Genomic DNA, 57,671 nt, shown 5'->3' on the forward strand with positions numbered 1-57,671 from the left:
CAACATGATGGTATTTGCACCGGATTTTAATGCTTTTGTTTGACCATCTGGATCAAGGGATGCCAATGCTGTAGTAGCTGGAATATAAACTCTCTTACATACGATTCTAGTTACTGCCACAGCCTTTAATGTCATATCTACACTGCCTGCAGGATATTTCTCAAAAGGGGTGCCCTTTGCTGGCAGGAAGGGTCCGATACCAATCATATTGATCCCCATATCCTTGAAGAAAAGAATATCCTTGGCGATATCTTCCGGTCTTTGACCCGGCAATCCAATGATACAACCAGATCCATTAATATACCCCAGCTCCCTTAGCCACTTGGAGCATTCTATACGATGATCATAATCATCATCTGGATGAATGAATTCAAAAATCTCACGATTGGTGGTCTCTATCTTTAATAAAAAGTTGTCAGCACCCACTTCTTTATATAAAGCGTATTCTTCCTTAGGCCTTTCCCCGATACTCAAGGTGATTCGCATGCCTGTCTCATCCTTGATCCGTCGAATCAATTGAACGATCTTGTCAGGGGTCCACCATAAATCTTCCCCAGACTGCAGGATTACGGTCTGGAGCCCTATTTGATGGAGCTCATGGACGATATCCATGATTTCGTCTTCTTCCATTCGATAGCGCTCTAGCGCTGGCAGCGTTGCCCGAATGCCACAGTACTTGCAATCTTTTCTACAAATATTTGAAAACTCTATGGCTCCACGAATATCTACCACATCACCGATGATTTCCTTCCGCATCCGGTCTGCAGCTGCAAATAGGGCCTCTAGTTCAGACTTTCGCTCAGTTTTTAAAAGTACTAGGATATCCTCAAAGTTTAAATCTTGTCCGTCTTCGACCTTCTTCATGACACCTATAAAGTCTTCAGACATCACGGAATCCATCAACTTTTCCACCAGTCCCGATAGCTTTTTGGGTTTGTCTGGATAGATTCCTTGAATCGTAATGTTATGGTCTAGCAGATGCTTCTCTGCACTCTGTATATCTTCTACATTTACACGAATGGCTATGGCACATACAGAACCATATTCTGATGGAGCAGGTACAAGGGCCGTTTCAATACCCTCATCCTTTAATAGTTTGTCACCCCGCAGCATGTGATTGGTTGAGCCTGCCATGATTAAAAAGTGCTTTATATCTTTGTGCTCCATTTTATCCTCCATTGTTTATGATCCAATTCCAATTCCAATATTGACATTGGTTATATTTTCACTTTGAATAGCATCACTTTCCTAGTTAGCAGTTAGCTGTTAGCCGTACTAGGGAACAGCTTTGTAGAAAGTATAAATTCTGAATAATTCGTTGACTAAAAAATTCTACTCTGCCCATAGGAAATATGCTGCTAACTGCTAACCGCTAACCCTTAAAAATACAGATCCCGCTCACCTTTTTCAATTCGCTTTAAGCGCTCCTGGGTTTCCTTTTTCACTTTGTCGTTATCAATTTTTTCTAGTTCTTGATCGATCATTTGCTCACCCTTTGCCTTGGTTTCTTCTGATCCAAAATGAACTAAGTTTTCTTTAAAAGTTAGAATGGCGTTGGGTTGGCAGAATTCATGGATATGGGCATCTTTTGCCAGCTCCATAAAGGCTGCTCCTGTTCTGTTCGCTCGATAGCAAGCAGTACAGAAGCTAGGCAAATGTCCCTGTTCACAAATTACTTGAAGCATCTCATCGAGAGAACGTTCATCACTGGTTTCAAACTGGGTTGCTTCCCGATCATCCTCTTCGTAACCGCCAGGGTTCGTCTTTGACCCGGCTGATATTTGAGAAACTCCTAGATTCAACAGCTCATCCCTTAGCTCAGCCTTTTCCCTAGTTGATAGGATGATACCCGTATAGGGAACGGTCAGACGATATACCGCCACAATTTTTCTGAAATCTTGATCAGATACAGGATAAGGCGTTTCACTCAATGCCGAATCCAATGCTGGTCTTAGTCTCGGTATGGAAATGGTATGGGGACCTACACTATAACGCTCATCCATGTATTGAGCATGCATCAATGTAGCCAATACATCAAATCGATAATCATATAAGCCCAGTAATACACCAATACCAAAATCATCAATGCCTGCTTCCAGGGCCCGTTCAATAGCCGTTAAACGATAATCGTAATCCGCTTTTGAACCAGATGGGTGCATCTTCTTATAGGTTTCTCGATGATAAGTCTCTTGGAATATCTGGAAGGTTCCAATACCCGCTTCTTTTAGTTTTTTAAAATCTTCCACAGGCATAGGTGCAGCATTTACATTAATTCTTCGAATATCTGCGCCCTGATATACAGCTTTCACCGCATCTACAATATGTTGGACATGGGTCTTTCTGTGATCTTCTCCACAGACCATCAAAATTCTCTTGTGTCCTTGTTTTTCAATGGCTTGAGCCTCATGGACAATTTCTTCGACACCCAAGGTCCTTCGATGAAGCTGCTTGTTAGCTACGCGGAAACCGCAGTATAGACAGTTGTTTGTACACTCATTACTCGTATATAAAGGTGCAAAAATCACGATGCGATTTCCATAGATTTTTTCTTTAATGTATCGAGCTGCATCAAACATGTGAGATAGCACTTCATCATCTTCTATCTGCAGCAGAATGGCAGCTTCTTCTAAGCTTAAACCATAGCAGTCTCTAGATTTTTCAATAATCTCCATCACTTCCGCCTTTGAAGCTTTCTTTCCTTCTTCTAGCAATACTTCTATTTGGTCTTCTTGAATGATCTGATACGTATCCATCCTATTTCCTCCTATTTTTGGGTTAGTGCACTTTTTACGGTTACCCCTCTTAATCTTCCTAATTTACCAGTTAATCCACCGATATCATCAGTTGTACCATCTACAATGATGGAGATCACACTTAACTGCTTCTCCTTGTAAGGAATACCCATTCTACCTACGATAATCTCACCGTAGGTACTGAACAGCTTATTGACTTGATCTACACTTTCTTTATCTTCAACAATCACAGCAACGACACCGATTCGCTTCTCCATCCCCTAAAAACTCCCTTCCTTCCATACAAGCCATACAAAAACAAAAAACCTCCTAAGGTTAGGAAGTTATGATTTCATCATAATAATCACCTCTTCACCTTTTGCTCAGATTATTCCTTGCAATCAGTTGATACATTATCGTCCTTCAAGTGAATACAATCCACTTGTCAGAGCCTAATTCTATTGTACATCTAGATTGTTAATTTTTCAACAATTATTATTTTTTATAGATAATTATTTTTATAAATACCCCTATTCCTGCTATTTTACCCATTCTTATCGCATACATTCCTTAGTGCATCTCTTCCTATTTTTTCGACAAATTTTGATCTCTTCACCAAATTAATTGACTGAATTTTCACAAAGTGTGTGGAATTATCTGATGCTCTCTATATGCACTTAGCAAATAATGAAAGAAAGCGTAGGTGATTATCACCTACGCCTTTTTTATACTATTTATGATCTTTACATGAAGCTGCTTCATCATGACCGCAGCTACATCCAGCTTCCTTATTCAAAGGGAATTTTTCTCTTGCTGTATAGTGGGTGTGTAGTAAGTCATGGGCCTTATGGCTGTTTGGCTTACCTAAGAAATCTTCATACAGCTTGATGATTTGAGGATTCTTATGAGATTTTCTAAGCTCAAGTACTGTATCTTCTTCATAAAGAGCTTTTGCTCTTTCTACTCTTACATCTACTTCCATTAATGTCTGAGCAGGAACCTGTGGCTGACCTCCGCCAGTAACGCAACCGCCGCTGCAACCCATTACTTCGATGAAGTGGTATTCTTTCTCCCCAGATTTCACCATCTCTAACACTTTTCTTGCCATTGCTGTACCATGGGCAACAGCAATTTTTACATTAATGCCGCCAAGTGTTAACTCAGCTTCTTTAATGCCTTCAATACCTCTTACAGCATTGTACTCAATATTATCAAATTCTTTACCTTCTAGTACCTCTGCCACTGTTCTTAATGCTGCTTCCATAACCCCGCCAGTAGCACCGAAGATAACGCCAGCACCCGTATATTCTCCAAGTAGATCCTGATCAAACTTATCGTCTTCAAGCTTTAAGAAGTCAATTCTTGCCTGCTTGATCATCTTTCCTAGCTCTCTTGTTGTCAATACTGCATCTACATCTGCATAGCCAGTTCCATTCATTTCAGGTCTAGCTGACTCTGTCTTCTTAGAAGTACATGGCATGATAGAAACCACGAAGATATTTTTAGGATCGATATTGTTTCTTTCTGCATAGTATGACTTAATGATGGCACCCATCATTTGATGTGGTGACTTACAGGTTGATAAATTATCTAGGAATTCAGGATAGTTGAATTCACAGAATCTAATCCAACCTGGTGAACAGGAAGTAATCATAGGCAATTTGCCGCCATCTTGAATTCTGTGTAGTAACTCATGACCTTCTTCCATAATCGTTAAGTCGGCTGCAAAGTTTGTATCATATACTTTATTGAATCCAAGTCTCTTTAGGGCAGCAACCATCTTACCAGTTACTCTTGTACCGATTGGTAAACCAAACTCTTCCCCAAGACCCGCTCTTACTGCAGGAGCTGTTTGCACAACTACATGGATATTTGGATTTTCAATGGCATCCCAAACTCTTTCGATATCTTCTTTTTCTCTTAGTGCTGCAACTGGACAAGCTACGATACACTGTCCACAGTAGATACATGGCGCATCAGCCATGCTTACTTCGAAAGCAGGTCCTACTGTTGTCTTGAATCCTCTGTTATTGAATTCAAGAATTCCGATGTCTTGTACATTCTTACAGACATTTACACATCTGCCGCAAAGGATACACTTGCTGGAATCTCTAACGATAGAATGGGATTTATTATCAAAGAACGCTTCTGTTTTTGCACCTTCAAATGGAACTTCAGTAACATTTAGTTCTTCAGATAATGACTGTAATTCACAGTTCTTGTTTCTGAAGCAAGTTAAACATTCTCTATTGTGATTGGATAAGATCAATTCAACAGTTGATTTTCTTGCATCTCTAACTTTTTTTGTATTTGTCTTGATGATCATGCCATCAGCTACTGGGTGTACACATGAAGCCTGTAATCCTCTAGCCCCCTGGATTTCTACTAGACAAACTCTACACGCACCAATTTCATTTACATCTTTCATATAGCACAGTGTAGGAATATTGATACCCACAGACTTTGCCGCTTGAAGTATTGTATAATCTTTAGGCACTTCAACTTTTATATTATCAATGGTTAAAGTCACTTTTTCCACTGCTACACGCTCCTTTTCTACTAAAATAGAAGTCCGAATCATTACTTCTTAATGATCGCTTTGAATGGACATTTATCAACGCAAGCCCCACACTTCACACACTTATCTGTGTCGATTACGTGTAGTTCTTTCTTCTCTCCTGAGATTGCATTTACTGGACACGCCTTTGTACATAATGTACAGCCTTTACATCCATCTGTAATGTGGAAGTTTAGTAAGCCTTGGCATACACCAGCTGGACATTGCTTATGATATACATGGGCTTCAAATTCTTCTCTGAAGTATCTTAGTGCGGATAGTACTGGGTTTGGTGCTGTCTGTCCAAGACCACATAGAGAAGATGCCTTGATGTTTTCAGCCAATTTCTCTAGTTTCTCGATATCTCCTACTTCACCATGACCTTCTGTGATTTTATCTAATAGTTCTAGCATTCTCTTTGTACCGATTCTACATGGAGGACACTTACCACAGGACTCATCTACTGTAAAGTCAAGGAAGAATCTTGCGATATCCACCATACAGTTGTCTTCATCCATTACGATCATACCACCAGATCCCATCATGGAACCTAGGGAAATTAAGTTATCATAGTCGATTGGCGTATCTAAGCAAGAAGCTGGAATACATCCGCCAGATGGTCCACCAGTTTGAACAGCTTTAAACTCTTTTCCATTTGGAATACCGCCACCGATTTCAAAAATTACTTCTCTTAAAGTTGTACCCATTGGGATCTCAAGAAGACCTGTATTGTTGATCTTTCCACCTAGGGCAAACACTTTTGTTCCCTTTGATTTTTCAGTACCGATATTTGCGAACCACTCTGCACCGTTTAAGATGATTTGAGGAACGTTTGCGTAAGTTTCAACGTTATTTAATAGTGTTGGCTTTTCCCATAGTCCTTTGATAGCTGGGAATGGAGGTCTCGGTCTTGGCATACCTCGCTTGCCTTCAATAGAGTTTAGAAGGGCTGTTTCTTCCCCACAAACGAAAGCACCTGCACCTAGCTTAATTTCTAAGTCGAATTCGAAGTCTGTGCCAAAAATTCCTTTTCCTAATAGTCCGTATTCTCTTGCTTGATTAATGGCAATTTGTAATCTATCTACAGCGATTGGATACTCTGCTCTTACATATACATATCCTTGGTTAGATCCTACAGCATAAGCAGCGATTGCCATGGCTTCAATCAAAGCATGAGGATCTCCCTCAAGTACAGATCTATCCATGAAAGCACCTGGATCTCCCTCATCGGCATTACATGCTACATATTTTTGATCTCCCTGGGCCTTGTAAGTGAATTCCCACTTTAATCCTGATGGGAAACCACCGCCCCCACGGCCACGAAGTCCAGATTTCTTAATTGTTTCGATAACTTCTTCTCTTGACATCTCAGTTAAAACTTTTGCTAACGCCTTATAGCCATCAAATGCAATATATTCTGTGATATCCTCTGGATCGATAACACCACAATTTCTAAGAGCAACCCTTTGCTGCTTCTTGTAGAAATCTACTTCATTGATTGAACGAATTTGATCTTCTACCACAGCTTCTTTAAATAATAAGTCTGTAACGATTCTTCCCTTTAATAAATGTTCTTCTGTGATTCTTGCGATGTCTTCTACCTTTACGTGGCTGTAGAAAGAACCTTCTGGATATACGATAACGATAGGCCCTGCCTCACAAAGCCCAAAACATCCAGTTCTAACTAACTTTACTTCCTTTGCCAAATTGTGTTTCTCTAATTCTTCATTGAACGCCTGCTCAATGCTTTTTGAACCTGAAGAAGTACATCCCGTACCACCACAGATTAGGACGTGTGATCTATATAATTCCATTTACTTACCTCCTCACGAAATGAATTTATCGATTACTTCGCTGCTCCAATTGTATATTCATCAATCACTTTTCCGTTTACGATGTGCTCAGCAACAATTCTCTTTGCCTTTTCAGGTGTCATTTCCACGTAAGTTACCTTTTCTTCGCCCGGTCTGTAAACTTCGATGATTGGCTCAAGTCTACAAACCCCAATACATCCTGTTTGGCTTACGATAACTTCTTGAAGATTTCTTGTCTTTACTTCCTCAACCAATTGCATTAAAACAGGTCTTGCCCCTGCAGAAATCCCACAAGTTGCCATACCAACAACAATTCTTGTACCTTCTCTATCATGTCTTATATCAACTTTCTTTAATGCTTCTTCACGAATTTTCGCTAATTCCGCGATAGATTTCATTATCCAATCCCTCCTAATAATCATAGTGGATTCAATTACTCAAATATGCTGTTATAGAAAAACAATCGTTTCCATAGTAGATAAAACTTCTGAGCCTTCCGGCTTAGTACTTCGCGATGATGCCAGGAACATCACTCTCTACCAATCTTCCATAAACATCTTCATTCACAGTTAATACAGGTGCAAGGCCACATGCGCCAATACATCTTGTTGCAACCAAAGAGAATTTCCCATCAGCTGATGTGCCGTCAACTTCCACTTTTGCCAATTCTTTAATCTTATCAATGAGTTTTTGTGCACCTTTTACATAACAAGCAGTTCCCAAACATACACCTATTACATAATCTCCCTTTGGCTCAAGGGTAAATTGTGAGTAGAATGTCACTACTCCATAAATTTCTGCCAACGGCATGTTTAATTCTTCTGAAACCTTCTTTTGGACTTCCAACGGAACACACCCAAAGATTTTTTGTGCTTCATGAAGAATAGGCATTAAAGCTCCTCTTTGTCCTTTGTGCTTTGCAATTACAACATCTAGCTTTGCAAAGTTTTCCTGAGTAAAAATATTCTTAGCCATAGTACCTCCCCTTTTCCTTAATACTTTTATTGAATAAAAATCATATTTGATTTGCTCAACCTTATCTAAGAAATACCAAGTTAATGCCTTCAAGTTCCAGTTTTTGCAATTATCCTATTGCATTTAATAGGTCCCTTAGGGGTACCCCAACTCATTATAACATTTAATTTGTTCTGTGTGTAGTTTTTTTGTTATAAAATTATCAATTCTTTGTCGAAATGTGTATTTTCTTATGATGTAATTTCTTCAATAAAATACATTTTCTGCTATGCAACTATTCCTATTGGAATTCCTTAATTTCTTGATGTTTTCAACACCTTAATCATCATACACTATCTTCTTTCTGGAGTAAATTCATTTTTGAATAATTTTTATTACAAAATATTAATGGGCTATTCTAAGCATTTCATGGGCATTTGTTAAATATATCTCTAACAACATCCATTTACCCCTTCATTCCCCATACTTACTTCATAATCTTTCTATTCTATCTTCTCTTGAAATACCCTTTGGAAAAGAATAAAATAATAGTATTGGTTACAATTTCAAAAAACTAAAGAAAGAAGGGTATGAATTGCTCAGAAAAAATCATCGTTTTGCCTATGACATCAAGAACCTGAAAGGGGATATCCTAGGTGGTTTCACCACAGCAATCGTGGCACTGCCGCTTGCACTTGCCTTTGGTGTTGCTTCTGGCGCAGGGGCTAAAGCAGGATTGTATTCAGCCATCATCACGGGTATTTTGTCTACGTTATTTGGGGGAACCCCTGCCCAGGTCAATGGACCTACGGGAGCAATGACAGTGGTATTGATTGAACTCTATGAAAAATTTGGCATAGAGGCTTTGTTTGCCTCCATGCTTGTGGCTGGTCTTATCCAAATTCTTATCGGCGTGTTTCGATTGGGCAAATATATCCACTTGATACCACAGCCTGTAATTATAGGCTTTACCAATGGTATTGGTTTCCTGATTTTTATCAAGATGATCACATATTTTAAAACCAATCCACTTTTGGCTTCTATTACCATACTGATTATGCTGTTATTTCCTTTATTAACAAAGAAGGTACCTGCTTCTCTGGTCGCCCTCATCGTGGGAAGCGTCATAGGGATATATTTCTTACCTACTGATGCTTTGGTAGGTACTATTCCCAGCGGACTTCCAAATTTTGCTTTACCAACCTTTAAATTAGATGCACTGTATCAAATTTTACGCTCTGGCTTTGTATTGGCCATGCTGGGCTGCATAGAATCTCTTTTGGCTTCTCTCATCGTGGATGAAATGACCAGAACAAAGCATCATTCTAATAGGGAATTGATTGGACAAGGTATTGGAAATACAGTTGCCAGTCTATTTGGCGCACTCATCGGTACAGGAGCTATCGTTCGTTCCGTTGTAAACGTTAACGCAGGCGGACGAACTAGGTTATCTGGCATCCTCCATGGGCTTATACTACTGGTAATCACCTTAAAGTTTGGGTCCCTGGCTTCAACGATTCCCCTTGCCGTTCTAGGAGGTATCCTGATGGGTACAGCCATAAAAATGGTGGAGTACAACGCCACTCGCACCATTGCCTATGCGTCCAAGCGGGCTGGAACTGTGGTGATCGTAACCACCCTTTTAACCATCTTTACGGACTTAACCATTGCGGTAGCCTTCGGTACTTTATTATCTATGTTTTTCTTTGTGCTCCGTATGGGTGAAGTTTATCTAAAAAAATACGACATAGATTGTACAGGGCTAACAAAAGAAGTCGTATCCTATACCATCGAAGGTCCTTTGTTCTTTGGTGTGGCCCATGCCATCATCAGTAAGTTAGAAATTGAAGCTGCTGATGCAGACATCGTTGTGTTAAATCTTATGAATATGCCTGCCATTGATTCCTCTGGGGCAATCTCTTTGAAAAACATTAAAGAAGTATTGAAGTCTAATGATGTAGAGCTTGTTTTTGCAGGTCTCAGAGAAAACAGCTTAGATTTACTATTGAAAATGGATGTCCTTACTGAAGAAGAAGTCTCTCTCTCATCTCGTCGTATCGGTGAGGTTTTAGATCAGGTGAAAGCTTTGGCTATTTAGAATCAAATAAAAGAAGAACACTCTTCAAACTTGAAGAGTGTTCTTCTTTTATTCTAAAATAATGATTTCATCTCCTGCTTTGATCATTCCATCTTTTAATACCTTCGTGAAGATCCCTTCTGTAGGCATCACACAATTTCCTACTTGATGGAAAATGGCACACTTTGTATGACATTCCTTTCCGATTTGGGTGACCTCTTGAATCGTTTCACCTATTTGAACCTTTGTTCCGATAGGCAGTGTCCAAAGCTCAATTCCTTCTGTTGTAATATTTTCTGCAAATTTACCTGTACATAGTCCCTCAATCCCGATGGCCTTCATTTTCTCGATGCTTTCATTTCCCAAAAGACTTACTTGCCTATGCCAGTTCCCAGCATGGGCATCACCTTCCAGTCCATGGTCTACACGAAACAAACCTTGCTCAACGGTTCTTTTGGGCACTCCTTTTTTCTCGCTGATGTTGATAGCAATCACTTTACCCTTCAATACACTCTCCCCCTCGTATATAGGTGCCAGACTTACCACCCGTTTTTTTTATCAATCGAATATTTGAAATGACCATATCCTTATCAATGGCTTTACACATATCGTAAATTGTTAGGGCTGCGGTAGCTACACCCTGAAGGGCCTCCATCTCTACCCCTGTTTTTCCAATGGTTTTTACAGTTGCTTCTATATGGATCGCGCTTTTTTCGTCATCGATGCTAAAGTTCATCTCTACACCCGAAATAAGTATATTATGGCACATGGGAATTAATTCACTGGTACGCTTTACACCCATAATACCAGCCACTTGGGCTACAGCCAGGACATCTCCTTTTTTCATCTTTCCATCTTTAATCATGGATAGGGTTTCTGGCGCCATATGGATCGAAGCACCAGCTACAGCCACTCGCTGAGTGTCCTCTTTTTCCCCTACATCTACCATTTTCGCTCTTCCATTATCATCTATGTGGGTTAGCTTCATGTTATCCTCCTATGCGATACATATCTCTGACGATAGGTTCGTGATCTAAATCGTTTAAGGTATGTTGAGACGGCTTCGATAAAATTGCTTCTTCCAAAAGCTTTCTTAGATCTCCTATATTATGTCTTAAGGCTGTCTTAATATCAATTTCTTGATTAGAATGGAGACATGGCTTTAATCGTCCATCGGCTGTTAGACGAATACGGTTGCAGTATTTACAAAAATGACTGCTGATTGGATTAATAAATCCAATCTTACCCACTCCGTCTGGCAATTTGTAGTATTTTGCAGGACTATGTTTATCTCCATCATAAATAGGCATCAGTTCTGAAATCCGATCCTTGATTGTACCGTTGGAGATAAACTTATTTTTGGCCCAAGTACTGGCCTGACCAATGGGCATCAGTTCAATAAAGCGTACTTCAATGTTCTCCTTTAAGGTTAAACCAACAAAATCTTCTACTTCATCATCATTAAAATTCCCTATAATCACTGTATTGATCTTTATCGGATTGAGACCAACCTTTTTTGCCGCTTCGATTCCCTCCAACACTGTTTTTAAGTTTCCCCCACGGGTAATCTCTTTATATTTTTCATCCTTCAATGTATCTAAGCTTATATTGACTCTGTCTAGTCCTGCATTTTTCAGTTCTTGGGCATATTCCTTTAGCAAAAGACCATTGGTGGTCATTGCTAAATCTCTAATACCCTCTAATTGTGCAATGGATTCTATGAACTTTATAATTCCATTTCGCACCAAGGGTTCTCCCCCAGTAATCCTAACCTTATCAACGCCAAGGTCCACGGCTATTTTTGTCACTTCATAGATTTCCTCTAAAGATAAGATTTCTTTATGGTGCTTTTTCTCAATTCCATTTTGGGGCATACAATACATACATCTCAAATTGCATAAATCAGTTATGGAAATTCTGAGATAGTTAATATTTCTCCCTGAAGCATCCTTCATGGTACTCCCCCTTTGACGTTAGTGGTTAGTTATAACCAGCAACCTAATTTATTAAAATGACTTCTCCCGTGTGATCGAGTTTATATCCTCCTAGTTCTTCAAGGGACTCTTTAAGGGTCTGGGATTTAAGAACATGGATGAATAGTCCTATCATATCATTGTTCAAATATTTTTGTGGCACCGCAAAATCATAGTCCTCATCCCCTATGGGTATGAAATCCAAGTCCAGGGCTTTAGCTGCCGATAAAACTCCTACCCCTACATCAGCAGCACCCGATGCAACTGCCGCCGCCACCGCCATATGGGTTGTCATTTCTCGTTCATAACCACTAATAGCTTCTATATCAATTTTGCTTTCCTTTAATTTATAGTCTACGAGGATTCTTGTGCCCGCACCTCTTTGTCGATTTACAAACTGAATATCTTCTCGGATCAAATCATGAAAGTTCTTTATGTTTTTAGGATTCCCTTTCTGCAGTATGAACCCTTGGATTCTTTTTACCCCTTTGATGAGGGCCATATCTAGATTGCCTAGATACTTCTTCACAAATGAAATGTTGTATTCCCCATGCTCTTCATCCAACAAATGGATTGGCGCCATATGGGCCTCTCCCCTCCGCAAGGCCATCAACCCGCCTAGGCTGCCTACATGGGCTGAAGAAAGATGATAGGCGGCATTCTGACGATGCATATCGTTTCCAATGATATCCATGATCAAATCATGGCTTCCAATAGAAACAATGGTGTGATGGATATCATGGATATCCTTCAATAATTCCACTTGGACTCGTTCCCCTGCTTCTACCCCCTCACTGTTTTGAGGAATAATCAAGATACCATCAGCCCTTACTAAGGACATGGTGGCCCCAGCCCCTCTGTTTAGCGGTGTGGCAATCAATTGTTGATCCACCATTCCCAACTTCATGCGTACATATTCTTTATGCTTCAATGCGGATACGATCCGTTTCGAAACAACGGCCTCTACCCGAGGGCGATTGGGCACCCTCTGTCCTAAATACTTTGCAATCAAAGGCTTTGCAAAGGTATCGAAAACAAAATACGCCGATACTGGATATCCTGGTATTCCCATGACAGGTTTTCCTTGAACAATTCCTAGGATAGTCGGTTTACCAGGTCTTGTGGCGATTCCATGAACCAGAACCTCTCCAAGTTCACGGATCAACTTTACCGTATAGTCCTCTGTTCCTGCTGATGAGCCTGCATTAATGATGACCATATCATTTTCTTCTACTGCCTCCAGCACCTGATGTCGGAGCAATTCATAATCATCCTCAACTGGTTTATATCGTTTAGGATCTCCTCCATATTCTTTGACGAGACCCTCAAATACTCTGGAATTGGATTCGATGATTTTTCCTTCTGTCATAGATTCCTGAGGTTCGATAATCTCTGTTCCCGTGGGCATGATACCGACCCTAGGCTTTGCATATACTTCAATCTCTAAGATACCTCCGCTAAGTAATGCGCCTATATCTACTGGCCGTATGGTGTGGTGAGAAGGAACAATCATTTCATGGGCAACAATATCTTCCCCTATAGGCCGTATATCTTGCCAAGGAGAAGCTGCTTTTATAATTTCAACAGTCTCCTCATCAACTTCCACCACATCCTCTATCATAATCACCGCATCAAAGGGTTCTTTTATTGGGTCACCCGTATCAATAAATATAAAGTCCTTATTTCGCTTGAGGCGTATTGGACTGGCTTCAGACGCTCCGAAGGTGGATTTTGCCTTTACTGCAATACCATCCATGGCTGATGCATTGTGATTTGGAGATGACAATCTAGCAAAAACTGGACTGGCCGTAACCCTTCCCTGGGCCTCAATAACTGATACCTTTTCCACATTTAGTCCATGAAGATTCTCATCTATCCTCCGAAAGTATAGATCCAATGCCTCTTCCACATCTACGTTGGAAAGATATAAGTTTCTCTCTTTCTTTTTCATATGTGCTTCCCCCCTTGTTAGGGTTAGTGGATAGTGGTTGGGGGATAGTGGTAAAGTTCTTTTATTCTTCAGACCTGCAAAAGAGAACTAACCACTAACTACTAACTACTAACTACTAACCATTGAGATATGTTCAATAAGTGCTCACTAAAACAATCTCCACTATACAAATGTCTAGAATAGTACCACTTTCACCTTTTCACCCTTCTCCACACCCTCTTTGTTTGTATCAATGCGTATGTAGCCGTGGGCCTTTGTCAACAGTGTAATGGAGCCGGATTTTCCGTGTATTGGTTTTGCAAGATATTCACCATTATCCGATTCTAATACAACCATTTGATAGGTCTCTTTTCCAGGTGAGGAATGGATGTTAGCAGCTGCAGTGGCATAAATCCCATCATTTACTCCTGATCCCCGGCACAGCAGTCGATTTAAGAGATAGCCTAGAAATACCTTACATACAATCATGGCTGAGACAGGATGACCGGGCAAGCCAAAAACTGCCTTTCCCTTCGCCTTTCCAATAATCGTTGGTTTCCCCGGCTTTATGGCAATACCATGAACAAAAACACCTGGTGTTCCAAGATCATTAATTACCTTTGCCGTGACATCCTTTGTACCTACGGAACTCCCACCTGAAATAATGAGGATATCACAGTGTCCTAAAACTTCAGCTGCCTTTTCCTTTAACAGGCTATACTCGTCTTGAATGACTTGTCTGTGTACGATATCCCCGCCGAATTCTTCGATCATGGCTGATAAGGCATATGTATTGATATCACGGATTTGTCCCAATTCTACCTTCGCAAACGGATCAACGATTTCATCCCCAGTGGAGAGAACAGCCACCTTTGGCCGTTGGAATACATTTATATGCTCTATACCCAGGGCAGCTAAAGCGCCAATGTCTTGGGCCTTTATCTTCCGACCTTTTTTAAACAGTAGTTCACCCACTTGCATATCTTCGCCAATCTGCATAACGCTTTCCCCAGGTGCAACAGATTGATAAATTGCCAAGGTCAACTCGTCCAAACACTCAGCATGCTCAATCATTACCATGGCATCAGCACCATGGGGCACCATTCCTCCCGTTGGAACATATACACATTCTCCGCTGCGAACAGTTAATTCTGTGCTCTTTCCCATCTCAACTTTGCCGATGTTATTTAGAAAGGTGGGCAGCCCTTCGCTTGCACCAAAGGTATCCTTAGCCAAAACAGCATATCCATCCACGGTGGATCTTCGAAACTCAGGAAGCGCCATGGGTGCTTCAATATCTTCATATATAATTCTGCCTAAGGCCTCCGTAATATGTATTCGTTGTCCTTCCAATTTCAAATCCGTAAAATATTCTTCCAGCTTTTGTACCACTTGTTCTACTGTGTCCACCTTTAGCAACTCCATCTCTCGTCCCCCTCTATTCAAAGAACCAAAGCAAAAAAACAATAAAAACAATAAAAACAATCCTAGAAAGGATTGTTCGCTCATAAGATCTTATTTTTCCTTTCCAAGCACGGGAGGTATAAGAATTTCTTCTTATACCCGAAGGTCATACTCTCTTAGCATAGTACTTTAGACAATATGACTCGGAAAAAATTTTCAATTGACTACCATTTTTTGAAATTTACTGAATCTTTAAAAATTATAACATAGGAAATTTGAAAAAACTATAGATTTTTTATGATATATTCATAACATACTCTTCGTTTTGTAAGTATTTCTTCAAATCATCCGCTGAATTCAAGTTTGTAAACATTTCCCAATCCGATGTAAATCCTCTTGCAATTTCTTCTTCCACATACAAAACATCGCAGCTCTTTAAAATTAACGACAACCGCTTCTGACCATTTTCGATACCATGTTTTAATGGATAGACGAAGTTCTTGTGGTAAAAGGCATTAAAGGGTTCAATCCATTGTCCGTATTTTGTGACCAGTCCATCATATTCCTTCAACGATTTTTGAAGCAAGTTCCTCATATAATCAATATAGTTATAGTTTATGACAGGCATGTCACATGCTAGAACATAATTATAAATAGATGTAGAATGTTTTAATCCAGTATAAAGCCCGCCTAGTACGCCAATTCCTTCAAATTCATCCTGAATGACTTCACAGGAGCAATTTAAAAACAGTGTTTTGTCATCCGTAACCAAAATAACCCTTGAAAATGTTTTATACAGTTTTTCAACTTGATAATCAACCATGGTCTTCTTTTCGATCTCGATAAATCTCTTATCAAACCCCATTCTGCGGCTTTTGCCTCCTGCCAATAATATAGCCGTATTCATTTCCACGGGTATCCCTCCTCCCACGATTTCACGGACAATCCAAATCATATCTCATGTTCAGTTAACCCTCAAAAGTAAAATCGTTAAATAAAAAATAATCATTTTTTATTCGTATTATATATTCTTTATTATAACTTCATTATATTTTAAATTTTATAATCCTTGTTTTCAAAATAATTACAGAATTTCATAAAATTCTCGAATACGATTTCTAGGACTCCTGCTTGATATAAAAATAATAATTGTTTTAATCTTCTAAACATTCTTATAATATCTTAATAAAATAGTCTGTCTACCTAACAAGCACTTATCATTCCATTCAAAGGAGGTGAAAATGACCCTATTACCAAAACAAATTGGACATTCAAGACATGACCTTATTTTATCATGATCTTATAAAAATAAAAAAGGGGGAAATTATCATGACAGTAAGTGCATATTTTATTCCTACGGTAAATCTAATCGGCGCGGGATGTGTAAATGAGGTTGGAACCCGTATGAAGGTTTTAGGTGGCAGTAAGGTTCTGGTTGTCACCGATGCTGGTCTTGTAAAAATGGGAGTAGCTGATAAAATCAAATCCATCCTTGAGGGTGCCGGACTTGAAGCTGTTGTTTTTGGCGGTGCTGAACCTAATCCAACAGATCATAATGTCGATGCAGGCTTTAAAGTATGGCAAGAAGAAAAATGTGATGCCATCGTTTCCCTAGGCGGCGGTTCTTCCCACGACTGTGCAAAAGGAGTTGGGCTGCTCGCTGCAAATGGTGGAAAAATCCATGATTACGAAGGTGTAGATCAATCTTCAAATCCCATGGTGCCATTTATCGCTGTAAATACAACGGCAGGAACAGCATCTGAAATGACTCGTTTCTGTATCATTACAGATACAAGCAGAAAAGTAAAGATGGCCATTGTAGATTGGCGTGTAACACCTGCCCTCTCTATTAATGATCCAGAATTGATGGCTGGTATGCCGCCAGCACTAACTGCAGCTACAGGGATGGATGCACTAACCCATGCCATTGAAGCTTATGTTTCAATCGCCGCCACACCATTGACAGATTCAGCAGCTTTGATGGCTATTCAGCTTATCGCTAAGTATCTTCCTGCAGCTGTTGCAAACGGAACCAATATGGTAGCAAGAGAAAAAATGGCTTATGCCCAATTCCTAGGTGGAATGGCATTCAACAATGCTTCCCTAGGCTACGTCCATGCCATGGCCCACCAGCTTGGTGGTTTCTATAACCTACCTCACGGTGTATGTAATGCCATCCTATTGCCTCATGTAGAGCAGTTTAACTTAATTGCTTGTGCCGATCGTTTCAAAGATATCGCCATCGCCATGGGTGAAAACGTTGAAGGTCTTTCTGTAAATGAAGCTGCACAAAAGGCGATTGAAGCTATTAAGAAGTTGTCTGTATCCGTAGGCATTCCTTCAGGGCTCGCTGAACTTGGCGTGAAAGAAGAAGATTTTGAAGTAATGGCTGTAAATGCAAAGAAGGATGCTTGTCAATTGACAAATCCACGTTTGGCTACACTACAGGAAGTCATTCAAATATTCAAGAATGCAATGTAGTCATTAATAAAAGACAGAAGGCGATATGGACATCGCCTTCTGTCTTTTTATAAATACTATGCCGCCATTTTTTTCACTGATGCTTGCTTATTGTTTTTCATGTAAACAAACCAGTAAACACCGCCGACAAACATGCTCCCGCCTATGATATTGCCTAGTGTTACAGGAATTAAGTTATTCACAATGAATGTGCTCCAATTTAAGTTGGCAAGCTGTTCTGCTGCAAGATGGGAAGCCTCTGCCCATGCTGGATTCGCCTTTGCCATAATTCCTGCAGGTATATAGTACATGTTGGCAATACTATGCTCAAACCCAGAAGTGATGAATAACCATATGGGAAAGAAAATCCCAAATATTTTCCCCACCATATCCTTTGCTCCATAAGCAAGCCACACAGCCAAGCATACAAGCCAGTTGCACATAATGCCCAGGTAAAATGCCTGCATAAAAGTAAGCCCTACCTTATAGGATGCTATTTTAATCGTTACACCCCCCAGTACATTGGCGCCGCTGTTTAATAATCCTGACTGTACCATCATATGCGCAATTAGTAAAGAACCAATTAAGTTACCCAAATAAACAAAAAACCAGTTTTTCAACATTTCTCTTACTTTCACCTTGCCATCAAGGATACCCATAACAATCAAGGTATTTCCAGTGAAAAGCTCACCACCAGCCAAAACTACGAGCATTAGGCCTGTTCCGAAAATTGCCCCAGCCAATACTTTACCAAGGCCGTAGGTTTCTGGTTTGGCAAACAAATTGAAAGCAGCCATATTGGAACCTTCCGCTGCAAATGCAATAAAAGCACCTGCTAAGATTCCTAAAAGCAGTTGGTGCAGCCAAGCTAATCTTACTTTTTTCATACCTGTTTGAATTGTGGTTTCTGCAATCTCTCCAGGTGTTAGATAGTTTTTCCCTTCCATTTTCTCTACCCTTTCTATTCGTGGACTATAGGTATTTTAGATATGCTAATCATACTATACGAATCCAACGTCACCAAATCGTCGAAATCATTCGTGTGAACCCATTCAATTTTAGCATACTTCTTGTATATTGTGTTACTTTGGCGAAAATTACAATACTGCCTATTCTTTGGCATTCCTTAGAATTTTGATTTATTTCATATGTAATCTGCGATATAATAGAATAAAGTATTTTTTGAATTTTCTACTAAATATAATTTGTATTCTATGTAGTTCGCCGGAGAGTTTACTTATTCGTCTGGGGGGATTTGATTGAAACCTATACAAGCGATCATGGAGAAAAAATATATTCCGCGTTCCCATGCCAGGTGTCGAGAGATGGGTATCGACACAGCAAGGGTTTTTAGCAGCCTCATTTTATCTGATGATGCCCTGCGCAGAAAGTTGGAGGAAAAAAGGGACTTAATGGTGGCTGCAGAACCATTCATGAATCAACTCTATAATTTTGTGAAAGGTTCTAACTTTTTTTCTATCTTAACCGATGAAGAGGGCTGTATTCTCAGTGTTATTGGGGATGAAGATATTTTATCCCAAGCCTTTAATCTTAAGATGGTGCCTGGCTCCTATATGGATGAATCCCACATAGGTACCAATGCCATGGGTACTGCCCTGGCAGAAGAAATGCCTGTGCAAGTTTCCGGAGATGAGCACTTTATAAAAGCCTATCACCGCTGGACCTGCTCCGCTTCACCTATTCGAAATCCAGAAGGAAAGATTATAGGCATCTTGGACTTAACAGGATATAGTGAGTTGGTTCATTCCCATACCCTGGGTATGGTTGTGGCAGCAGCCAACGCCATTGAGAAGATGCTTGAAGTTAAAAGCTATACAGATAAACTGGTACTGGCCAAACAACACATCGAAACCATTATCGATTCTATACCCACAGGAATTCTGACCTGCGATCTGTATGGTACAATCCAATCAGCAAACAAACACATTACTGAAATGTTTGGTTTCAAAGAGAACGAGATTTTGCAAATGAAAACCTGGGAAATTTTCGAAGGCTGGAATCATGTTAAAACCACCCTGGCTGCCAAAGGAAGCTTCATGGACGAGGATGTCTATGTCAGCGCCAGAAAAAACAAATTGCAATTTAGCCTTAGCGCTTACCCTTTTACCGATAAAGAAGAAAATCTCAAAGAGATTATTTGTGTTTTCAAAGAAGTCAAAAAAGGTCGTAAGCTGGCCAATAGAATCATGGAACGCCATGCCATCTATACCTTTGATAAAATCATTGGGAAGAATGATCGTTTTCTTCAAAATATCGATTACGCCAAGAAAATAGCCGATAGCAAATCTACAATTTTGATTTTAGGTGAAAGCGGTACTGGCAAGGAAGTCTTTGCTCAATCCATCCATAACCATAGTATTCGTAAAGAAGAAGCTTTTGTGGCCGTAAATTGTGGTGCAATTCCTCGCAATCTTATCGAGTCTGAGTTGTTTGGTTATGAGGAAGGGGCATTTACAGGGGCAAGACGGGGAGGTAATCCCGGAAAATTTGAAATGGCCGATGGTGGTACCATATTCTTAGATGAAATTGGTGAAATGCCCGTAGAAATGCAGCCTAATCTATTACGGGTGATCGAAGAAGGAATTGTATCTAGGATTGGAAGCACCAGACAGATTCCCGTAAATGTACGGATTATCGCCGCCACGAATAAGGATTTGCGTAAAGAAGTAGAATTGGGCAATTTTCGAAAGGATCTCTATTATCGATTGAATGTTTTACCCCTTTATCTTTGTCCCCTTCGAGAGCGTAAAGAAGATATTCCACTACTTATCGATTATTTTATGGACACCATTGCAAAGAGGTTGAATAAGCGCAAGGTAAACATATCCTTTGAGTACATGGAGCATTTAATTCAATATGACTGGCCTGGCAATATCCGTGAATTGGAAAATATCGTAGAACTGATCGTCAACACCGAATCTCTGCCCTTGGACTTGAATAAAAAGAATCTTGGTATTCAGCCCAATTCCGAGCCATTAAAGGATCCTTGTCTGAAGCTTGAACATCTTGAGCATCAACATATTGTTTATGTTTTGAAGAAGTTCAAAGGAAATATTTCCTTGGCTGCCGAAGCCCTGGATATCGGACGAAACACCCTTTACCGAAAAATTGAAAAGTACAACATTGATTGTTCCAATTTTGAACATTGTTCCATTTCAGAACAAGCATATTTTCCTCATGCTGTTCTGTTTTAGAACACGGCTTCTCCAACAACCCCTATTATCAGGGGTTTCTTTTTTGGCATCGACCTTGCATTACATATAGATGAACAAAGAAAACAAATTCGAAGGGGGATTCAAATGTACGGATATGCTGGAAAAGTTTTAAGAGTAAATCTTAAAGAAAGAAGCTGGAAGGTTGAAGCCTTAGACGTTGAGAAAGCAAAAAAATATATCGGTGGTAGAGGTTTAGGAACTAAAATACTTACCGAAGAAGTCAGCCCTGAAGTCGAACCCCTTAGTCCAGAAAATAAGCTGATCTTCATCACAGGTCCTTTATCTGGTACACCTACGCCTACCGGCGGCCGATATATGGTCGTTACAAAATCTCCTTTAACAGGAACAGTTGCATGTTCAAACTCAGGGGGATACTGGGGTGCTGAGCTAAAATTCAGCGGCTTCGATATGGTTATCGTTGAAGATAAAGCTGATGTACCTGTTTATTTAAATATCGTTGACGATCAAATCGAAATTCGAGATGCTGCTCATCTTTGGGGCAAAGTTGTATCTGAAACCACTCAAATTCTTGAAAAAGAATGTGCTGAGAAGGCAAAGGTACTCACAATTGGACCTGCCGGTGAAAAATTATCTAGACTTGCTTCTATCATGAATGATTATTCCCGTGCTGCAGGACGTTCCGGCGTTGGTGCTGTAATGGGTTCTAAAAACTTAAAAGCCATCGTTGTAAAAGGAAGTCAAAAAGTTCAACTCTTTAACCACGACCAATTAAAGGAAGTTGTGTCTAACTGTACAAAAAAAATCCGTGAGAACGGCGTTACAGGTCAGGGTCTTCCTGCCTATGGTACTGCGGTATTGGTAAACATCATCAACGAGAACGGTGTTTTCCCTACAAACAATTTCCAGACTGCAGTTTTTGATAAAGCTGAAGAAATCAGCGGCGAAACCCTTGCCGAAAAATATTTAGTGAAAAAAGATCCTTGTTATCGCTGTCCAATCGCCTGCGGTCGATACTGTAAGGTAGATGACATCGAAGGCGGAGGACCTGAATATGAAACAATTTGGGCATTTGGTTCAGACTGTGGCGTATCCGATCTAGGTGCGGTTATCAAGGCTAACTATTGGTGTAATGAAATGGGCTTGGATACAATTTCTGCCGGTGCTACCATCGCAGCTGCCATGGAGCTCTATGAAAAAGGCTATATCAAGGAAGATGAATTAAATGGTGTTGGCCTTGAGTTTGGTAATGCCGAAGCAGTAATCGAGTGGACGAAGCGTATGGGCTTAAGAGATGGCCTAGGTGACAAGCTTGCTGAAGGTTCCTATAGATTGGCTGAAATGTATGGTGTACCAGAGTACTCCATGACTGTTAAGAAACAAGAACTTCCTGCCTACGATCCAAGAGGTATTCAAGGCCATGGATTACAATATGCTACTTCAAACCGCGGTGGCTGCCACGTAAGAGGTTATATGATCTCTCCTGAGATCCTTGGATTGCCTGAAAAACTTGACCGTTTTACATTAGAGGGCAAAGCATTATGGGCGAAAATATTCCAAGACTTAACAGCTGCTATTGATGCTTCCGGCTTGTGTTTATTCACTTCTTTTGCTATGGGCGCTCAAGATTATGCTGACATGTTAAACGCAGCCGTTGGTACTGACTTTACTGCCCAAGATGTACTCGATGCTGGTGAAAGAATCTGGAATATCGAAAAATTGTTCAACCTCCAGGCTGGTATTGATCCTTCTCAAGATACATTGCCAAGCAGATTATTAAATGAAGGAATTCCTGAAGGACCTTCTCAGGGCCTCGTTCATAGACTTTCTGAACTGTTGCCTGAATACTATAGCCTACGGGGCTGGGATACTCAAGGTATACCAACAGTTGATAGATTAAACAAGCTGCAGATTTCTGAGAGCGCTTTAACTACTGAAGAAGTGGCAGCAGGAGATAAATAATGTTTATATAAGGGCTTCCATTGGAAGTCCTTATTCTTAATCTATAAAGAAATTGGGTGATATGATGACCATTCATAAGTTATATCTAGAGCTTACCGATCGATGTAATTTAGACTGTAGTATATGCTATCGTAAATCCTGGAGTAGTCCACCCACTGATCTTGATATGAATAGTTTGAACCATCTAGCCATGGAAATGAATAACCAGAGTACCATAAAAGAAGTTGTAATTGGCGGCATTGGTGAACCCACCTTCGCCCCTCTTTTTCTGGAGACTGTCCAAATGCTTAAGAACTACCACCTTACCCTCACCACCAATGGCACCCTTCTTCACGGAGAAACATTGGATATGATCATAAACCATGTAGATGTTATTACAGTTTCAATCGATGGACTAGACGAACATTTTGAAAGCATTCGTGGTGTTCCTCTTGAAAAAGTACTTCACAACTTAAGAAATCTTCAATTATATAAAAAACAGTTGGGTAAAAACACACCCATTCTTCAGCTTCAATTTGTGGCTTCATTCGATAATATAGATGACATTTTTCGAGTGATTGATCTAGCGTCAACCCTTAATGCCCAGAGTGTTATCATTTCAAATTTACTTCCCCAGTGTAAAGAAAATGCTGAGAAAATTCTTTATACAAGGTATGAAAATCCTGAAATGAAAGCACTTTATAATAAAATTAGAAATTATTCTTTTAAGAAGGGTATTCAGATGCTTTTACCGAATTATGAATTAAAAACCGAAAGAAGATGTAATTTTATCGAGCAGGATGCTGTTTTTGTCTGCGCCTCAGGAGATGTGGTTCCTTGTTATAGGCTATCTCACCCATATCGAGAATATGTCTTTGGTAGAGAAAAACAGGTAGGTCGTCATTCCTTTGGCAATGTGAAAGATCATTCTCTTTATGAAATCTGGCATCAAAAGTCTTATGTAGATTTTCGTCAAACAATCTATCATAATCTCTATCCATCTTGTATTGATTGTGACTTGGTAGAGGGATGTGATATGGTAAGGAACACAGAAGCTGATTGTTATGGAGTGAACCCTTCCTGTGGCGATTGTCTGTGGACTAGAAAATTCGTTATGTGCCCTTAGGAGGTGAAACCATGAGCATCAAAGTGCGACTCTTTGCTACCCTTCGTAATGGCCGTGGTAAAGAACTTATTGTTGATCTTGAAACAAACCGTACACCTAATGAAGTGATTAATGGACTAGATATCCCTACGGAAGACGTGGCCATCTTATTGGTCAATGGTCGGGATGGTACTTTAGATCAACTTTTACAAGATGGCGATACGGTCTCTATATTTCCCCCTGTGGGAGGCGGTTAATCATGAGAAGATATGAAAGGAATATGACTACTTTATCCTTGTCTGAGAATGAAAGCCTTAAGAATTTCAAAGTTTGTGTCGTGGGTTGTGGAGGATTAGGTGGTTATCTCATAGAGATGCTGGGTAGGTTAGGTATTGGTTCCATTACTGCCGTTGACGGAGATTATTTTGATGAAACGAACTTGAATCGCCAGCTCCTGTCAGATGTGGCATCCCTTGGTGTTTCAAAGGCTATGAAAGCCCAGGAACGTATGGGCCATGTTAATCCTTTCATTAAGATTCATCCCGTTACCCAAAGACTTACCCATGAGAATGCCGTGGAAATCCTCCAAGGCCATCATCTTGTCATGGATGCCTTGGATAATATTCCATCTCGCGTGACTGTCCAAAATGTTGCAGAGGATTTGGGTGTCCCTATGGTTCATGGAGCCATTGCCGGTTGGTATGGCCAGGTAACAACCATTCTGCCGGGAGACCGTACCTTAGACCTCATCTACCCTGCAGAAAGTGTCAAGGGCATCGAGCAAACCCTAGGGAATCCATCTTTCACCCCTGCCTTGGTAGCTTCCATTCAAGTCAGTGAAGCATTAAAGATTCTCATTGGCCGCGGCGAATTATTGAGGAAAAAAATTCTATATATAAACTTATTAGACAATGAATTCGAAACTATTGACTTGTAGTTTTTCTGACCACTAACTACTAACCGCTATCCACTAACCCCATCACAAAGGAGGACTTTACATGTTTACATTAGGTATTATCATAGCCAGTGATAAAGGATCTAAAGGCGAACGTATTGATGAAAGCGGAAAGGTGATTCAGCAAATGATGGAATCACATGGTTATATGACAAAAAAATATGTGGTGCTGCCTGATGAGGTCGATGCTTTGTCTCAAGAGATGATTCTTATGAGCGATGAATTGAAGGTTGATTTAATCTTAACCTCTGGTGGAACAGGATTTTCTAAGCGGGATATCACACCAGAAGCTACCCTTCAAGTTATTCATCGACTTACCCCAGGAATCTCTGAAGCCATCCGTTATAATAGTTTGCAAATCACCCCAAGGGCCATGCTCTCTAGGGCGATTTCTGGCATAAGGGATAATACATTGATCATAAACCTTCCCGGAAGCCCCAAGGCTGTTCGAGAGAGCTTAGACTACATCTTGCCAAGCCTTGCCCATGGCCTTGAAATTCTAAAAGGCTCCGCATCAGAATGTGCCACAAAATAAGAATCAAGGCGGAGAATTTTCCCCGCCTTGATTCTTTCTTATTTATCTGTACCTTCATTCATCTGCTTGAGGAGTCGATTGTTTAATGTTTCTGCTGCATTAAACCCCATTCTTTTTTGGCGATGATTTCTAGCGGCTACTTCAACAATCATTGCCAAGTTTCTACCAGGTTTGATGGGAATGGTATTTTTAGGTAAATCTACACCCAATATATTGATATACTCTTCATCCATTCCTAAACGGTCATATTGTTTTTGATCCTTCCAGTTTTCTAATTCTATCACCAAATCTATGGCTTTTGTATTTCTCACGGCGCCAACGCCAAACAACTGAACCACATCCAAAATACCTACCCCGCGAATCTCCATGAAATGTCGGATCACCTCTGGAGCACTTCCCACCAAAGTACTGTTATCAACTCTTTTGATTTCCACTGCATCATCGGCTACCAGCCGGTGGCCCCTCTTGATTAGTTCCAAGGCTGTTTCACTCTTCCCTATTCCGCTTTCTCCAACCATCAGTATCCCGATACCATAAACCTCAACCAATACACCATGTCTTGTAATCACTGGTGCCAGCTTATCCTCTAAATAGCTTATCAGTACACTTACAAACTTTGTCGTAGACATATTTGTCCTCAACAGAGGTATATCAAACTTCACGGCCGCCTCCAATAGTTCCTCATACACCTCTAGATCCCTTGCAATAACCACACAGGGAATGGGATAGGAAAAAAGCTCTTTCGCTCTCTGCTTCCTGAGTTGAGGTGTGAGGGTTTCAAAGTAATTCCACTCTACCTTTCCAATGATTTGTACCCGCTCATAGGCAAATGATTTGTAAAAGCCTGTGAGCTGCAGTCCTGGCCGATTCACATCATTCACAGTGATTTTGATGTCTCCTTGATTTGACTTATGAATGACCTCTAAATTTAAATCCTTACATAATTCTCCAATGCTAACGCTTCTCACAGCTTATCCCTGCCTTTCATCTTGTCTTCCTCTATCAAAATATTCCCTGATCTGCTCTGCCGCCCTTCTATTCATTCCCTCTACCTCACACAAAGCTTCAATATCTGCCTTCTTTATTTTATCAATAGATTGGAAATGTTTGAGAAGTGCAATTCTTCTCTTCTCGCCAATTCCAGGTATTTCATCCAGTACAGACTGTACTGCTGTTTTCCCCCTTAGACTTTTATGGTAAGTAATGGCGAAACGATGGGCTTCTTCCTGAACCTTCGCAACCAACAAAAATGCATTGGATGTTTTATTTAAACCCAATTCCACTCCTTTATAAATCAAGTCCTTTGTTCGATGTCTATCATCTTTTATCATCCCAGCAGTTGGAATATCTACATGCAGCGCAGACAATACGGCTGCCGCAGCATTTACCTGCCCCAAACCACCATCGATCAATATAAGATCAGGTAACCTGGAAAATTTACCTTCATCATCCACAATCCCTTTCTTTTCCATGGTTTCCTTTTCTTCTAATCCCCGCTTAAATCTTCTATAAATAACCTCTTGCATACTGCCATAATCATTGGGTCCCTCTATGGTTTTTATTTTAAATCTTCGATAGTCACTATATTTCGGCTTTCCACCCTCAAATACCACCATTGAAGCTACAGAATGAACCCCTTGGGTATTCGATATATCAAAGGCCTCTATCCGATAAGGCTTTCTACTTAATCCCATATACTCAGCCAGCTCTTCTAAAGCTCCCAAGCTTTTCTGTCTCTCTCTGATCAGTTTTTCACTAAATTGCTCGAATATTTCTACTGCATTTTTATGGACCATGTCCAGAAGCTCTTTCTTCTCTCCTTTTTTAGGGTTCTTCACGCTCACTTTACCATCCTTCTTCATGGACAGCCATTCACCAATGAGTTCCCCGTCTTCCAGTTCTTCCTCCAGAAGTATTTCTTTAGGTATAAATGCGGTACCTCCGTAAAACTGCTTTAAAAAGGAACTCAAAATCTCCCTTCTTTCATCTTCTTCTGAGGCTGTTACCATATAATGCTCTCTTCCCATGAGCTTTCCTCCCCGTAGGAAAAAGACCATGATGCAGACCTCATCAATCCCCCGTGCCATAGCAATCACATCTTGATCAATATCTGTAGCAAAGATCACTTTTTGCTTCTCCAGTATGCTTTGAATCGCTATGATTTGATCTCTATATTCTGCCGCCCTCTCAAAGTCCATATTTTCAGCTGACGCCTGCATTTTCCTTGTAATCTCCTTCACCAATTCATCCTGCTTTCCACTGAGAAAAAGTATGATTTCTTGGATCATCTTATTATAGGCCTCCATATTCACCTGGCCCGTACAAGGTCCAAGGCATTTTCCAATATGATAGTTCAGACAGGGCCGTTCTTGAGGCTTATCTAGATTTTTACTGCAGGTTCGCAGTGGATAAAATTTCTTCAATATCTCAATGGTTTGGTTTACTGCGCCCACATGGATATAAGGTCCAAAATACCGGGCTCCATCTTTAATCACTTTTCTAGTCTTCATTACCCTCGGGTATTTTTCGCCTAGGGTAACCTTTATATATGGATAATGCTTATCATCTCTCAGGAGCACGTTATACTTTGGCCTGTGCTTTTTGATGAGATTGCTCTCCAGCATCAATGCTTCGACTTCTGAATCTGTAATAATATACTCAAAATCATATATATTCTCTACCATCGCTCGAACCTTCGGCGGATGATTCTTTGCAGATTGAAAGTATTGTCTTACTCTATTTTTCAAGGAGATGGCCTTACCTACATAAATGATTTCTCCATGAATGTCTTTCATCAGATAAACACCTGGTTTGTCTGGCAGCTTTTTCAGTTGTTCACTTAGATCAACCATATTATATTCCTCACGTTTCTAAGAATTCAATTACTTACCTTTATTGTACCAAAATTGATACTTAAATCAAATTTGTATATAATAGATGAGAAAATCATTTTATACAAGGAGATGAACAATGATGAGCAATTCTCAACGCAGCATTAGCTTTACGGTGGGTTTACTAGGTGCTATCCTGTTTATGATGATTCTAGATCCCTTTCTTCCAAAATTACTATTTTCAACACCTCTGCTCTTATATCCTTTTATTTATGTCCTTTTATTTGTTTTTCTGCAAAATGGATATAAGTATTTGTTGATTAAAAAGATGACACCCCAGTCTAGTCACCTACTAGATGGACAACCTATTCAACGGTCGATATTTAATCATTTATATTATTATGGTATTTTGCTTCTTTTATCAATCAGGAATATACAGGTCTTAGATTTTTCTACTTCCTTCATCATACAGTTCTTGATTGCAGCCTTATCTGTAGAATTGATACTTTGGTATGGGAGCAGATCTCTCCAAGCTGAATTTACCCAAGCCGCTGTTATCATAAAGGGATTTGATTCTCGTATGGATATCCCTTTAAATACAACGATTTATAATCATCCAGGCATATATTTCTATTCGGATATTCAGGATTATGCATTAGAGGGCAATCAGCTAACACTAACCTTACATCATCACCGAGGACGTCTCCATTTCCATTCTTCTATGGAGATGCAGCGACAGCTCATGGGTCTCTTCCAAGCAAAAGGAGTACCTGCAAAAATGAAATAACGACTTTTATGTATATTTTTAAAAAAATTGGTTAATCCTCTCAATATCAACAATATAGAGGGGGAAATCTATGAAACGCGCATTCATCAAAACGTCTATGATATTTTTTATTACATGTATCATTTCAACATCTATGGTAGTGGCACTGCCGCCACTGGAAGCCATTCAGGTTTTTCTCAAAGATGTTAACCTTCGATTTGATAATGAACCACCCATTGCGGTCAGTGCGATTGTCCATAAAGATCGGATCTATCTACCCATTCGGTTTATAGCTGAACAGCTCGATGCCAATATTCACTGGAATGAATCAGAAAATACAGTTTCAATACAACCCGTTCATGCTTTCAAAGATTTTCCTGAAGCAGACCCACTGGGTCAAGAAAAGTTCATATATGGAGAAATATTGGCCATCGATCCATTAAAAAATCGTATAACCATCGAAGAACATTACGATAATCGGTATACCTATGTAGAACCAAATCTACAAGTAGCTGAAGATGCTATCATCATCCTTCAAAGAAACGATAAACAAATGAATCTTTCATTCAAAGATCTAAAAGTTGGAGATTACATAGGCGTGGTATTAGCCAAAAACCAGCAGGTTCGTGGCATCATTATTAACGATTAGCTAATGATCTATTTTGGAAAATAAATTGCATCGTTTTCTATATACATAAAAGAGCCAGTATAAATATTACTAGCTCTTTTGCCTTTTAAAGTGAATCTGGGATCGAAAAACAAATGCCCTGATTTTTTGCACATCTCGGTCATCCAGTGCGACAAACTGCCCACCCATGGCATAGCCTTCTTCACAGGTCAGATTCCTTAGTATTCTTACGGTAACAAGAATCAATTCTTCCCCAAGGGGTAACTCTAGTACAATCACTGTATCTATAGGTAAGGATAAACTAGAATGCAGCAGTAAGCCTCCTATGCTTAAATCCTTTACGATTGCTGGAATAAATTTATCATTATCGATTTCCTGGTCTCCATAGCCTCTTATATAGCAATTTACTGGAATATCAACGCCTACTCTAACTTCCGCTCTACGCCTCAGTTGTTTTATATCAGAGGCTTTTGGTCTCTTCAGCGTCAAGGCCCTTCCCTTTATAGCATAGATGAGAGAGTTGAACTCGCAGGCATTTCCCTGTTGATCCCAAATCGTACAGTCAACCTTAAGCTCACTCTTATTATGTATAAAATGATAGTCCAGGTGAACATAAATGATATTCTCCGAAATGTCTTCAACATTTCCAGCCAATTCTACTTCACCAGGCTCATTGGTAAGCTTCATCCGAATTCTGTTATTTACTGTCAGTGGACTTGTCATGCTCGGCCTCCTACCTAAATGCCTATACCTATATATTGGCTATAAGATAGTAAAATCCTTCTTCTCAATATAGTACTATAGTAATATTTTTAATATTATTATTGCATCTGTTAAAATAATATTTAACTAACAAAAGCATTTCATGCTCTAAAATCTAAGGAAATGCTTTTGTTATTCACAGGGAACTAATAGTTCCCTATGACGCTTCGCTGTAACCCTCCAATTATTGGACATAAAGGGGTGAACCCCTTTAAAAATCCCCAATGTTAAGGAAATTGAGAACCATAATTTCCTTAACATTAGAGAGCCTAGCATACGCTAGGCTCTTGCATCTCGATCCAATATTTTCTTTAAGAACATTCCCGTATAGGATTGAGGAATCTTTACGATATCCTCTGGTGTTCCTTGCCCAACGATAAGACCGCCCTTGTCCCCGCCTTCTGGTCCAAGGTCGACGATATAATCACTGGTCTTGATCACATCCAGATTATGTTCAATGACCAGCACTGTATTTCCACCTTCTACAAGCCTGTTTAATACGCCGATAAGCTTATGGATGTCTGCAATATGAAGCCCCGTGGTAGGTTCATCCAATATATATAGCGTTCTACCTGTGCTTCGCTTGCTGAGCTCTGTCGCCAGCTTAATCCGCTGGGCCTCTCCCCCAGACAACTGGGTAGATGGCTGTCCCAGTTTGATATACCCTAAACCTACTTCATGCAAGGTTTCTAGCTTTCTTTTGATTCCTGGTACATTTTGGAAGAAAACCACAGCCTCTTCTACTGTCATATCTAACACTTCAGAGATAGATTTTCCCTTGTACTTTACCTCTAAGGTTTCACGATTATACCGTTTGCCCTTACATACATCACAAGGTACATATACATCGGGTAGGAAGTGCATTTCAATCTTTATAATTCCATCACCCTTGCAAGCCTCACATCTACCGCCCTTCACATTGAAGCTAAATCGTCCCTTTTGATATCCTCTGACTTTGGCTTCTGGTACTTGGGCAAAAACATCGCGAATGATATCAAAGACCCCTGTATAGGTAGCTGGATTAGATCGAGGTGTTCTTCCAATAGGTGACTGATCTATATCGATAACTTTATCAATATATTCTAAACCACGAACTTCTTCGTGCTTTCCAGGCTTACTCTTGGCCCTATGCAGCTCCATGGACAATTTTTTATAAAGGATTTCATTAATCAATGTACTTTTTCCAGAACCTGAGACACCCGTTACCGATACAAATAAGCCCAAAGGTATTTTCACCGTCAGATCCTTCAGGTTGTTTTCCTTAGCACCTACCACTTCAAGCCATTTTCCATTAGGTTCTCTTCTCACTTCTGGGATCTCAATCTTTTTCTTACCTCGAAGGTACTGCCCTGTAATGGAGTCCTCACAATTCATAATGTCATCTACAGTGCCCTGAGCAATGATCTGCCCCCCATTGGCCCCAGCGCCAGGTCCTATATCAATAATATGATCGGCTGCAAACATGGTATCCTCATCATGTTCGACAACAATCAATGTATTTCCTAAATCTGTTAAGTTTCGCAGGGTTTTTAGAAGCTTTTCATTGTCTCTTTGATGCAGCCCGATACTTGGTTCATCTAGGATATACAGTACACCTACCAGACTAGAACCTATCTGAGTAGCTAGACGAATTCGTTGAGATTCCCCTCCCGAAAGGGTTCCTGCAGCCCTAGATAAGGTTAGATAATCTAAGCCCACGTCTACCAAAAATCCTAACCGTTCATTGATTTCTTTTAAAATCTGTCGGGCAATCATGGTATTTTTCTCTGAAAGCCCTAGATTTCCAAAGAACTCCAGTGCACTTCTTACGGAGAATTCCGTTGCCTCTGCGATATTTTTTCCAGCAATTCTTACGGCAAGAACCTCAGGCTTTAATCTCATCCCCTGACAACTGTCACAGGGTGTTAAGCTCATAAACTCTTCGATTTTTTCTCGCATATAATCTGAGTTTGTTTCCTTATATCGTCGTTCTAAATTTTTAATGATTCCTTCGAAGGGAGATCGATATTTTTTCATACCGCCGAATTTACTCTCATAGGTAAATTCGATGGCTCGCTTTCCTGTACCATAAAGAACCTCTTGAATAAAGGTTTCCGGCAGCTGTTCCAGGGGTGTATCCAAATCTACCCCATGATCCTTAGCCAAAGCATCAATCATTTCATAATAGTAGGTACCTTCTGCCGAATTAGACAAAGGAGCAACGGCGCCTCCACGTATGCTTAACGAAGCATTAGGGATAATCAAGTCAGCGTCAATTTTCTGTAAATACCCTATACCATTACAGTCCGAGCATGCACCGAAGGGACTATTAAAGGAAAACATCCTTGGTTCAAGCTCCTCTATGCCAATACCATGTTCTGGACAGGAAAACTTCGTACTAAACAACATATCTTCCCCATCAATAATATTAACGATGAGCAAGCCCTCCGACAACGCCAACGTTGTTTCGATAGAATCGGATAAGCGTTTTTCGATGCCTTCCTTTATTACAATTCTATCAACAACCACTTCTATGGTATGCTTCTTATTTTTTTCCAACTTGATTTCTTCCGTGATCTCTCTAACTTCTCCATCGATACGAACCCTTACATATCCATCCCTTTTAATACCCTCCAGCACCTTGGTATGCTCGCCCTTCCTGCCTCGAACCAAGGGTGCCAGTAATTGTATTTTTGTTCTTTCTTCCATGGTCATAATCTTATCCACAATTTGATCCACTGTCTGCTGGGCAATTTCTCTGCCACAGATAGGACAATGGGGCGTACCAACCCTAGCAAACAATAATCTCAAATAATCATAAATCTCTGTTACCGTACCAACGGTGGAGCGTGGATTTCGGCTCGTTGTTTTTTGATCAATGGAAATAGCTGGCGAAAGGCCTTCAATATATTCCACATCTGGCTTTTCCATTTGGCCTAAGAACTGTCTGGCATAGGCTGATAAGCTTTCCACATAACGCCTTTGCCCTTCGGCATAGATTGTGTCGAAGGCTAGGGAAGATTTACCCGATCCACTCAACCCAGTCATTACAACAAATTTATCTCTAGGAATTTCGATATCTATATTTTTTAAATTGTGCTCCTTGGCACCCTTTACCACAATACTATTCTTTGCCATCTCTTCACCTCATGTTTTCCAACGTATCTTTTAACTCAAGAACCTTGTCCCTTAATTCAGCCGCTCTCTCAAATTGAAGATTCATCGCAGCTTCCTTCATTTCCGTTTCCAGGCGTTTGATATTATCGAGGATATCTTCCTTCTCCATGGCATCTAGCTTGTCTTCAATACCATATCGTTCCTTATCCTCTGCCACCTTTGTGGCTTCAATGACATCCCGAACCTTCTTGGTGATGCCTTGGGGAATGATGCCATGTTCTTTATTATAGGCTTCTTGAATAGCTCTTCTTCTATTGGTTTCACCAATTGCCCTATTCATAGAATCTGTCATTCTATCAGCATACATGATGACCTTTCCCTGAATGTTCCTGGCAGCCCTTCCGATGGTCTGAATAAGGGAAGTTTCAGAGCGAAGAAAACCCTCTTTATCAGCATCCAGTATAGCCACCAAAGCGACCTCCGGCAAATCCAATCCTTCTCGCAGCAGGTTGATCCCAACCAGCACATCAAAAACACCTAACCTAAGGTCTCGAATAATCTCCATTCTTTCTAATGTATCGATGTCTGAATGGAGATATCTTACCTTTATATTTACATCTTTAAGGTAGCTGGTCAAATCCTCCGCCATTTTCTTCGTCAATGTGGTGACCAGAACTCTTTGCTTATTTTGTATCACACCATGAATTTCCCCGATCAAATCATCTATTTGTCCTTTAATAGGCCTTACAATAATGTCAGGGTCAATCAATCCTGTGGGTCGAATAATTTGCTCTACTGTATTTTCACTATGTTCTTTTTCATAGGGTCCCGGTGTTGCACTGACATAAACGATTTGGTTCACCAAGCTTTCAAACTCTCCAAAGTTTAAAGGACGGTTGTCATAGGCAGAGGGCAATCGGAAGCCATATTCTACAAGACTTTCCTTCCGAGAGCGGTCACCGGCATACATCCCTCGAACCTGTGGAATGGTCACGTGGGACTCGTCCACAACGATCAAAAAATCATCAGGGAAATAGTCAATTAGCGTAAACGGTCTGCTTCCTGGCGGTCTTTGAGAGATGTGTCTCGAATAGTTCTCAATGCCTTGACAGAATCCTACCTCCTGCAGCATCTCGATATCGTACATGGTCCGCTGTTGGATACGCTGGGCTTCAATGAGCTTTTCATTGTCCTTAAAATACTGAACTCTGTCTTTCAACTCACCCTCTATATCCATGATGGCTTTCTTCAGCTTGTCATGGGTAGTGACATAGTGAGACGCAGGGAATATAGAGATATGGCTTCGAAGGCCCACAATCTCCCCTGTCAATGCATTCACTTCAGTTATTCGATCGATCTCATCTCCAAATAGTTCAATCCGAACCGCATTCTCCGATGAGGCAGCAGGGAAAACTTCAATAACATCTCCTCGAACCCGGAAGGTTCCCCTGACAAAGTTAATGTCGTTCCGCATATATTGGATGTCCACCAATTTCCTCAATATCTCATCTCGACTTTTCATCATTCCAGGTCGAATGGACAATACCTGGGTTTCATAATCCAAGGGGTCTCCTAATCCATATATACAGGACACACTAGCCACCACAATCACATCCCGTCGTTCATATAGGGAAGCTGTGGCCGAGTGCCGTAATTTATCAATTTCATCATTAATTTGCGCATCTTTTTCAATGTAGGTATCTGTATGGGCAACATAGGCTTCTGGCTGATAATAATCGTAGTAGCTCACGAAAAATTCAACAGCATTGTTAGGGAAAAACTCTTTGAACTCACTGCATAGCTGAGCTGCCAATGTTTTGTTATGGGCAATCACTAAAGTAGGCTTTTGCACCTTCTCAATGACATTGGCCATGGTAAATGTTTTTCCTGATCCTGTTACACCCAATAGAGTCTGATGTTTTTTTCCATTTGTAATACCTTGACACAGGGATTCAATCGCCTTTGGCTGGTCCCCGGTAGGCTTGTATTCCGATGCAATTTCAAATCTACTCATCCTACATACTCCTCTTTTCAGCATTCATACAAATTATAACATACCTATTTTCACTGCATGATAAACAAAAAATGGCAAATCAAACACTTGTTCGTATCCTTAATTATATCCTTCTATTTTTTTAAAGTCAATGTATATAATGTAAAACTTTACGGTAGAATACTTGGCGAAAACACCCTATTCTTGATTAAGCTGCTACTGTAGTAAGATGCGGCATAATCTTGATATTGGTAGGGGCGATTCACGAATCGCCCGCCGACCACAGATACCAACCTACCTATCATCCAGAACGTAGTGAATGCTCTGATATTTGGTTTTATGTAGGAGTCGCATAGTATGCGGCCCGGCGAAATAGCCTAGACCCAAAGCGGGTTGCATACTATGCAACCCCTACGGATTCTTAGCTTGATCTCGATCTTACGTCGCAATATTTATCTTTCCCGTTAAAAACTCACTATTACCATAACTCAAATAATATTATAAACCGTGAAGGAAAATAAACATCATTATCGAATAATTTAATAATGACTTGAATTATAAAACACGAAGGTGACTTACATGAGTAAAAATAGAAAAACAGTTTCATTTGCTGTCTTAGGTTTATTGGCCTTGTTATCCCCTTTTATTGCGGCTTGGCTGGTAGACATATTGGGGTTGCAGTCTAAAATACTTTTTCCTATACTGACAACAGTTTTATTAGGAATCTTTGGACTAGCACATATTCATGGACTGAATGAACATTATAAAATCCTTGAAAAACAATCTGCAACGATTTCAAATATCACGCATCTGAACGAGGAACTCGAGAGACACAATCTACTAAAAGAGTCCATGCTGGGGATCAGCAACTCTATTCTAGATATTAAAGACTTTGATGAGTTTTTACATAGTGTCATAAAAACTGCCGTTCACCTCATTGACAATGCCGATGCCGGCAGCATCCTGATCATGAATGATCAGAATCGCCTAGAATTTAAAGCTGCTGAAGGTTATGACTTAAAAGGACTATCAAAAATAAATATGGTCGTGGAAGAAACCTTCTTATACCAGTACACCCTAGGCAATTATTCGAAGCCATGTATTATTGAGGATCCACTAAAATTTAATCAAAGATTCTTGAATAAAGAAAACTATAGTAAATTTGAAGATGCAGAGGCCCTATCCCTTAAGGCCACCATTTCTGCACCGATCTTAATTGGCGGTGAACTCTATGGAATGATCAATGTAGATAACAGCAAGTGTGAAGATGCTTTTACTTTTCGAGATACTGAAATTATGGAGTATTTGGCAAATCAACTCAGCATAGCCATTAAAAATGTACAATTGTTAGAGAAAACCCTATTCCTTTCCCGTTATGATGGGTTGACAAGAGTATATAACCGGCATTATTTTGATGAATTATTTGAAAGTATCTATAAAAGAGCCAAGCGTTATGATGAAAACTTTTGTCTCTGTGTGATCGACTTAAATGACTTGAAAATTATCAACGATATGCATGGTCATCAAGCCGGAGACTTAGCCTTGAAAACTTTCTCTTCCACCATGTTGGAGAATATTCGGGAATCCGATATCATAGGAAGATATGGCGGCGATGAATTTGTCATTATCTTTTTAAATACAACCTCTGAAAGCGGGCATGAAAAGCTTCAGCAGATTTCCCAGTTCTTAAAGGAAAGGCCCCTCTCTATAGACAATAAAGAAGTCCAGATAACCTTTAGTTATGGTATTGCCTGTTTTCCAGAAGAGGCTTCGGATAGCAAGGAACTGTTCCGAACTGCTGATGTTCGAATGTATAAGCATAAATTACATCAAAAGACAATTTAAAGACCAGCTGAGGCTGGTCTTCTTTATTTAATTCTTTCAATCCATCTTTTCACGAAGCTTGCCGATAGATTTAGCTCAAAAATAACTGACGAGGTTTTGGGTACAATAATCAATCCTAAATGATGAATGCCATACTCATTTTTGTATTCTATGGTCCTATGCTTTCCTCCTGTATCCACGACCTCCATCCATATTCCCTTCGGTAAACCGCTGAGAATGCTGCGAATATCTTCCTTATGATCTATTTGTTGATTATTCATTCGTAGGATTACATCACCGGGGTATAGGTCAATTTTTTCTCCAAATGGATCTTTTTTCACATCCAATATGGTAATGCCTTGGCGGTGATGCCTAAATAATGGTGCTTTTTTTTGCTCTTCCCTCTGTCCCCACAGTACCAGCCCTTCATGTCCCAATGGCGCAAAAACCACAGATATCCATCGAAATAGGATATATTCCCTTGCCATCATTGAAAAAGAAATAAGTATCAAACTATATATTAGAAGTCTTATGGCAGATCTTTGTGATTTTTTCCTGGGCGTACTGGATAAAGCAATATCGCTGTATCCTAAGGCTGCTATCACCACGGAAAGATGTAATGGCAGAGCGTTACCCTCCAGCGCCCCTATCATCACCAATATAACGATCAATGGTATGGGCCAAAAACGCTGCAATAGGAACCCTCCGATGACTCCATATTTCTCATCCTCTAAAAAAATAGGTGTCGCATGCTGATATCCATCGCACCATATTAATACACTTTCTACCAGATGTAGTACCCCAACGATAGCCATGAGATTTGATATATCTAACCTTGGAACACCCAAAACAAGACTCATAATACCTAGCAGACCGCCTCCATAAGCGAAACATATATACCGGGCATTAATCATCATTAATAGCAACGAAACGGGTAATAGATATGTAAAATCGCCTAGTCTAACTTTGATCCCTAGTAATAGAATAACGATGGTTCCTAAAATACCGCCCAAAACCCCAATTCCTGTGGCATCCAACATTTTCTTTTTCAGTGTTGTCTTTGTAAAGCCCATATTTTTATATTCAAAGTTATGAATTTTTCTGTACTGACTAAATAGCATACCTCCTGCGATGAATATCACGCCTATTATTTTATACAATTCTAAGAACTCTCCCATTTATAACGCTCCCTTTCCCATACTTACTAAAGATTATAGCCATAAATTTATCAATTTCTTACCACTATGCTTAAAAAAATGGTATTAAAACTTCGGATTCAATCATATATATATCCTTGTGTTTAAAAAAATAGTGAAATCGGTCATTTCTATTCAACCCTTACATATACATTAATAAGGTTGTCTAATCGACCTACTAATCTATAAGAAAGGAGGCATCCACACCTATGGAGACCTTATTGTTAAATCCTGAAACCATTGGGGATTTTCAGAGAGGAGAACATTATCGCTGCTATAACTTTTTTGGTGCCCATCCAGTGATAAAAGATGGTTCACCAGGCTTTCAATTTACCCTTTGGGCGCCCAATGCCGCAGCTGTTTATTTGATTGGAGACTTTAACAATTGGAAAGGAAGCCTTCATCCATTGGAATTAATCGACCTGTCAGGTATTTGGTCTCTATTTGTTCCTGGTCTTAAGGAAGGTGTCCTATATAAATATGAGATTCATACATCAAAAGGTGTTATTTTTCATAAGGCAGATCCCTATGGCTTTTTCACTGAAAAAAGACCTGGCACAGCTTCAAAAACCTACAATCTCCATAAATATTCATGGGCTGATGAGGTGTGGCGAAAGCAGCAAATCAAAAACATCAATCATAGTAGACCTATAAACATCTACGAGGTCCATTTAGGTTCATGGAAAAGAACATGTAATGGAGACTTCTATACTTATAGGGACTTGGCCCATGGGTTGATCCCTTATGTTGTGGAAATGGGCTATACCCATGTTGAATTGTTACCTCTTACTGAACATCCCTTTGATGGTTCATGGGGCTACCAATCTACAGGATATTTTGCTGTCACAAGTCGGTATGGAACCCCAGAGGATTTTATGTATTTTGTAGACATCTGTCATCAAAACGGTATTGGGGTTATTCTAGATTGGGTTCCTGGTCATTTCTGCGCTGATGCCCATGGTCTTGCCCAATTTGATGGCGCCCCCCTTTATGAATATCAGGATCTCAAGCAATCTATGAATCACCAATGGGGCACCCATAACTTTGATTATACAAAACCTCAGGTCTGGTCTTTCCTGATTTCTGGTGCCCTCTTTTGGTTGGATATCTATCACATTGACGGTTTGCGCGTAGATGCAGTGGCATTCATGCTTTATCTGGATTTTGGAAAGTCTCATGATCAATGGACACCCAATCGTTACGGTGGTAGGGAAAACCTTGAGGCTATTGCTTTTATGAAACAGTTAAATGAAACAACGCGTCAAGCATATCCCCACGTATTTATGTTTGCCGAAGAATCATCCACATGGCCCTCCGTAACCAAACCTGCGTATCTAGGTGGTTTGGGTTACACTTATAAATGGAACATGGGATGGATGAACGACATGCTTCGTTATATGGAAATGGAGCCCATTCATCGTAAATGGCATCATGAATTGGTTACTTTTTCCCTCATGTATGCCTTTTCAGAAAATTTCGTTTTACCCCTCTCCCATGATGAAGTCGTCCATGGAAAAAAGTCTTTATTAAATAAGATGCCCGGGGATTATTGGCAAAAGTTCGCCAATCTTCGAGCCTTTTACGGCTATATGATGGCCCACCCCGGCAAAAAACTTCTATTTATGGGAGGTGAGTTTGGGCAATTCATTGAGTGGAGAGATGATCAGTGCCTTGACTGGCTGCTTTTAGATTTTGACATGCATGCTAAGCTCCATCATTATGTCCGAGCTTTAAATCATTTCTATCGATCCCAATCCTCACTATGGGAAATAGATCATACCTGGGATGGTTTTCAGTGGATAGATCCCCATGACTCCGACCAGAGTGTAATCACCTTCATGCGTAAGTCATGGAATCCTAAAGACTATCTGATCGTTCTTTGCAATTTTACACCCTTGGTACGGAAGGAATATCGTATTGGTGTTCCTCACCTAGGAGAATATCTTGAAGTATTTAATAGTGATTTGGACAATTTTGGTGGCTCCCATCAAATAAACGACATTCCCTTAAGGGCTGAAGCCATTCCTTGGCACAATCAACCTTATTCCCTAACCGTAAAGCTTCCACCCCTTGCCACCATCTATATAAAACCAAAAACCTGTAAAAAGAAATGGAACCTATTAAGGAGGTAGAAAGATGCATAAAAAAGAATGTATTGCCATGATACTGGCTGGCGGCCAAGGCAGCAGACTTGGTACGCTTACAAAAAAACTGGCAAAGCCTGCGGTTCCTTTCGGAGGAAAGTACCGTATCATTGACTTTACCCTAAGTAACTGCTGCCACTCAGATATCGATACAGTAGGTGTAGTTACCCAGTATAAACCCCTCGTACTCAATTCCTATATTGGTACAGGTGCACCTTGGAATCTTGACAGTAAGGATGGAGGCGTTACTGTACTTCCCCCATATGTCAAGGAGTTGGGTGGCGAGTGGTATAAGGGCACTGCTAATGCAATTTATCAAAACATCGATTTTATCGACCATTATCATCCAGAATATGTCCTTATTCTATCCGGTGACCACATATATAAAATGGATTATGCCCTTATGCTGGATGCTCATATAAAAAAGCAAGCCCATGGTACCATATCAGTGATCGAGGTGCCTTTGGATGAAGCCAGCCGCTTTGGTATTATGAATACAAATGAACAGGATCAAATCATAGAATTTGATGAAAAGCCTCAATATCCCAAAAACAATCTCGCTTCCATGGGAATCTACATTTTTAATTGGCAGCTGCTGAAGAAATATCTTGAGGAGGATGATGCAGATCCCTCATCAAGTCATGATTTTGGAAAAAATATCATTCCTAAGATGCTTCAAGGGGATCAGAGGATGTTCGCCTATCGTTTTTCCGGCTATTGGAAGGATGTTGGCACAATTGAAAGCTATTGGGAAGCCAACATGGATTTATTATCGGACTATCCTGAGCTCGACCTATACGATCGTAACTGGAGAATCTATTCAGTCAATCCAACACAACCCCCTAACTACATCGCACCTAGTGCAGATATCCGTCGCTCCTTAATCAATGAAGGCTGCCAAATCCACGGTGAGGTTGAAAATTCAGTAATCTTCCCAGGCGTTTATGTGGGTCCTGGTTCCCGGGTTGTAGACTCAGTCCTTATGCCCTATGTAAAGGTAGGTGCCAATGTAACCATCAAGAAGTCAATTATAGGTGAACATACAGTCATTCGTAGAAATAGTGCTGTCGGCTATCAGGAGATGGAAGATTTGTTTCGCAGTAGCTCGGAAAGGAGCATCACTGTGGTTAGTGAAGGAATGGACCTGCCTCAAGGAACAAAAATTCCTAAAGGGCTATTGTTTGACCAAGACATCGTTTAGAAAGGAGTGTACATATGGGTGATTTGATGGGCATTGTAAACAATACAAAGAGCGGTACCCTTTTAAAGGAGTTATCGGATAATCGATATACAGCTGCAGTTCCCTTTGGTGGACGTTATAGAATGATTGACTTCGTTTTATCCAACATGGTAAATTCAGGCGTTCGAAACGTTGGCATTCTTGTCCAGGATAAATATCGTTCTCTCATGGATCATCTTCGTTCAGGTAAAGAATGGGGATTGGCAAGGAAAAGGGATGGTTTGTTCATCCTAACGCCCCCATACCATGACAGCATCAGAAAGGGAGATTTAGATAATTTTCATTGTAATCGCGAATATCTTGAAAAAAGCCATCAGAAGTACGTAGTCGTCTCTGGAAGCAATATCGTTTGCAATATTAATTATATGGATGCCTTACATTTCCACAAACAGTATGGTGGTGATATTACAGTCCTTTATACAGAAGAAAATACTTCCACAGCAGACCTTGGCAATGCCACTGTCTTAAGCATGAACGCCGATGGTCAGATACTATCTATGGAAGTTAGCCCCAACAAACCAAAAAGTAATCTGATTTCCATGGATATGATGATTATGGAAAAGTCACTTCTTATAGATCTCATTGATGAAGCCATTTCCAAAGGCGGTCATGATTTCCTTATGGATTGCATCATTCGAAATCTGCCTCGGTTGAAGGTATTTGGCTATCATCATCCCGGTTACGTGGGAAGAATCCATTCCGTTCAAAGCTATTTCAAACACAATATGGATTTACTCCATACGGATATTTGGGAAGAAATCTTTCTAAAAGGCGGACCCATATATACCAAGGTGAAAGATCAAGGACCTGTAAAATACATGGATAGCGCTATAGTCAAGAATTCCTTGATTGCCAATGGCTGTATTATTGAGGGCACCGTTGAGAACAGCATTCTTTTTCGTGGTGTTCGGGTTCACAAAGGAGCCATTATCAAAGACAGTATTATCTTGCAGTACTGTGAAATTGATGCAAAATCTGAGTTAAAACATATCATTCTCGATAAGGATGTTCATGTTACCCAAAATAATAAACTGAGGGGTTCTATGGAATATCCTATCATCGTTGAAAAAAACACCAGTCTATAAAGAAAGGATGATAAACATATGCTTAAAATCCTTCATATTGCTGCAGAAGCCTCACCCTTCATCAAAACTGGAGGATTGGCTGATGTCATTGGGTCCTTGCCAAAAGCCCTTCTATCAAAGGGGTTGGACGTCCGGGTCGTCCTCCCCAAGTACGGAACCATCGCCCAAGACTGGAAAGATCAGATGGTTTGGGAAAAAAGTATTACCGTTCCCTTAGCTTGGCGTAACCAATTTTGCGGCATCGAAACAATCCATCATGAAGGCATTACCTTCTATTTTCTTGACAATGAGTATTATTATAACCGTGACCGTATCTACGGTTATGAAGATGATGGGGAGAGATTTGCTTTCTTTTGCCGTGCAGCATTGGCATTTTTATCTCATATAGACTTCCAACCCCAAATTCTCCATTGTCATGATTGGCATGCTGGACTTGTCAGTGTATTCTGGGAAGCATTCTACAGCCACCTTCCTTTTTATAAGAATATGAGAACAATCTTTACGATCCATAATCTTCAATACCAAGGGGTGTTTCCTCAATACTTCCTTGGAGATGTTTTAGGATTAGATCATCGTTATTTCACCATTGATGGTTTGGAGTACCAAGGCCAGATCAATTATATGAAAGCTGGGCTTGTCTTTTCAGATTTACTTACCACAGTCAGTAAGAGCTATAGCGAGGAGATACAAACACCCTATTTTGGAGAAACCCTAGATGGTTTGCTGAGAAAGAAAAGAAAACAGCTTTTCGGCATCGTCAATGGCATTGATTATGACCTTTATTCTCCTAGCAAGGACCCCTATATTTATCTTCCCTATCACGACGACTTGCAGGATAAATCCTTTAATAAAATCAAGCTTCAAGAAGAAGTTGGTCTTCAGGTAGATTCAAATATGCCCATGATCGCCATTGTTTCCAGGCTGGTCAGCTCAAAGGGCCTGGATCTTGTTGTCCATATACTGGATGAACTTCTTACCCGTGATGTACAGTTGGTTGTACTAGGAACAGGGGATGAAAAATACGAGACCTTTTTTCAACAGGCTGTGGTGAGATATCCATCCAAACTATCGGTTCATATACAGTTTGATGATGCTTTGGCGAGAAAGATCTATGCAGCTTCAGATCTCTTCCTCATGCCATCACGCTATGAGCCTTGTGGCATTGGTCAATTGATTGCCCTGCGCTATGGTTCTATTCCTATTGTACGGGAAACTGGAGGGCTCAAGGATACCGTTCAGGCATATAATGATTATAAATGTACGGGTAATGGCTTTAGCTTTACCCATTATAATGCCCATGACATGTTATTTACCATTCAACGGGCCCTTAAGTCCTTTCAGGACAAAAAATTATGGCGCAAAGTTTTCCTTAATGCTGTTCATAGTGACTTCAGCTGGCATCAATCTGCACAACAATACATCAACCTATACAAAACATTAACTTTTCAAGGTCAAAAATGATAGGGAGTGATTTCAATACCCATGAATAAAGGACTTTTCAAACAATTGTTTTTAGAAAAATTTGAAACCATGCATGGTCAGACCATTGAAGAAGCATCCCCTATGGACATTTATATGACATTGGGTACCATGATCAGGGATTATATGAGTCGTAAATGGATCGCTACCAACAAGGCCTATGTTGATCAAGAAAAAAAGCAGGTATATTACTTTTCTATGGAGTTCCTATTGGGTAAGATGATGGAAAGAAACCTCCTTTATTTAGGTTGGAAGGAAATAGTAGAAGAGGCTTTTGGAGAACTAGCTGTGGACTTAGAATCCATTTTGTCCCTAGAACCCGATGCAGGCCTGGGCAATGGCGGTCTAGGACGATTGGCAGCATGCTTTCTTGATTCTTTTGCTTCTCTTCAATTACCAGGTCATGGCTGCGGTATCCGCTACAAATATGGTTTTTTTGATCAGAAAATCGTAGATGGTTATCAAGTGGAGCTTCCCGACCCATGGTTAAAGAATGGGAACGTGTGGGAAATCCGGAAGGCAGATAAAGCTGTGGAGGTCCGTTTTGGCGGCAATGTCCGTTTAGACCATCATGACAATACAACCATATTCATCCATGAGAACTATGATTCTGTTTTAGCAGTTCCCTATGATTCTCCCATAGTTGGTTTTCGAAACAACACTGTGAATACCCTCCGTTTATGGAGTGCAGAAACAACCATGCGAGATTTTGATTTCTCTACTTTCAATCGTGGTGATTATCTTAATGCGGTAAAATACAAACATGAAGTAGAATCTATCTCTCAAATATTATATCCTGATGATCAACACCAGGAAGGGAGAATTCTTCGACTTAAACAACAATATTTCTTGGTCTCTGCCAGTTTGCAGAGCATTATCCATCGATACAAGAAAAAAGGCGGTTCTCTCGATGAATTTTCCCATAAGATCGCAATTCACATCAACGACACCCATCCTGTATTGGCGATCCCTGAACTCATGAGGATATTCATCGATGAAGAGGAGATGGGTTGGGATCAAGCGTGGCAAATTACAACGGAAACCATTTCCTATACCAATCACACCATTTTGCCGGAAGCTTTAGAGAAATGGCCAATTGATCTATTCCAAATCCTTTTGCCACGAATCTATATGATCGTTCATGAGATCAACGAGCGTTTCTGTCATGAGCTCTGGCAGCGATATCCCAATAACTGGGATAAAATTGGTCAAATGGCTGTGGTGGCCGATGGTTATGTTCATATGGCTCACCTGGCTGTGGTAGGTAGCCATAGTATCAATGGCGTGGCAGAAATTCACTCAGAAATTCTAAAAAAACAAGTGATGCGCCACTTCCATGAATTGTTTCCTCACAAGTTCAACAATAAGACCAATGGCATTACACCCCGTCGTTGGCTTTTAAAATCTAATCCTTCTCTTGCACAGCTGATTACAGATACCATTGGACCTGCTTGGCGCAATGATTCATCAGAGTTAATACAACTTATGAAACATACTGATGACGCCTATATCAGAGATCAGGTTTTTACAATCAAGCATAATAACAAATTACGTTTAGCTAAAATCATCGAAGAAAAAACGTCTATAAAGGTAGACCCGTCTTCCATCTTTGATGTCCAAATCAAACGGATCCATGGCTACAAACGGCAAGTCCTCAATGTACTTCATATTATGGATTTATATAACCGATTGCGGGAGAATCCTGATCTTAATATACTGCCACGAACCTTTGTTTTTGCAGGCAAATCCGCACCCAGCTATTATCAAGCGAAACAAACGATCAAGCTCATTCATAGCTTGGCAGATTTAATCAACAAAGATGCTTCCATCAAAAACAAACTAAAAGTTGTCTTCCTTGAAAACTACAGTGTTTCTTTGGCTGAAAAAATTTTTCCCGCTGCAGAAGTCAGCGAACAGATTTCTACCGCCAGCAAAGAGGCATCTGGAACAGGAAATATGAAATTCATGATGAATGGTGCCATTACCCTAGGTACATTGGATGGTGCAAATATTGAAATCAAAGACGCTGTAGGTGAAGAAAATATAGTGATTTTTGGTCTAACGGCCCATGATGTTTTAGCCTATTATCGTGATGGAGGATATAATGCTTGGGATATGTACCACCAGGATCCAAGAATAAAAATGATTCTCACCCAGCTCATCAATGGTTTTTTACCCGGAGCCCAAGATGAATTTAGGAGTGTTTACGATGCCCTCCTTTATCAAAATGATGAATACTTTGTTCTAAAGGACTTTTCTTCCTATGTGGATGCCCATAATCGCGTGAATACCCTATATAGTAATCGTAATCAATGGCTGAAAATGAGCATCTGTAACATTGCCCAATCAGGAAGATTCTCCAGCGACCGTACCATTTCTGAGTATGCCTCGGGTATATGGAAAATTGAGCCGGTGTATATTGCAGAGTGATTCAACGTTATAACGGATTCTCAGTAGCCTTCTTTCTCCTGGAATATGCTCTTTATCTTGTTAGCCGTTAGCGGGTTAGCGGTTTAAAATCTTTTACGGCTAACGGCTAACTGCTAACCTGTAAAAGAATAAATTCTAGTACAGCTTTATTGTGTAAGTACACATCAAAACTTGATATATGACTACTCTACAGAAAGGCTGGTGATCCATTGTCTATTCCTTGGATTCATCATGATTCTTATCAATCTTTTTATCGTAAACCCTTTGGCGCAGTACCCTGTAATCAAAAAATTTCTTTACGCTTATCTATTCGTACCGAAGGAGAAACCATCCATCAAGTTCATTTGCGCCTTTGGACTGATCAGGAGGGTGAGAAGAAGATGCCCATGGATCAACTGGAACCTATGAACCATGGACAGATCTATGGAGGTACTTTCGATACGCCTTCTTTCCCTTGCCTAATATGGTATTATTTTATCGTTACCACGGATAAAGGGACTTACTTCTATGGTAATAATTCACTTCAACAAGGCGGCATGGGACAAATCTATCACCAGGAGCCCCCTGCTTATCAAATTACTGTATATAAAGAAAATAGTTCCGTACCTTCTTGGTATAAGTCCTCCATCATGTATCAGATTTTTGTAGATCGATTTTATAATGGCACAGAAGATGGGAAAATCATGAACCCCAAACCAGGAGCATACCTTTATACCGATTGGTATGCTCCTCCTTCCTATATCCGTGATCATAAAACGGGTGCCATTCAGCAATATGATTTCTTCGGCGGAAACCTGCTGGGTATTCGCAAAAAACTTTCTTATTTGAACTCACTTGGTATTAATATCCTCTATTTGAATCCAATTTTCGAATCTCCCAGCAACCATAAATATGACACAGCTGATTATAAAGAAGTTGACCCTATGTACGGTGATACAGATACGTTCCGCCTGCTCTGCCAAGAAGCCAAGGCGCTTGGAATTTCAATTATCTTGGATGGGGTTTTCAGTCATACGTGCAGTGACAGCATTTATTTCAATAAAAATAGTACTTATCCAAGCCTTGGTGCATATCAATCTCCTGCTTCCCCGTACTACTCATGGTATCGCTTTGCAGTTTATCCCGATCAATATGAATGCTGGTGGGGAATTGATACCATGCCCAATACCAATGAAATAGCTCCTAGCTTTCAAAACTTCATTATCCATGATGCAACAAGTGTTGTCCAACATTGGATGAATTTAGGCACTAAGGGTTGGCGTTTGGATGTGGCTGATGAATTGCCCGGGTCATTTATTAAAGCTTTTCGGAAACGGATCAAGCAAATAGATCCTGATAGTATTCTTATTGGAGAAGTCTGGGAGGACGCATCCAATAAAGTTAGTCATGGAGAATCAAGAGAATATTTATTCGGCGAAGAATTGGATTCTGTCATGAATTATCCCTTTCGCCGCATTCTTTTAGACTTTATCTTAGGTCATTCCAATGGTCAAGAAACCCATGGCTCCCTTATGCATTTATATGAAAACTATCCTCTCCACCACTTTTATGCTGCCATGAATCTTGTAGGTAGCCACGATGTACCTAGAATACTAACCTTATTGGGGGATGCACCGCCTGAATCAGCCCTAAGCAAGGATGAACAAAGCCGTTACCAGCTCTCCATTGAACAAAAGAAAAAAGCCTTAAAAAGGTTAAAACTCCTTAGTTTACTTCAAATGACTTTTCCAGGTATCCCTTGTATATACTATGGAGATGAAGCAGGACTAGAAGGCTATAGCGACCCATTAAATCGCAGAACATATCCATGGGGGAAAGAAAATCAAGACTTGCTTGGTTGGTATAAAAACATCATAAAAATCCGTCGTCAATATGATGCCCTTTCCACAGGGGATTGGATTTCCTGGCCCATTCATGAAGATATTTATGGTTTTATGCGCAGCATTGAATTTGGGCGGGATGTGTTTGGAGAAGAGAAACACAATAGCCGAATCTTTGTATTTGCCAATAGAAGCCTTCTGCATGAGATTCACTTTTCCATTGATGTGGTCCTACTGGGTGATCATGCCTGGATCGATATACTCCATGACAACAACGAAATCCCAGTTCTTAATGGAAAGTTAAATATTACATTAAAACCCCTGGAAGGCAAAATAATCGTGCAGATGCTGTAAGCTTCTGCACGATTCATTATTATTGATTCGCCATCTTTTGTCTTAATACTTCAATGCCCTTTTGAAGCTGAACATCATCAGCATCCTTAACTTCTTCTTGAACAGTTTCTTCTTCAGGAGCTTCCACCACAATATCTGGCTCAATGCCCTTCCCGTGGATATAGGTACCATTCGGTGTAAAGTATTGGGAGGTAGTAAGCTTAAATCCCGTTCCATCTTCTAAAGGTTTCACCCTCTGCACCAAACCCTTTCCAAAGGTCGTCGTTCCGATTAGGGTTCCAGACTTCGTATCCTTTACAGCACCTGACAGAATCTCTGACGCACTGGCACTTCCTTTGTTTACCAGAATCACATATGGAACCTCAACTTTTCCAGCGTTGGAATATTCATATTCCCTTTCGCCAGAACGATCTTGGGTATAGACTACCACTGTCTTACCCAATAATTCATCGGCAATTTTTACACACTCACTGAGAAGGCCTCCAGGATTGTTCCTTAGGTCAATGACCAACCCTTTCATGTTCTTCTTTTGCAATTCTGTAAGCTGCGTCTTGAAATCCTCTGCAGTCATCTCATCGAACATGGTAACCCGTATATAACCCAGGTCATTCTCCAGCATTCTAGACTTTACTGTCTTTAAGCGAATCTCTTCTCGAACAATCTCTACATCAAAGGGCTGCATCTTTCCTTCTCTATAAACCGATAAGGTTACCTTGGTACCAGGATCACCCTTTATAATCGCCACTGCTTCATCCAGTTTTTCACCAGAATATTCTTTTCCATTTACTTTCAAGATCTTGTCTCCAGATTTTAGACCTGCTCGTTCTCCTGGTGTATCCTCAATAGGAGATACGACTGTAATGTAGCCGTCCTCTCCAGGGGTCATGATGACGCCAATCCCCCCATAGGTTCCTTTGGTATGAGTCATAAAATCTTCAAATTCTTTTTTATTCATATAGACGGAGTATGGATCTTCTAAAGATTGAAATAGTCCTTTAATGATCCCATCCTCAATTTTGCTTTCATCTACTTCCTTATAATAATTGGTTTCGATAAAATCTTTCAAACTAAGGACCTTATTGTATGTTTTTGATATGTCCTTATAATAGTCGTAATTCTTTTTGGTAATGATAACTTTTTCTCCTACACTCAATGCGAACACATTTGTAACGGTGAAAGTAATCACACTGGTTAGCAGTACCAAAATCATGGCACCTAATATGGCATTCTTTTTACTGATCATATTATGCTTCACCTCATTTAAGAATAATTGGTACTGTTTGCGCGGACTCATCAGCATAATTTATATTATTCCTTACCTGACTTGAATATAACAATATTTTATACGCTTTTATCAAACACAACAGTAGGACGCTTCAAATATCATTTAAGTTCTTTTACCTATCAATTATACCATCTATTTCTTTCTTTGCAAATTTATCCGATGGATAACACGACTTGGCGTTCAGGTGGAGTTACCTGTGCCCGCGGGTGCAAACTCCATCTGAACGCCAAGTCTTAGTTGATAAGCCGGGTGTGAAACCCGGCGAACTCATCGTATTATATCCTTTCGAAATCATAACGATCTAAGATGACCATATCTTACAAGAATTTGTGTATTCGATCATATCAGCTTGGTATCCCTGGGCTATCTTTTCTGTAACAGAATGGTGTATGTCCGTAAAAACATGATTCCCAATGCTGTGAATTGGTAGAACATTGACTGAAGTTCCTGTCATAAAAGCACCCTCCATTTGAAGCATTTCCTTCTCATGGATATGCTCCTCTATTACATTTACTCCCACTTTTTCGCAAATCTCCATGATTCGCATCCTGGTTACACCTAGCAGTACTTCCCCTGGCGGTGCAGTATATGCTTGCTCACCTTTTACAAAAAATATATTGGATCGACTACCTTCCGTTATGTATCCTTCTTGATTAACCAATATCGCTTCGAAAGCCCCCTCCAACTTCATTTTTTCACTAATTTTCTTTCTCAAATCCAAATTCACGACCTTGGCATTGGGGTTTTCACGCTGAGAATGGAATAAAATAGTATGAATTCCCTTATCATAAATCTTTTCTTCTGGATAATGGCTTTCTACAAAGTACTGAAGAAACAAATGATTTTTCTCATGGAAGTTACTGCACAGTAATTTTATATTCATTTCTGGCCCTTTATTTGCCTCAATCAGCTTTTTCATCTCGTCAATGATTTCTTGATCACTCTTAAGAATCTTATATCCCAAAAGTTCTGCTGATTTTCTCATTCTTTCCAAATGAGCCTCTAGGTATAGGGGAATGCGATCCATCACACGGATTACCTCATATATGCTTTGAGACTGAATATGTTGGAATATCTCATCTTCTTTCGTAGAATATAGGCCGCCATTTGCTATAAAAAAGTCAAGTATTGCCTCTTTCTTCATTTTGTCACCTCGAAATTTTAGTCATGGTCCACACGAGTATTATATCCTAAAACCTGCACTCTTTACCAGTTCCTTCCCCATCAATAATTCTTACAGCATCGCTTCTATCAGCTGCTTTGTATAATCATTCCTTGGATTTAGCATAATCTGTTCCTTGTCTCCCATTTCAACAATTCTTCCCTTGAACATGACGGCAATACGGTCGCAAATATGCTGGACCACTTTTAAATCATGGGAAATAAATAGATAGGTCAGTGACAGTTCCTTTTTGAGATCAATCAATAGATTCAATATCTGGCCTTGTACAGAAACATCCAATGCAGATACAGGTTCATCACAAATGACCAATTTAGGTCTCGAAGCAATGGCACGGGCAATCCCTATCCGTTGTTTCTGCCCACCACTCAGCTGATATGTATACTTATTTTTATCTTTCCCAGTCAATCCAACCATATTCAAAAGCCTATCAACTTCAGCCTCTATCTCTGTTGCTGGCACAATACTATAAATCCGTAGGGGGGCAGCAATAATCTCACCAATCGTTACTTTGGGATCAAGGGTTTCTTGGGCCTGCTGAAAAATAATTTGAATATCTTTTCTCTTTCTTCGCATATTCTTTTCATCCATCTGTAACACATTTTCACCTTGGAAGAATACACGCCCAGTATCTGCGTGAATCAACCTGAGAATCAGTTCTCCCGTTGTGGTTTTTCCGCTCCCGCTTTCACCAATAAGACCTAAGGTCTCTCCATGATCAATGTCAAAAGAGATATTATCAACAGCTTTTATCAGTATTTTGGGAGAAATTAAATTTTTTTTCACTACATAGTGTTTCGAGAGATTTTCAACCTGTAACAACGCTTCCCTCATAGCTCACCCTCCCCCTAATTTGATACTGCCTGTATGCATCTAACTCTTCTATTGTTTTCTCCGTTCACCATCGGCGGTATACCTTGGTTACATTGATCCATTCTTTGTTTGCATCTTTCAAAGAAAGGACATTCATTCTTTAATTCATAGGGATTCGGCGGTACGCCTTCAAGGCTGTATAGGGATGATTCTCCTACATTCAATGAATTCACACATTTCAACAACTCCACCGTGTATGGGTGCATGGGCTTTTCCAATACATCCCGCACCTCTCCTTCTTCCATAACAAGGCCGCCATACATAATCACGACCCTATGGCACAGGAACCTAGCCACATCAAAGTCATGGGTAATAATCATGATAGCTGTCCCATATTTTTCATTTATACCCCTAAAAATATTCAATACCTTTCGCCGTAAAGAAGCATCTATGGCACTGGTTGGTTCATCTGCAATCATCAACTTAGGCTTGCAGATAACAGCCATGGCAATATTTAATCTCTGACATTGACCTCCACTCAACTGAAAGGGGTACATATCATAGATCAGTTTGGCATCGGCTAGTCCGATTTCCTCCATAGTTTTTAATATTTCTTCCTTTTCAACCTTTATGCCATGTACCTTGACAGCTTCTTGTATTTGCTTACCTACTTTTCGATAGGGATTTAGGGATGCCACAGGATCTTGAAATATGTAGGCGATCTCCTTTCCTCGAATACTTTCTAAAGCACGTTCTGGCAGCTTCAATAGGTCCTGATCTTTGAACCGTATCTCTCCTCCATCTATTCTTCCATCTCCATCAGAAACCAATCCCAAAATGGCCGTTGAACTAACCGTTTTACCACTTCCTGACTCCCCTAAAATTCCTACAATTTCTCCCTGATAAACATCTAAATCAATCTCCCGAACCACTTGTATCCGATTTTGACCATAGGCAAAAGAGATTTTAAGATCTTTTATCTGCAATAACTTTCTATCCTCCATAGCGCCTCACATCCAATTAATGATTATTGTTTTTTAAGGTTTCAAGTAAACTTTTACCCAATTCATCAAGGGTTAGTAATTTGTTTGTATTCCCCTTATCTTCTTGCATACTTAAAATAATGGTAGGTGTATTGACCTCATAGTAGAGAATCTTATCCATATAATTTTCCCCCTTGGCACCAGGGTACATATCTACCTTATACTCATTTTGAACAACATTCCTTTTTGCTATTGCATTTTCCAATTGATGGTTAAAACTAAAGGAAAAATATCTGGTGATCGGTGCCTGCCTGCTGTTATAGTATAGATGACCCTTATCTGTATAAATCCTCGTTAAGTCTACATATAATTCACTTTTTTCCGGATTATACAAAGGCTGCTTTCCATAGGCTGTTTTACCGTTGTAAGAATCACTTACCGTTCCATCCCAGAATACGAAAATAATCGTTCTACGCTTCTCCTGATCCATCTGAATCAATTTCCTTGCAAGCTCTAAGCCCCACAGAATCCTTTTCTCTCCAATTTCTTTCTGATTCCTGTCGTAGTTATAGCCTATGCCAATAATGATGGCTTCCTCTCCAACCATTTTATCATTGCCGGGGATCATACCTGCAACATTTCTTCCAATATTTTCTAACTCTCTGCTCTTTAGCACGATCTGTACGTCACTGCCCGATAACTGCTTCAAACGATTTCCCGCCTCAGGTGTAACCCACATGACGACACCGTTATATACCTCATTTCCCATGGGATACGGCAGTGCTTTTTTTGCTGGTAGAATGCAAAAGATCCCTTTTACTTCTGATTCTGTCATGATTTTCTTTACTAGGTACTGAAATCCTTTCTCTGAGTAAATATTGCTGTCCAATAACACAAACTGATCCTTCATATTTGTAAAATCTATGGTAGAAAGCAGTTCCATTTCCGATGCATCATAAAGCTCACCATTTAGCTCCTTATTTCCAAAGCTTTGGAATACAAAGTCTGTTTGGTGGACAAATTCCTCTATTTCCATGGCTGTAGATACCACCTTTAACCTGGCTTCCGTAGGAACATAGATCTTCTCCGTTGTATATTCTGAGATATATCCCTTTTCAGACATTGGTTTGAGTCCAATTTTCATAAGGGAATCACCAATATTCTGTGCCATTTTTTTACTCTGCTCAGTACCAATCAAAACTTCATCGAAAGCCTCATGGACGAATATCTCCTTAGCATCCGTATATTGAAAAACTGCTGAATACTGATTCCATGCACCTATACCCATAACCGCTAGGAAAGCACAAGATACACTTATTACTATGTAAATCTTCTGTTTTCTAGCCACAGTCGACTTTTGCCTAACAAACAGTTTTAACTTCCCAAAACTCAACATACCCCTTAAGCCTGTTAAATACACTGAATTTTTTTCCTGAAATTCCTTTCTCAATCCCTCACCAATGAGGTTAAAGCCTAAAATACTGATAAAGAAAGCGATCCCAGGAAAAATTACTGTCCAAGGGGCTAACCGTATGTAATTTCTTGCACTGCCCAACATGCTTGCCCATTCAGGTTCATAGCTAATATTTAGAAATGTAGTCTGCCCGCCCTCTGTATCTGCTATGAATCCCATGTTTCCAACAAATACACCGAAAATACCGAACTGCATCATCATCGTTAGAACCCTTGCGATTTCCATAAAAAACAAAATTACCAATTCTGCAGTCAAATGAGGGATGACATTTTCAAGGGTAATTTGTAACCTGCTCTTTCCTATGGCAATTTCTCCTTTGATAAAGGGCTTCCCTAAAGTCTCTTGGACTCTTTCCATAATCATTTTTCCAAGCTTGGCCCAATCAACAATCGTTAAGACCAGCACAAAAGCAACGATTGATTGTTCCCTATACAAATTGGTAAAAAAATTCATCTTCAAAATGATGACCCCAATGAGTAATGCCGGAAGAGCCGTAAAGATAATACTGCATTGTTCAATAATCATTTTTGAGGTATAACTTCCAAATCCTGCCGCTACGCCTAAGGGCAATGCCAACAGAAATCTACCTATAACTACAAATATGCTTATGGTCAACGTAAGCTTTGTACCATAGATAATAAAGGCTAAAATATCTCTTCCCATCTCGTCGGTACCTAATGGGTTCTCTTCAGATGGTGGAAAAGGCGGTGCTTGAAGGTTCAACTCACCATTTTCATAATTCCATGTTCGCATTGTTTGTGCAGTATACGGATTTATATCTGTTAGCAGGCTAGGGAAGTTTATAGTAAATATTAAAACAACCAAGATACAACTCCCTATGATAAGGGATAGATTTTTCTTTTTCATTGTATCCCCTCCCTTTTTAGCGGATTTACCATAAATGCTAACAATGCAAATCCTGCGTTAAGCACAACGTACATGATCCCTAAAGACAGAGACAACCCTATGAAGGTTGCTTGATCACTTTCCTGATATGCCTTTAAGAGCATATATATTACCCCAGGATAATGAAAAAAATATTCTACTACAATCAAGTTTGAGATGATAATGGGTACCACCGAGGATAAGGAATCTATCACTTTCATGGTTACACCAATCAATAGGTGTAATGTTAATATCTTATTTTTTGAAAGACCTTTGGCTCTTGCAGCTTTAACATATCCTTTTCTCATTTCTTCATGAATAACGATGGTGGTTATCCTCGCCATATATACTGAAGGAACCACAGATAAACAAATTAGTGGAAGAACGAATTTTCTCGTGATCTCTTTGGTCATTACGGGTACTAAAATATTGTACTTATACATAAAAACAACTAGCAATTGAACTCCTATCACAATAAGGACATCTGGGATTGACAAAGCTACCAATGTTCCCATAGTTCTGAGACTGTCATTGTTTTGATTTCTATAACCATCCAAAATGCCCTTTATAATCCCTATAATTGTTGAGAAAATCAAGGTAGAAGCAATAAGCACCATGCTCTTGCTAAAAGAGTTCACTACAATCTTCATAATATCCTGCTGTCCAATGGATTTTCCAAAGCCATTACTAAGCAAGTTTCGAATATAAAGTATACTTTTTTTCACTGTCAGAGAAATCGATAGGTTGGTATATACACTTCCTTGATCAAGGATTAGATTAAAATTAGTAGGTATATTTGCAATAAACACCAACATAAATACGACAATGGTCGTTAGAAAAACATAATGATAAATCCTTGTTACAATGCGAAAGGGCATTGAATAGTATATATCCTCTATCTTTAGATTGCCTATCACATAATCAGGTTTTCCTTTGTTAAAATAATAGATCAGATATATCACTATGCCCAATAGGATCAACCCACTTAAAAAACTCCACTCTTGCGCATTTAAGTAGTCTGGCAGGAAGTCTCCATAGACTTCACTATTAATATAATCTAGGAGCGTAACTGCTACTTTTGATAAATTTTCTTTGCTAATGTTATCGATATTATCCTCGTAGGTGTGGATCTTATGTTTATGTCCTATGTCCTCAAAATTATCTTCAATAAGAATAGCAGGCACACCTTTCTCAATAAAAGGTCCATGATCGCTGGATAAAAAGCTGCTTTCCTTTGACTTGAAACCTCTGAGGTCTGCTAATTGCTTAAATTTATTTCGCAGCAATTGCCCTTTTGTCCCTGCAGAAGCGAAGTCGATTTCCTGCATTGTCACTGAGCCTATACAGTCCAGCTGAATGAGCTGGGTCTTTTCAAGGGGATAGATCGGATTATTTGTATAATATCTAGACCCTGCAAGACCACCTTCTTCGTTATTCCACCCAACAAATAAGATGGTCTTATCCGGTGGTGATTTTTGAGCCTTTATTACCCTGGCCATTTCCATTACCATAGCAGTTCCCGATGCATCATCCAATGCACCTGGAAAGTATGGACCATCATCGTATTCTGCACCCACATGATCTATATGGGCGGAAACGATTACATACCCTGCATCTTGTTTTTTTCCCTGTATTTTTCCAAGGATATTTGCGGTATTTACAGGATGAAAATCGTATTCATAGCCGATTTGAGCCTTATAGTTTTTTGATGCATACCGCTTTAAATTCACGAACTCTGGCATTTTTACATAGTGGAGGATGATTCCCGGATC

General features: G+C 39.9%; 43 protein-coding genes and 1 riboswitch (2 of these 44 cut by a window edge). Of the genes, 17 read left to right on the plus strand and 26 right to left on the minus strand.

Annotated elements, in window-relative coordinates:
* From hydE to K0R93_RS06255, 7 genes are all read right to left on the minus strand, one after another.
* A protein-coding gene (gene hydE, locus K0R93_RS06225; RefSeq protein ID WP_300299077.1) for a [FeFe] hydrogenase H-cluster radical SAM maturase HydE crosses the window boundary here: on the minus strand, window positions 1-1,167 show its 5' portion. Its footprint begins 168 nt before the window's first position; 1,167 of the gene's 1,335 nt are visible here — the first part of the coding sequence; it begins with the start codon at window positions 1,165-1,167; its stop codon lies off the left edge, out of view.
* Between the two features lie 212 nt (window positions 1,168-1,379).
* Window positions 1,380-2,753, minus strand: a complete 1,374-nt coding sequence (gene hydG, locus K0R93_RS06230; protein ID WP_300299079.1) for a [FeFe] hydrogenase H-cluster radical SAM maturase HydG — start codon at window positions 2,751-2,753, stop codon at window positions 1,380-1,382.
* 11 nt (window positions 2,754-2,764) lie between these two features.
* A complete protein-coding gene (locus tag K0R93_RS06235; RefSeq protein ID WP_300299081.1) occupies window positions 2,765-3,010 on the minus strand; it encodes a TM1266 family iron-only hydrogenase system putative regulator in 246 nt (81 codons plus the stop codon).
* Window positions 3,011-3,462: 452 nt separating this feature from the next.
* Window positions 3,463-5,271 carry an NADH-dependent [FeFe] hydrogenase, group A6 gene (locus tag K0R93_RS06240; protein ID WP_300299083.1) on the minus strand — a complete coding sequence of 603 codons (1,809 nt, stop codon included), beginning with the start codon at window positions 5,269-5,271 and terminating at the stop codon, window positions 3,463-3,465.
* Window positions 5,272-5,312: 41 nt separating this feature from the next.
* Window positions 5,313-7,103 carry an NADH-quinone oxidoreductase subunit NuoF gene (gene nuoF / locus K0R93_RS06245; protein ID WP_300299084.1) on the minus strand — a complete coding sequence of 597 codons (1,791 nt, stop codon included), beginning with the start codon at window positions 7,101-7,103 and terminating at the stop codon, window positions 5,313-5,315.
* Window positions 7,104-7,135: 32 nt separating this feature from the next.
* A complete protein-coding gene (locus K0R93_RS06250; protein ID WP_300299085.1) occupies window positions 7,136-7,501 on the minus strand; it encodes a (2Fe-2S) ferredoxin domain-containing protein in 366 nt (121 codons plus the stop codon).
* A gap of 103 nt (window positions 7,502-7,604) precedes the next feature.
* Window positions 7,605-8,078, minus strand: coding sequence for an NADH-quinone oxidoreductase subunit NuoE family protein (locus K0R93_RS06255; protein WP_300299086.1), 474 nt, complete (start codon window positions 8,076-8,078; stop codon window positions 7,605-7,607).
* A gap of 574 nt (window positions 8,079-8,652) precedes the next feature.
* Here K0R93_RS06255 and K0R93_RS06260 point away from each other — a divergent pair.
* Window positions 8,653-10,155, plus strand: a complete 1,503-nt coding sequence (locus tag K0R93_RS06260) for a SulP family inorganic anion transporter (RefSeq protein ID WP_300299087.1) — start codon at window positions 8,653-8,655, stop codon at window positions 10,153-10,155.
* 48 nt (window positions 10,156-10,203) lie between these two features.
* On the opposite strand, the gene K0R93_RS06265 is transcribed toward K0R93_RS06260, so the two are convergent.
* The 6 genes from K0R93_RS06265 to K0R93_RS06290 form a co-directional block, all read right to left on the minus strand.
* Window positions 10,204-10,641: an MOSC domain-containing protein gene (locus tag K0R93_RS06265; RefSeq protein WP_300299088.1), complete on the minus strand. Its 438-nt coding sequence runs from the start codon at window positions 10,639-10,641 to the stop codon at window positions 10,204-10,206.
* The gene (gene moaC / locus K0R93_RS06270) at window positions 10,631-11,122 is read right to left on the minus strand and encodes a cyclic pyranopterin monophosphate synthase MoaC (RefSeq protein WP_300299089.1); all 492 of its coding nucleotides are present in this window, start codon (window positions 11,120-11,122) and stop codon (window positions 10,631-10,633) included. The genes K0R93_RS06265 and moaC overlap by 11 nt, the downstream gene beginning before the upstream one ends.
* Window position 11,123: 1 nt before the next feature.
* Entirely contained in the window at window positions 11,124-12,089 is a 966-nt protein-coding gene (moaA, locus tag K0R93_RS06275) for a GTP 3',8-cyclase MoaA (protein WP_300299090.1), read from the minus strand.
* A 43-nt stretch (window positions 12,090-12,132) separates the two neighbouring features.
* Window positions 12,133-14,058: a molybdopterin biosynthesis protein gene (locus K0R93_RS06280; protein ID WP_300299091.1), complete on the minus strand. Its 1,926-nt coding sequence runs from the start codon at window positions 14,056-14,058 to the stop codon at window positions 12,133-12,135.
* Window positions 14,059-14,232: 174 nt separating this feature from the next.
* Window positions 14,233-15,462, minus strand: a complete 1,230-nt coding sequence (locus K0R93_RS06285) for a molybdopterin molybdotransferase MoeA (RefSeq protein ID WP_300299092.1) — start codon at window positions 15,460-15,462, stop codon at window positions 14,233-14,235.
* 80 nt (window positions 15,463-15,542) lie between these two features.
* Window positions 15,543-15,662, minus strand: a riboswitch (molybdenum cofactor riboswitch).
* Window positions 15,663-15,736: 74 nt separating this feature from the next.
* Window positions 15,737-16,348, minus strand: a complete 612-nt coding sequence (locus K0R93_RS06290) for a molybdenum cofactor guanylyltransferase (RefSeq protein WP_300299176.1) — start codon at window positions 16,346-16,348, stop codon at window positions 15,737-15,739.
* Between the two features lie 422 nt (window positions 16,349-16,770).
* On the opposite strand from K0R93_RS06290, the gene K0R93_RS06295 reads away from it, so the two are divergent.
* Window positions 16,771-17,922: an iron-containing alcohol dehydrogenase gene (locus K0R93_RS06295; protein WP_300299093.1), complete on the plus strand. Its 1,152-nt coding sequence runs from the start codon at window positions 16,771-16,773 to the stop codon at window positions 17,920-17,922.
* Window positions 17,923-17,978: 56 nt separating this feature from the next.
* Here the strand turns inward: K0R93_RS06295 and K0R93_RS06300 are convergent, their stop codons facing one another.
* Window positions 17,979-18,848, minus strand: a complete 870-nt coding sequence (locus tag K0R93_RS06300) for a formate/nitrite transporter family protein (protein WP_300299094.1) — start codon at window positions 18,846-18,848, stop codon at window positions 17,979-17,981.
* A 312-nt stretch (window positions 18,849-19,160) separates the two neighbouring features.
* On the opposite strand from K0R93_RS06300, the gene K0R93_RS06305 reads away from it, so the two are divergent.
* From K0R93_RS06305 to K0R93_RS06330, 6 genes are all read left to right on the plus strand, one after another.
* Window positions 19,161-21,116 carry a sigma-54-dependent Fis family transcriptional regulator gene (locus K0R93_RS06305; RefSeq protein ID WP_330685054.1) on the plus strand — a complete coding sequence of 652 codons (1,956 nt, stop codon included), beginning with the start codon at window positions 19,161-19,163 and terminating at the stop codon, window positions 21,114-21,116.
* A 105-nt stretch (window positions 21,117-21,221) separates the two neighbouring features.
* The gene (locus K0R93_RS06310; protein WP_300299096.1) at window positions 21,222-23,057 is read left to right on the plus strand and encodes an aldehyde ferredoxin oxidoreductase family protein; all 1,836 of its coding nucleotides are present in this window, start codon (window positions 21,222-21,224) and stop codon (window positions 23,055-23,057) included.
* Between the two features lie 64 nt (window positions 23,058-23,121).
* The gene (locus K0R93_RS06315) at window positions 23,122-24,162 is read left to right on the plus strand and encodes a tungsten cofactor oxidoreductase radical SAM maturase (RefSeq protein WP_300299098.1); all 1,041 of its coding nucleotides are present in this window, start codon (window positions 23,122-23,124) and stop codon (window positions 24,160-24,162) included.
* 11 nt (window positions 24,163-24,173) lie between these two features.
* A complete protein-coding gene (locus K0R93_RS06320; protein ID WP_300299100.1) occupies window positions 24,174-24,398 on the plus strand; it encodes a MoaD/ThiS family protein in 225 nt (74 codons plus the stop codon).
* A 2-nt stretch (window positions 24,399-24,400) separates the two neighbouring features.
* On the plus strand, window positions 24,401-25,078 hold the full coding sequence (locus K0R93_RS06325; protein ID WP_300299102.1) for a HesA/MoeB/ThiF family protein: 678 nt from the start codon (window positions 24,401-24,403) through the stop codon (window positions 25,076-25,078).
* Window positions 25,079-25,139: 61 nt separating this feature from the next.
* On the plus strand, window positions 25,140-25,631 hold the full coding sequence (locus tag K0R93_RS06330; RefSeq protein ID WP_300299104.1) for a MogA/MoaB family molybdenum cofactor biosynthesis protein: 492 nt from the start codon (window positions 25,140-25,142) through the stop codon (window positions 25,629-25,631).
* A gap of 38 nt (window positions 25,632-25,669) precedes the next feature.
* Here the strand turns inward: K0R93_RS06330 and hprK are convergent, their stop codons facing one another.
* Window positions 25,670-26,599 (minus strand): HPr(Ser) kinase/phosphatase, encoded by a 930-nt coding sequence (gene hprK, locus K0R93_RS06335; protein ID WP_300299106.1) that lies wholly within the window; start codon window positions 26,597-26,599, stop codon window positions 25,670-25,672.
* A 3-nt stretch (window positions 26,600-26,602) separates the two neighbouring features.
* Window positions 26,603-28,483, minus strand: a complete 1,881-nt coding sequence (gene uvrC, locus K0R93_RS06340) for an excinuclease ABC subunit UvrC (RefSeq protein WP_300299108.1) — start codon at window positions 28,481-28,483, stop codon at window positions 26,603-26,605.
* A gap of 121 nt (window positions 28,484-28,604) precedes the next feature.
* Between uvrC and K0R93_RS06345 the strand changes: the two genes are divergently transcribed.
* Both K0R93_RS06345 and K0R93_RS06350 read left to right on the plus strand, forming a co-directional pair.
* A complete protein-coding gene (locus K0R93_RS06345) occupies window positions 28,605-29,249 on the plus strand; it encodes a hypothetical protein (protein WP_300299110.1) in 645 nt (214 codons plus the stop codon).
* Between the two features lie 70 nt (window positions 29,250-29,319).
* Window positions 29,320-29,877, plus strand: coding sequence for a stalk domain-containing protein (locus K0R93_RS06350; protein WP_300299112.1), 558 nt, complete (start codon window positions 29,320-29,322; stop codon window positions 29,875-29,877).
* Window positions 29,878-29,946: 69 nt separating this feature from the next.
* Here the strand turns inward: K0R93_RS06350 and K0R93_RS06355 are convergent, their stop codons facing one another.
* From K0R93_RS06355 to uvrB, 3 genes are all read right to left on the minus strand, one after another.
* Window positions 29,947-30,579 (minus strand): PilZ domain-containing protein, encoded by a 633-nt coding sequence (locus tag K0R93_RS06355; protein ID WP_300299114.1) that lies wholly within the window; start codon window positions 30,577-30,579, stop codon window positions 29,947-29,949.
* Window positions 30,580-30,897: 318 nt separating this feature from the next.
* Window positions 30,898-33,735 (minus strand): excinuclease ABC subunit UvrA, encoded by a 2,838-nt coding sequence (gene uvrA, locus K0R93_RS06360; protein WP_300299116.1) that lies wholly within the window; start codon window positions 33,733-33,735, stop codon window positions 30,898-30,900.
* Window positions 33,736-33,739: 4 nt separating this feature from the next.
* On the minus strand, window positions 33,740-35,728 hold the full coding sequence (gene uvrB, locus K0R93_RS06365; protein ID WP_300299118.1) for an excinuclease ABC subunit UvrB: 1,989 nt from the start codon (window positions 35,726-35,728) through the stop codon (window positions 33,740-33,742).
* A 558-nt stretch (window positions 35,729-36,286) separates the two neighbouring features.
* On the opposite strand from uvrB, the gene K0R93_RS06370 reads away from it, so the two are divergent.
* Window positions 36,287-37,552 carry a sensor domain-containing diguanylate cyclase gene (locus K0R93_RS06370; RefSeq protein ID WP_300299120.1) on the plus strand — a complete coding sequence of 422 codons (1,266 nt, stop codon included), beginning with the start codon at window positions 36,287-36,289 and terminating at the stop codon, window positions 37,550-37,552.
* 23 nt (window positions 37,553-37,575) lie between these two features.
* Here the strand turns inward: K0R93_RS06370 and K0R93_RS06375 are convergent, their stop codons facing one another.
* Window positions 37,576-38,709: a hypothetical protein gene (locus K0R93_RS06375; RefSeq protein ID WP_300299122.1), complete on the minus strand. Its 1,134-nt coding sequence runs from the start codon at window positions 38,707-38,709 to the stop codon at window positions 37,576-37,578.
* A gap of 227 nt (window positions 38,710-38,936) precedes the next feature.
* Here K0R93_RS06375 and glgB point away from each other — a divergent pair, with 227 nt between their 5' ends.
* The 6 genes from glgB (at window position 38,937) to K0R93_RS06405 (ending at window position 49,279) form a co-directional block, all read left to right on the plus strand.
* Window positions 38,937-40,859 carry a 1,4-alpha-glucan branching protein GlgB gene (glgB, locus tag K0R93_RS06380; RefSeq protein WP_300299124.1) on the plus strand — a complete coding sequence of 641 codons (1,923 nt, stop codon included), beginning with the start codon at window positions 38,937-38,939 and terminating at the stop codon, window positions 40,857-40,859.
* A gap of 4 nt (window positions 40,860-40,863) precedes the next feature.
* Complete coding sequence (locus tag K0R93_RS06385) at window positions 40,864-42,072, plus strand: glucose-1-phosphate adenylyltransferase (protein WP_300299126.1); 1,209 nt, start codon at window positions 40,864-40,866, stop codon at window positions 42,070-42,072.
* Window positions 42,073-42,086: 14 nt separating this feature from the next.
* Entirely contained in the window at window positions 42,087-43,196 is a 1,110-nt protein-coding gene (gene glgD / locus K0R93_RS06390; RefSeq protein WP_300299128.1) for a glucose-1-phosphate adenylyltransferase subunit GlgD, read from the plus strand.
* Between the two features lie 18 nt (window positions 43,197-43,214).
* Window positions 43,215-44,657, plus strand: a complete 1,443-nt coding sequence (gene glgA / locus K0R93_RS06395; protein WP_300299130.1) for a glycogen synthase GlgA — start codon at window positions 43,215-43,217, stop codon at window positions 44,655-44,657.
* A gap of 21 nt (window positions 44,658-44,678) precedes the next feature.
* Window positions 44,679-47,105, plus strand: coding sequence for a glycogen/starch/alpha-glucan phosphorylase (locus K0R93_RS06400; RefSeq protein WP_300299132.1), 2,427 nt, complete (start codon window positions 44,679-44,681; stop codon window positions 47,103-47,105).
* Window positions 47,106-47,314: 209 nt separating this feature from the next.
* A complete protein-coding gene (locus K0R93_RS06405) occupies window positions 47,315-49,279 on the plus strand; it encodes a glycoside hydrolase family 13 protein (protein WP_300299134.1) in 1,965 nt (654 codons plus the stop codon).
* 19 nt (window positions 49,280-49,298) lie between these two features.
* On the opposite strand, the gene K0R93_RS06410 is transcribed toward K0R93_RS06405, so the two are convergent.
* The 6 genes from K0R93_RS06410 to K0R93_RS06435 all read right to left on the minus strand — a co-directional run.
* Window positions 49,299-50,522, minus strand: a complete 1,224-nt coding sequence (locus tag K0R93_RS06410; protein WP_300299136.1) for a S41 family peptidase — start codon at window positions 50,520-50,522, stop codon at window positions 49,299-49,301.
* Between the two features lie 343 nt (window positions 50,523-50,865).
* Window positions 50,866-51,708 carry an aminotransferase class IV gene (locus tag K0R93_RS06415; protein ID WP_300299138.1) on the minus strand — a complete coding sequence of 281 codons (843 nt, stop codon included), beginning with the start codon at window positions 51,706-51,708 and terminating at the stop codon, window positions 50,866-50,868.
* A 90-nt stretch (window positions 51,709-51,798) separates the two neighbouring features.
* The gene (locus K0R93_RS06420) at window positions 51,799-52,578 is read right to left on the minus strand and encodes an ATP-binding cassette domain-containing protein (protein WP_300299140.1); all 780 of its coding nucleotides are present in this window, start codon (window positions 52,576-52,578) and stop codon (window positions 51,799-51,801) included.
* 14 nt (window positions 52,579-52,592) lie between these two features.
* Entirely contained in the window at window positions 52,593-53,561 is a 969-nt protein-coding gene (locus K0R93_RS06425) for an ABC transporter ATP-binding protein (protein ID WP_300299142.1), read from the minus strand.
* A gap of 16 nt (window positions 53,562-53,577) precedes the next feature.
* Window positions 53,578-55,881 carry a hypothetical protein gene (locus K0R93_RS06430; RefSeq protein WP_300299144.1) on the minus strand — a complete coding sequence of 768 codons (2,304 nt, stop codon included), beginning with the start codon at window positions 55,879-55,881 and terminating at the stop codon, window positions 53,578-53,580.
* A protein-coding gene (locus K0R93_RS06435; protein WP_300299146.1) for a M28 family peptidase crosses the window boundary here: on the minus strand, window positions 55,878-57,671 show its 3' portion. 660 nt of this gene lie beyond the right edge of the window; only the last 1,794 of its 2,454 coding nucleotides appear in the window; its start codon lies off the right edge, out of view; the stop codon is at window positions 55,878-55,880. Before K0R93_RS06435 ends, K0R93_RS06430 begins: the two co-directional genes overlap by 4 nt.

Source organism: Anaerosolibacter sp. (assembly GCF_029240175.1).
Classification (GTDB): Bacteria; Bacillota; Clostridia; order Peptostreptococcales; family Thermotaleaceae; genus Anaerosolibacter.

Excerpts from the sequence above, each read along its gene's own strand:
- hydG (WP_300299079.1), bottom strand. The coding sequence starts at position 2,753 with ATGGATACGTATCAGATCATTCAAGAAGACCAAATAGAAGTATTGCTA.
- K0R93_RS06235 (WP_300299081.1), bottom strand. The coding sequence starts at position 3,010 with ATGGAGAAGCGAATCGGTGTCGTTGCTGTGATTGTTGAAGATAAAGAA.
- nuoF (WP_300299084.1), bottom strand. The coding sequence starts at position 7,103 with ATGGAATTATATAGATCACACGTCCTAATCTGTGGTGGTACGGGATGT.
- K0R93_RS06250 (WP_300299085.1), bottom strand. The coding sequence starts at position 7,501 with ATGAAATCTATCGCGGAATTAGCGAAAATTCGTGAAGAAGCATTAAAG.
- K0R93_RS06255 (WP_300299086.1), bottom strand. The coding sequence starts at position 8,078 with ATGGCTAAGAATATTTTTACTCAGGAAAACTTTGCAAAGCTAGATGTT.
- moaC (WP_300299089.1), bottom strand. The coding sequence starts at position 11,122 with ATGAAGCTAACCCACATAGATGATAATGGAAGAGCGAAAATGGTAGAT.
- moaA (WP_300299090.1), bottom strand. The coding sequence starts at position 12,089 with ATGAAGGATGCTTCAGGGAGAAATATTAACTATCTCAGAATTTCCATA.
- K0R93_RS06280 (WP_300299091.1), bottom strand. The coding sequence starts at position 14,058 with ATGAAAAAGAAAGAGAGAAACTTATATCTTTCCAACGTAGATGTGGAA.
- K0R93_RS06285 (WP_300299092.1), bottom strand. The coding sequence starts at position 15,462 with ATGGAGTTGCTAAAGGTGGACACAGTAGAACAAGTGGTACAAAAGCTG.
- K0R93_RS06290 (WP_300299176.1), bottom strand. The coding sequence starts at position 16,348 with ATGAATACGGCTATATTATTGGCAGGAGGCAAAAGCCGCAGAATGGGG.
- K0R93_RS06295 (WP_300299093.1), top strand. The coding sequence starts at position 16,771 with ATGACAGTAAGTGCATATTTTATTCCTACGGTAAATCTAATCGGCGCG.
- K0R93_RS06300 (WP_300299094.1), bottom strand. The coding sequence starts at position 18,848 with ATGGAAGGGAAAAACTATCTAACACCTGGAGAGATTGCAGAAACCACA.
- K0R93_RS06310 (WP_300299096.1), top strand. The coding sequence starts at position 21,222 with ATGTACGGATATGCTGGAAAAGTTTTAAGAGTAAATCTTAAAGAAAGA.
- K0R93_RS06315 (WP_300299098.1), top strand. The coding sequence starts at position 23,122 with ATGACCATTCATAAGTTATATCTAGAGCTTACCGATCGATGTAATTTA.
- K0R93_RS06320 (WP_300299100.1), top strand. The coding sequence starts at position 24,174 with ATGAGCATCAAAGTGCGACTCTTTGCTACCCTTCGTAATGGCCGTGGT.
- K0R93_RS06325 (WP_300299102.1), top strand. The coding sequence starts at position 24,401 with ATGAGAAGATATGAAAGGAATATGACTACTTTATCCTTGTCTGAGAAT.
- K0R93_RS06330 (WP_300299104.1), top strand. The coding sequence starts at position 25,140 with ATGTTTACATTAGGTATTATCATAGCCAGTGATAAAGGATCTAAAGGC.
- uvrC (WP_300299108.1), bottom strand. The coding sequence starts at position 28,483 with ATGGTTGATCTAAGTGAACAACTGAAAAAGCTGCCAGACAAACCAGGT.
- K0R93_RS06345 (WP_300299110.1), top strand. The coding sequence starts at position 28,605 with ATGAGCAATTCTCAACGCAGCATTAGCTTTACGGTGGGTTTACTAGGT.
- K0R93_RS06350 (WP_300299112.1), top strand. The coding sequence starts at position 29,320 with ATGAAACGCGCATTCATCAAAACGTCTATGATATTTTTTATTACATGT.
- K0R93_RS06355 (WP_300299114.1), bottom strand. The coding sequence starts at position 30,579 with ATGACAAGTCCACTGACAGTAAATAACAGAATTCGGATGAAGCTTACC.
- uvrA (WP_300299116.1), bottom strand. The coding sequence starts at position 33,735 with ATGGCAAAGAATAGTATTGTGGTAAAGGGTGCCAAGGAGCACAATTTA.
- uvrB (WP_300299118.1), bottom strand. The coding sequence starts at position 35,728 with ATGAGTAGATTTGAAATTGCATCGGAATACAAGCCTACCGGGGACCAG.
- K0R93_RS06370 (WP_300299120.1), top strand. The coding sequence starts at position 36,287 with ATGAGTAAAAATAGAAAAACAGTTTCATTTGCTGTCTTAGGTTTATTG.
- K0R93_RS06375 (WP_300299122.1), bottom strand. The coding sequence starts at position 38,709 with ATGGGAGAGTTCTTAGAATTGTATAAAATAATAGGCGTGATATTCATC.
- glgB (WP_300299124.1), top strand. The coding sequence starts at position 38,937 with ATGGAGACCTTATTGTTAAATCCTGAAACCATTGGGGATTTTCAGAGA.
- K0R93_RS06385 (WP_300299126.1), top strand. The coding sequence starts at position 40,864 with ATGCATAAAAAAGAATGTATTGCCATGATACTGGCTGGCGGCCAAGGC.
- glgD (WP_300299128.1), top strand. The coding sequence starts at position 42,087 with ATGGGTGATTTGATGGGCATTGTAAACAATACAAAGAGCGGTACCCTT.
- glgA (WP_300299130.1), top strand. The coding sequence starts at position 43,215 with ATGCTTAAAATCCTTCATATTGCTGCAGAAGCCTCACCCTTCATCAAA.
- K0R93_RS06400 (WP_300299132.1), top strand. The coding sequence starts at position 44,679 with ATGAATAAAGGACTTTTCAAACAATTGTTTTTAGAAAAATTTGAAACC.
- K0R93_RS06410 (WP_300299136.1), bottom strand. The coding sequence starts at position 50,522 with ATGATCAGTAAAAAGAATGCCATATTAGGTGCCATGATTTTGGTACTG.
- K0R93_RS06415 (WP_300299138.1), bottom strand. The coding sequence starts at position 51,708 with ATGAAGAAAGAGGCAATACTTGACTTTTTTATAGCAAATGGCGGCCTA.
- K0R93_RS06420 (WP_300299140.1), bottom strand. The coding sequence starts at position 52,578 with ATGAGGGAAGCGTTGTTACAGGTTGAAAATCTCTCGAAACACTATGTA.
- K0R93_RS06425 (WP_300299142.1), bottom strand. The coding sequence starts at position 53,561 with ATGGAGGATAGAAAGTTATTGCAGATAAAAGATCTTAAAATCTCTTTT.
- K0R93_RS06430 (WP_300299144.1), bottom strand. The coding sequence starts at position 55,881 with ATGAAAAAGAAAAATCTATCCCTTATCATAGGGAGTTGTATCTTGGTT.